The following is a 56,449-nucleotide window of genomic DNA, read 5'->3' as shown; positions in this document are numbered from 1 at the left end:
TCCTGGTCGGGCATCAGCAGGTCCATCAGCACAATATCCGGAGCTTCGCTCAAAATCTGACGGACGCCTTCCAGCCCGCCGCCGGCCGATCCTGTAACCTCTCCCAGACTGCTTTCCTCAATAATATATTGCAGCATTCTTCGGGCACTGGCATCATCATCAACGATACAGAAAGAAAGGGACATCTTTAGACCTCCTCAAAGTGGGGATGGAATAGAAAGAGGTTATTGTAAGAAGCCTATGTTAAACAAGCAGCCTTTCAAACGAGGATTCTTGCATGCTATTTGGATCAGAAGGCGTGCTTGCTCGCAGTTTCTCCGTTGGAATCCGAACCTGAAACCAGGCTCCGCCAAGTCCTGGTGCCGTACCAATCGTAATTTCTCCTTCGAGCCGCTCCGCTATATCACGGACATGGGAAAGGCCAATTCCCGTTGCCGCAATACCTTCGTCATCAAATTTGGTCGTAAACCCCGGTTCAAACAGCAGCTCCCGATCTTCCGGCGGGATTCCGCCTCCGCTGTCACTGACCAACAGAAACGTCAGCTCCCCCTGTTCACGAACCTCAAGATGAATTTGTCCTTTAGTACGGATCGCTTCAACTGCGTTTGCCGTTAAATTGCCAAGCAGCGTAAGCAGGGGGATGTAGCTGGAGGTGACGTAATCACAGGACATTTTTTGCGTAAAAATAATACTTTTTCCCAGCATCTCCGCATACTGCTGATTGCTTCTGACCGTATACTGGAGCAGGCTAGAAAGTGGCATATCGCCCGGAACCTCGCGGTCCGTCAGCTTGATCAACCCGGCCAAAATACGCTGTGAATCCTTCTTCACCTCATGAATTTGCTGCGTAAGGCCAAGCACCTTCTGCTTGTGCTCCTGAAGCCCTTCGTCCGCTAGACGCCGGTACAGCTCATAGCTGCCGAGCGTTACATTTTCCAGTGTGCCTATCGATTTCTTGAGGTAAAAAACCTCGCCGTACAGTCCCGAACTGACACTGAGCATCTGCTCGATCCTGCGGTTCTGCTCCTCCTGCACGATGCGCATCCGGCTGATGGCGATGCTGCTGTAAATTCCGGTGACAAAATACGTGCGGAGCATCGCAATCGCCATAAGGAAAGTCCATTCATTTAGTTCAAACGTTGTTGTGCCGGTAACGAGCAGCCGGGTCAGCAGCTCCGCTTCATTGGACATCAGATCGACGACCGCCGTCACCGCCCCCAGCACTAAGGGATAAAACCGGTCAAGCCGCGGCTTGATAACGCTCATTCCCACCGCAAACACCAGATAATATACGGCAGCCGAGCAGTGGCGGGTGGCACTGGCAATCGGTGTCAGATCATGGCCCAAAGCCTGATCCAGCCCCATGCGAAACATCAGCACAACCGCTCCGGTCACCGCTCCGGTCAAGATATAAGGCAAACGTCTGAGCAGCAGCAGAAACAGCAAAAAAGCGCTGCTGCCAAGGCCGATCCTGAAAATATCTCCATCAAAAGGGTTGATCTTCAGCTCTCCGGCAAGCGCCGTACCTAACGCGACAACGGCAATTTGAACATAAACGGATTTAAAACTCCCCCATAATGCCGGGCTTTGATCGAGAACCCTTTCGTGCCTTTTGCGTGTTCCACGCAACCCTCCAAAATCTTTGATGCTGAAAAAAGCTGTCCCCATAAGCTCACCTGACTCCCGTGAGAGAATGTTGATATTTTTGCTCCTTATCGTACCATATTTCGGAGACAGCGCCTATCCTTACCATTTCATCACATGTCAGTTATATGTTAACCAGCCTGTTCGCTTCTTCTTGAACCGGCCTATACATGCCGGGCCTCCAGCCTTCTGGAAACCAGCGACAGCACAAAATTGACCGTAAAATAAATCAACGCTACGAGCAGCAAAATCGGAATTGTATAGCTGTAACCGTGTCCAATCACAATACCGGCATGGTGCATGAGTTCCGGCAGAGAAATCACGACTGCCAGCGATGTATCCTTAAGCAGCGAAATAAATTGGCTGACCAGGGGAGGCACCATTCGCCGCAGCCCTTGAGGCAGTACGATATGCCATAATGCCTGAAAGGCGCTCAGCCCCGATGAACGCGCCGCTTCGATTTGACCTTTGTCGATGGAGGTTAACCCTCCCCGTACAATTTCGGAAATCATGGCCGCTTCAAATATCGTCAATGCTGCAATGGCGGCCGTAACCAGACCGAGCTTAACGCCTACCTCCGGCAAGGCAAACCGGATAAAAAAAATAATCAGAAGCAGCGGCAAATTCCGGATCAGCTCTACGACGACGAACAGTACCGGCGATAATACCGGAAGCTTCACATAACGGATGACGCCTATCACGCAGCCGATCAGAAAGCTGAGCACAATCGAAGCTCCGGCGACGATCAGCGTCATCCACAATCCATCTGACAGAAACCGTAAATTATCCGCACTGTAAGCTCCTGCAAAATCCAATCTCATCATCCTCCCTTCATCTAAGCTGCTTAACCTTCATAGCTAACGTCTTCCATTCAATATTTACGCTGCAGCCGCCGCTCCCAAACCCGGACCCCATAACTTAGCGGCAGAGTCAGCACCAGGTAGAACAGCGCAACAAAGATATAAGTGTCAAACGTGCGGAACGTATCCGAATTGACAATATCGGCAAAATACATCAGGTCCAGCCCGGCGACGATCGTCAGTACGGACGAATTTTTGATCAGATTGATAAACTGGTTGCCAAGCGGCGGGATAACCAGCCTGATCGCTTGAGGCAAAATAATGTGAACCATCGTCTGCCCGTAGGTCAAACCCGATGAACGCGCAGCCTCGGTCTGGCCTTTGGGGATCGCCATGATGCCTGCACGGATCGCTTCAGCGATAAAAGAGGAAGTGTAAACCGCAAGCCCGATCGTCCCGGCCGTGAAACCGTCCAGCGGGATGCCGAAGGCCGCAGGGCCATAATAAAAAACGTATACCACCAGCAGCAGCGGGATATTGCGGATAAATTCCACATATCCCGTCCCCAGCCAGCGCAAAGCCCGTAAAGGGCCAATCCGGAATACGGCAATCAACGCTCCTAATGCAAAGCTGCCGACAAGCGCCAGCAGGCTGGATAGCAGCGTCCCGCGAAAGCCTTCCATGTAATCGCCGAAATAATCGGTTAATATCGTAAAATCCATTGACTCATCTCCTTCCCGAATGGCGGAACAAGATCCGTTCCGCTCCGATAACACGAAAGGATGGCAAGGCGGACTGCCATTCCATCCTTTCGTTTCTATGCAGGAGCCGGTTTATTCGGCAGGCTTTTTGCCAATCCATTTTTCGTAAATTTCATCATATTCCCCGCTGTCATGCAGCTCTTTGAGTGTATCGTTGACAGCCTGCACGATATCGGAGTTCCCCTTCTGCACCGCGATGCCGTAAGGTTCATCGGTGAACGGCTTGCCCACGACCTCGTAATTCGAATCCTGGGCGGCCATGCCGTAAAGAATGGCATCATCCGTCGTCAAGGCATCGCCTTGGCCGGATTTCAATGCGTTAAACGCATCCTGATAGTTGTCGAACTCCAGCACTTTGACGCCGGATACTTTGTCGCGGATGTTCTTGACAGAAGTTGAACCTTTGGTTCCCAGCACGGTCGTGCTGGAAGTTACGTCCTCGATCCCGTGAATCGGGCTGCCTTTCTTCACCAGCAGCGATTGACCGGCCTGGAAATACACGTCCGAGAAATCCGCTTCCTTCTTGCGTTCCTCCGTAATCGTCATCGTGGCCACAATCATATCGATTTCGCCATTGTTCAGCATTGGAATCCGCGTCTTGGAGGTGACCTCCTTCAGCTCAATCGCATTTTCGTCACCGAGAATGTGTTTGGCAATCGCCTTGGAAATGTCAACGTCAAACCCCTCTACATTGCCGCTAGCCGGGTCCTTCAGGCCAAACAGCTTGGTGTCGTATTTGACGCCGACGATCAGCTTTCCGCGTTCCTTGATTTTATCCAGAGCACCTGATGCCGCTGAACCTGCATTGCCGCCGGACTCCTTATTGCCGCAAGCGGCCAGCAGGAGCATCGCACATACCGCCGCAATTCCAAGCGGCAGCCATCTTTTCTTCAACCTGTTCTTCATTCTTTTTCTCCTCCTCGTTCTAATTAGAGATTTAATGACTGAGCAACCGGCTGAGGAATGTTCGCGTCCGTTCTTCACGCGGATTCCCAAAAAACACCTCAGGCGCCGCCTCTTCGAGGATTTGCCCCTGATCCATAAAGATGACCCGGTCCGCTACCTCGCGGGCGAAACCCATTTCGTGAGTAACGACAACCATCGTCATGCCTTCTTTGGCCAGCGTACGCATCACGTCAAGCACCTCGCCGACCATCTCCGGATCAAGTGCCGAAGTGGGCTCGTCAAACAACATGATCTTGGGCCTCATCGCCAGCCCGCGTGCGATCGCCACCCGCTGCTGCTGGCCTCCTGACAATTGCGAAGGATAAGCGTGCGCTTTGTCCGCAATTCCAACCTTCTCAAGATAAAACATAGCCGTCTGCTCAGCCTCCGCTTTGGATACGCCAAGCACCTTGACCGGAGCTAAAGTGATGTTGTCGATGACTTTTTTGTGCGGATACAGGTTGAAATGCTGAAAGACCATCCCGATGTCCCGCCGCAGCTTGTTAATGTCGGTCTTGCGGTCATTGACCGGAATACCCTCGACCGTCAGTTCCCCGCTTGTGATCGTCTCCAGCCGGTTAATGCAGCGGAGCATCGTGCTTTTGCCCGAACCGGACGGCCCGACGACCACCACAACTTCGCCTTCCTGAACCTCCAGATCAATCCCTTTTAACACCTGAAAATGTCCATAGTGTTTATCTACTTGTTGAAAACGGATCACCGGCAGTCCCCCTTTCTTCTCGGCTGTATGTGAATATTCGTAACATTTGAAATTAACCTTACTGGAACGACTATAGAAAACTACAAGCTCCTACACAAAATCCTTCAGAAGGATCAAAAATCATTTGTTTTACGATGAGAAATTTCGTTTATCGCCTGTACTTGTCCCGGTGCAGGTGGACATGCGTCACCTTTGCTGACAACAATCCTTTTCCTTACGCTAAAAGACATAAAGCTCTTGAAATCCCGGCAGAGGTTTGGTAGGGTGAACATAAGCTACTTTGTTATGCAAGATAGCTTATGTCGAATCAGCTATCTTGTTATGCAAGTCAGCTGCAATTGAAATTTGATACGAATTCTTTTTTTTGCCTCACTATATTGTTATACAAGGTAGGTGATGATGTTGTCCGTGCGAAGCCAGCTTTTAAAAGGAATATTGGAAGGGTGCATCCTCGCGGTTATATCCCAAGAAACGATATACGGCTATGAGCTTACCCTGAAGCTCCATGCGATGCAGATAGAAGTAAGCGAAGGTTCGATTTACCCTATTCTGCTGCGGCTTCAGAAGGAGAAACTGATCGTCGGGGAGATGAAGAAGTCGCCCAGCGGCCCGAACCGCAAATATTACACCCTCACCCGCAAAGGCGAGGAAGCTTTAGATGAATTTAAAAAACACTGGGAGAACTTAAGGGACCCTGTAGATCATTTGCTGCAAAGAGGAGGCAGAGTTTGATGCATGTTAAAGAATTGATCCAGGAAAACAATCGGAAACGCGAACTGCTGAGCAAGGACAACGAAAAGTATTATACCGGATTGCTGATTTATATCCGAACCTCATTTAATACCTCCGAACAGGAAACCGAAGAAATTTTAATGGAGGTGCTGGACCATCTCCTGGAAGCTCAAGAAGAAGGACGGACTGCCGAAGAGGTGTTTGGAGAAGATCCGCAGGCATATGCCCGTGAAATTGTCGGCGAGCTGCCAACGGCGATGCCGAAAGAGGTGGTAAAGCTTGTTTCCATGTTCGGCTTGATTTTTTTAGGCGTCTTTGCTTTTATTACCGGTCTGTTCGCCAGCATCCTCAGTTTTGTTTTTAATCAGGGAGAGTCCGTTTATCATCTTCATTTAGGGAGTTTGACGGTTACCGCAGCCGTTTCTGTTCTTGGGGCTTATATATTGATTGCCGGCATCTTGAGATACATTCGCTGGTCCGCCTTTCGTTCCATCCGTAAGGTAAAGGAAATAGTGGCAGCCTGCCTGATCGGCGGAGGGGTATTCGCGATTTTCGCAATCGGTCTCTACTTCATGCCTCGTTTCGGCCCGCCCATTGACATTCCTGTATACGTGCTAGCGCTCATTGGCGCAATATTGTACGGAGCAGGAAAATGGCTGGAGAACAAGAAGTAAGGATTGGGCCAGAGAAACGCCCGATTGGAGCGTATGATGAAATGTAATGTCTAACTGCATTGTGGGTGGTCTTGAATAACATATTCTGACACGGACTGTTAAAGCACCCCAAAGAAGCTGCCCTCATGGACAAGGGGGCAGCTTCTTTGGATGAGACACAACTTCATTAACCAGCTCAAGTTCCTTTAGCCCAGCTGCATCGTTGTGATACACGTGTTGTCGCCTTCAAACGTCGAGATATCGGATTCCGCTTGTTTCCCGTTATACTCTACCGTTACATGGAAAGTGTCATCCCTAGGCAGCCATAGGTCTATAAATCCGTTTACCTGAGAAGCAAGCGATTCCCGGTCAAGGATCGCTTTGCCGGATGAGTCGCGAACCGTAACCGTAAATGTCTGCTGCTGCAATTCCCCCTGGCAGCCGGCCAGATTGTGGATGGCGCAACGGTGAGTCTGCTGCAAATAAGGGGCAATCGATACAAAAAACTCCTGCTCCGGCAAAACATACTCCGTTTCCTTCCCTTTATCATCCACAAGCTTCAGACTGCTGGATGATATGGAAGCTGATTGGGCCTTCTTATTTCCGGCGCTTAAATTCTGTACCAGCTGTTTCAGTTCATCCGTCTGCAGATTAACTTCCGCTTTCGGCGAATTTCCACAAGCTGCAAGTAAAGCACCAAACAACAAAAAAGCTAGCGCTGCTGCAATTCCCTGTTTAGATCGCTGTCGTTTAGGCTGCTGCCGCATCTTCAGAATCTCCTCCGTTTCAAAGCTTGTCTCCCCTCATTATAAGGCAAGAAATCCGTTAAAAAAGCTTCATTCACAAATGTCATGGAATGGTCATATCAGGCAAGCCATTACCGAGCAGTCGAATGCGGCTACGGACAAACAAGCCAAGCAGCAGAATCCATATACGATCCGCAGATGGCTGGAAGCGCCTATCGCCAATTTCCAGAATTCTATCCTCAGGCAGACGGACCGGAATACCGGGTCGGATCCGCACTGGATTCCCTGACGATCAACCGGGGTTCAAATTCAACCCGTTCATAAGCTGCGGCTTCTGCGGATTGGATGCGCTTCAGAAGCAATTCAGCCGCCAGCCGCCCCACCTCGCTGCCCATGATGGAGACCGAGCTGATCTTGGGCGTAGTAACGGTAGCCCACAAATTGTTATCAATTCCGACCACCGCCACCTGCTCGGGCACCTTGACGCCAAGTTCTTTAAACCGGTTGACGATCCCGATAGCCACCATGTCGTTCACCGCATAAATAGCGTCAGGCATATGTTTGAGGCTATAGAAATAATCCGCGGCCCGCCGTCCCGTCTCAAAGTTGAAATCTTCGCCGAAATAAACCAGCGAAACATCCACCTGGCTGACGGATTCCTCATAGGCGCGGTATCTCTCTTCAATTTTGTCCTTCGGCGCTCCCGCGTAAGCGATCCGAGTCCGGCCGATTTGCTGCAGATGCTCCATCACCAGCTTGCCTTCCTGCCTTGCAAGCCCGACCACATCGGCTTTCAGGTCGAGACTCAGTTTTTTCCCGTAATTGATGACGGATACAGGCAGACTTGCCCTGTTAATCAGGTTTTCCAGCGTTTTGGGATAGGCCAGGGGCATTATAACCAAACCGTCTACATGCAGCTTCTTAATCTCACGCAGCGTCTCCAGCTCCAGCCGCGCATTGCCCAGCGTGTTGATCTGCACCACCCGGTATCCATGCTGCTTGGCGGCCTGCTCCACCGACCAGGCAATATCGGGAATAATCGCATTTCGAATATCGGGAACCGCAAGGGCAATCTGCCGGGTCTGCCGGATTTTCAAGCTTTGGGCGGAAGTGTTGGGGACAAACCCCATTTCATCGACCACCTGCAAAATTTTTGCTTTAGTTGCTGCGCTGATCCCCCCGCTGTCATTCAGCGCACGAGAGACGGTCGCAATGCCTACTCCGGCCTGTTTGGCTACGTCTTCGATCGTCACTTTTCTGTTCTGTTCCATAGCTCTCTTGAATATCCTTTCATCCGTTTCATCGGAATCGTTTCCCATTTTGTTTCGAAAACCAAAAATTTATATTTTCATTATATCACAGCGGCACCCACTCTTCTTACCGGTACTGTCGCACCATGCTTATCTGTTGTTCATAGCTATATTTGCTTATCCCATTTAACGGTCCAAAGGTTTGACAACATGAACATTCTGTGACATTATAATCATCGGAAACGTTTCCTAAAAAATTATATTCAATAATTTTATATACCATTTATCAGGAGATGACAGGAATGAAAGCATTACGTTGGCACGGTGTTAAAGACCTGAGAATCGAAACTATCGAGGAACCGGTGACAGCCAAAGGGCAAGTCAAAATTAAAATCGAATGGTGCGGGATCTGCGGCAGTGATCTGCACGAATATGCGGCAGGCCCTATTTTTATATCCCAAGGTGCTCCACATCCCTTAACCCATGAAGAAGCTCCTGTTGTTATGGGCCATGAATTTTCCGGACAGGTGGTCGAGGTTGGAGAAGGCGTGACCCGCTTCAAAACCGGCGACCGGGTCGTAGTAGAACCTATCTTTAATTGCGGGGAGTGTGCGGCTTGCCGGCAAGGCAAATATAATTTGTGCGAACAGATGGGCTTCCTCGGTCTGGCTGGAGGCGGCGGCGGTTTCTCCGAATACGTTGCGACCGAAGAGCACCGTGTGCACAAAATTCCGGAAAGCGTTTCCTTTGAGCAGGGGGCATTGGTTGAACCCTCTGCGGTAGCCCTGTATGCCGTACGCCAAAGCCAATTTAAGGTCGGCGACCGAGCAGTGGTATTTGGAGCCGGTCCTATCGGCCTGCTGGTCATCGAAGCGCTTAAAGCATCCGGTGCCTCGTCCATTTATGCCGTGGAGTTGTCGCAGGAACGCCGGAACAAAGCCGAAGAGCTTGGAGCCATTGGCATCAACCCGGCCGAGCAGGATGTGATTGCTGAAATTCGCCGCCTGTCGGACGGCGGAGCCGACGTGGCTTTTGAAGTGACCGGCGTTCCGGTCGTGCTTCAGCAGGCGATCCAATCTACGCGGATTGGCGGCCAGATCATGATCGTAAGCATTTTTGAAAAAGAAGCGGCTATCCACCCGAATCAAATCGTCATGCAGGAACGGAATATTGCAGGCATCATCGGATACCGGGATGTTTTCCCTGCCGTTATCAGCCTCATGGAGCAGGGATATTTCTCCGCCGAGAAGCTTGTCACCAAACGTATTGCCTTGGATGACGCCGTCGAGCAAGGCTTTGAAGCGCTGCTTAAAGAGAAGAACCAGGTGAAGATTCTGGTCACTCCCAACCGCTAAACATTAGTTATTATAAGCGTCTAATCGCGCGTCAAGCCCGTCATGAGGCACTCGCCTCCTAGACAGCTGCGCTGTGTTTCGTATCCCTCTGTCTGCGTGGCAGAGGGACTCTTTTTGTAAACTTATAGGTTAAATCAATTACTGTTATGCAGTTTATATATTTCCCTAATAACGAAACCAGACGTAAAATGAATTCAAACCTGTATATCTCCTAAGGAGGGTGAACTATGAAGCAGCAGTGGAATTCGGGTACCTACGATTCATCCATGTCTTTTGTGTCGCAGTTCGGAGAATCCCTGATCGGGCTTCTGCAGCCGCAGCCGGGAGAACGGATTCTGGATTGGGGCAGCGGCACAGGAGATCTGGCCGCCTTAATAGCACAAAGCGGAGCCGACGTGACGGGAATTGATGTTTCTTCAGAGATGGTTCGAGCCGCTCAAGCCAAACATCCTCAGCTTCGTTTTATCCAAGCCGATGCCCAGCATTATGTACACGACAAACCCGCAGACGCCATATTCAGCAATGCTGCCCTGCACTGGCTTCAGGATGCGGACGCCGCCGCCGCTTCTATGGCCTCCAGCCTTCGGTCAGACGGCCGCTTGGTGTGCGAATTCGGAGGACACGGCAATATTGCCTCCGTTGTCAGCGGTTTGCCGCAGGTCTTTGAAGCCCACGGTTTGGGCGGCAAGCTGCGGATGCCTTGGTATTTCCCAAGTATCGGCCAATACACGTCTCTACTGGAGAAACACGGCTTTACCGTTGAATTGGCCCTTTGCTTTGCACGGCCTACTCCGCTCGAAGATGGGGAGCAAGGTTTCCGGAAATGGTTGGACGTGTTTGCTAATGGAATCCTAAGCGTTCTGACCACTGAACAACGAGAACGGATCTTAACCGATCTGGAGGAGCAGCTCCGGCCGCTTCTGTTCCAGGATGGCCGCTGGGTGATGGATTACCGGAGAATCCGGGTATCAGCCTTCAAACGTTAATTCAGCTCCAATGGGCCGGACGGATAATACCGGCGGGCAGTTTCGTCTCCATATTCCCTTTAGCCGCATTCATCTGCGCCTGGGTCACAAACAAGCTGCCCGTCAAATCCGCGCCGCGGAGATCCGCATCACGGAAATCCGCGCCAATCAGATCGGCTGACCTCAAGTCCGCCTTCCGCAGATCAGCGGCGATCAAATAAGCCCCGCGCAAGTTGGCGCAGCTTAGGTCGGCTCCGCTGAGACTCGCGCCTATCAAGTCTGCTCCCCGCCCCGTTTTCTTCGTTCTTCGGCCGGAGCTTCTCAGCTGCCGGGCTTTCTCTTTCCGCTCCAGCTCGCTGGCCTGCAGCAGCAAAGCGCCGACTTCCCCGCGGTGTAAACTTACATTCAAACCGGCTAATTCATCTGCACCGAGCGCTGTCAGCCGTCGGGTTTCTTCCAAAGCGGCCTTTATCCGATCATGGAGTGCGGAGGCACCGCCCAGAGTCAAAGCCTCGGCAAGATACCAAAGAAGCTCATGAAGCTGCCACATGACGGGAAACACTTCAAGCATTAGCTTTCCGGTCTCCGGATGCTCCCGCCAGCTTGCACCGCCGAACGTCTCCTGGGACAGCTTCTGTCCGGCCCCGAAACAATCATAAACCGTACATCCACGATATCCCTGCTCTCGAAGGCTTCCGTGGATGCCGCACCGAAAATCCTCCTGCAGATGGCCGCAGGCCTGCCCGGCAGGCTTGTCAGCCGCAAAATCAACGGAAGCTGCAAACGGCAGCGCCGCGCAGCATAACCCAAAACATTGCTCGCAATCCGCTTTCAGCTCCGCCCGCTGAAGCAGGAACCCCGATGTCTCCCTTGCCAAACCAAGGAGATCTTCTTGTCCTGCATTTCCGGCAGATGCCGCTTGTTCACCGTGTTCAGCCAATTCTTTCATCTCCTTGCCTTATCTTGTTTTGCAGGGTTAAAACTCTGAAAGCTTTACCTTTTCCAGGGAAAGAGCCAATTTATAATTGCCGAACTTTAAAAGCTCCTCCAAAAGCCGGTTAAGCTCTACAATCCCTGCAGCCCTGGCTCTAAGCCAATAACAGCCTTCTCCGCTGATCCGGTGCATCTCGACGATTTCGTGCGAAGCTTCTGCAAACCTGCGAAAGGCCTCATGAGCCGTATTTGTATTCATATAAACGGTAATAAAAGCCAGCACCCGCTGCCCCAGCTTGTCAGGATTCCAGCGCAGCGTATAACCTTCGATCACGCCCATATCCCGGAGCTTGCGCACTCTGGCTCCCACGGCCTGGCCCGTCAAATGCACCCGTTCCCCGATTTCCTTATTGGAGCTCAAAGCGTTCTCCAGCAGGCACTGCAGAATCTGTAAATCGACTTCATCCAAAGATAAATTTGCCATCACGTTTAAATCCTTTCATTGTGAAAATAAACGGGGTTAAACTCGTTCACCCGGTTATTCTGATTCTACAAGCCGGATGTTATCTTTTTATTGTAACAGAATTGCTTAAGCCAAACGGAGGTAAAAAACAAATGAAAATACAGCTTGTCCGCCACGCCACTTTATGGATTGAATACGGCGGGACCACCTTTCTGGTCGATCCGATGTTCAGCGAAACGGGCGCCAATCCCCCAATTCCCAACACGGAAAACGGAAGAAGAAACCCGCTGATTCCCCTGCCCGGTCCTGCCGCTCAATGGACTGCCCCGGACGTCATGATCGTCACCCACCTGCACCGGGATCATTGGGACCAGGCTGCAGCCGAAGCGCTGCCAAAATCCACGCCGGTCCTTTGCCAGCCTGGGGACCGCCAGACTTTCGCAGAAGCGGGTTTCCGTAACGTGACGGAAATCCAGGAACACTTGGACTTCGGCGGCATCCTTATTCATCGTACCGGCGGCCGGCACGGGACCGGGGAAATCGGCAGGGCGATGGGACCCGTATCCGGTTTTGTTTTCCAGGCCGAACACGAACCCTCCCTGTATGTCGCCGGAGACACCATCTGGTGTGACGAGGTCAAAGCCGCGCTGGATGCGTTCAAACCTCAGGCCGTCGTCGTGAATGCAGGCGGGGCGCGGTTCCTGGAAGGAGATCCGATTACGATGACGGACATGGACATTGCAAAGCTTGCCCGGTATGCGCCTTATACCCATATAACGGCTGTTCATATGGACAGCATCAACCACTGCCTGCTTACCCGCGATCTCCTAAAAATCCGTTTATCGAACGAAAATCTGCTTGACCGGGTTGCCATTCCGAACGATGGCGAATGGGTGGAAAACGCCTAAGGCCGGGACAAAGACAAATGACAAACGTTTAGCGCCCGGGAATTTCTCCCTCTTTGATCTCATATCTTTAAGGCAAAACGGATGAAGGGGGTTTTAATCCCAACATGGGATTTTATGTGGAAGTGGAAAATAACGTAAAGCTGTTCGTTGAGGATATCCAACCCGGCGGCAATATAACGATCTTGTTTATTCACGGCTGGCCGCTGAGCCACAAACAATTTGAATACCAATACGATGTGCTCCCGGCAAAAGGGTTCCGCTGCATCGGTTACGACTGGCGGGGATACGGCGATTCCGATAAACCTTTTACGGGTTACGATTACGATCGGATGGCCGACGATCTCCGCGTGCTGATCCATCAATTAAAGCTGGATAACCTCACGCTGGTCGGCCATTCAACCGGCGCCGCCATCGCGGCTAGATACGCAACCCGGTACGGCGGCTTCGGCGTGTCCAAGCTCGTATTGGTCAGCGGGGCGCTCCCGACCGGTTTTACCCCGGACAAAGCCAAAGAGCTGCTGGAAGAAACCTACAACGACCGGCCCAATATGTGGCGGAAAACGATCGACGGCTTTTTCTTCCAGCAAATTTCGGAAGCCTTCCGGGACTTTTTCTCCCAAATCGGTTACCAGGCCGCAGGATACGCCACGGCCGCCATCATTCGTACGCTCAGGGACTCCAACCTGACCGCCGAACTGTCCCTGATCACCTTGCCTACTCTGATTATTCACGGCATCCATGATCAAGTCGTTCCTTTCGCTCAGGCGCAGGAAGTCCACAAGCTTATAACAAATTCGCGGCTCGTTCCCTTCCATTTCAGCGGGCATGCCCCTTTTTATGACGAACGCGGCCGCTTTAACGAGGTGGTTTCCCAGTTCGCCAATTCAGAGAAATAACCCGAAACAGCAAATTTTATTCGGGAACAGCCGCACCAGTCTGGTGCGGTTTTTGTCTTGTTGTCCTCCTAATGCGGACAAGGAATTTACCGACCTGTGTTTCTCCTTCGGACCGGCGGGGGTAATAAACAAGCAAGCCTACCGTTTTTTCTTATCCCATAAGGATCATGAAGCTAACACGAGGAGGAATGCAGAATGAGAAGGTTCGGCAGAATTGGAAGCGTCATCATCGCTGTCTTGCTGACAGGCACTCTGCTGGCAGCATGCGGCGGCAAAACGTCCGCGGACGGCAAGGTGCACATCGAATTTTTCCAGAACAAGCCGGAGGCCAAAGATTCTTTCGACAAGCTGGTTGCCAAGTTTAACGCGGAGAATCCGAATATCGAGGTGACGCAGGTAAATCCGCCGGATGCTGAAACCGTTTTACTCACAAGAGTGGTCAAAAACGATGAACCAGACATCGTCGGCATGGGCGCAACGGACACCTTTTCCGTTTTGTCCCAAAGCGGCATCTTTGAAGATCTGACCGGCCAGCCTCTGCTGGATCAAGTAAACCCTGCTTATGTCAAACAAGTCACTGACGTTACCGGTATGACCGAAATTACCGGGGTTCCTTACGCGACCAATGCCAACGGCATTATGTACAATAAGGAAATTTTTCGCAAGCTGAACCTGCAGGTCCCCAAAACGTGGGACGAGCTGATCCAAACCGCCAAGGCCGTGAAGGCCGCCGGGATCATCCCTTTTTATTTTACGTATAAGGACGATTGGCAGACCAACCTTTCCTTTAACGCCCTCGGGCCGAATATTGTAGGCAACGATTTCTTCAAGGCCCGCCGGGCCGATGAAACCACTTTTAAGGACCATTTCCAGGAGGTTGCGGAAAAAATGCTCGCTTTGCTGGACTACGGCCACAGCGACAATTTCGGCAAAACCTACGCCGACGGCAACCGCGCTTTCGCCCGCGGCGAAGCCGCCATGTACATCCAGGGAACCTGGGCTATTCCCGAGCTCCGCAAAACAAACCCGGATCTGGAGCTGGGATTTTTCCCTTTTCCAACCGGCAACGATCCAAACAAAGCCAACCTGATCTCCGGCGTGGATACGCTGCTCGCTATTACAGAGTCTTCCAAACATAAAGAGGAAGCAGCCAAATTCGTAGAATTCCTGCTGCAGCCAGAGAATATCGGCCAATACATCGAAGAACAAACCGCTTTTTCCGCTGTGGAAGGCGTCAATCAGGACGACCCGGCAGTCGCGGAGCTTAAACCGTATTTTGAACAATCCCGTTTCGTGGACTTTGCGGACCATTTCATTCCGGCGGCCGTTCAGCTGAATTCCATTACCCAGTCGTTCCTGCAAAATCGTAATATCGACGGGTTCCTGAACACCTTGGACACGGAGTGGGATAAAGTCGCCAACCGGCGGCAGACCCCATAACCCGCTACCCGTTATCGCTAAGCAGACCAAAAAGGAGGATGAAGGATGGCTAGACGACGCGCGGCGTTTTACTGGATGACGATTCCGGCTGTAGTTCTCTTTTTCTTGTTTCACACCTTTCCGGCCCTTCAGGGCGTTTATTATTCCTTTACCAACTGGAACGGCTTTGGGGATCATTATGATTTCATCGGCTTTAAAAACTATTACTACCTGTTCCAGGACAGCAACGTCTGGAATGCCTACGGGTTCACCTTTAAATTTGCGGTGGTGGCCACCATCTTTATCAATATCATCAGCTTGCTTATTGCGCTGGGACTAAACGCCAGCATCAAAGCGCGGAATTTCTTCCGGGCGGTGTATTTCCTGCCGAATATCCTAAGCGTGCTGATCGTCGGTTATATTTTTAACTACCTGTTCTCGAACGTGTTCCCGATTTGGGGTGCTCACCTCGGCAGCGACACACTGGCGGGCAATATATTGGGGAATGAAAAATTCGCCTGGCTCGGCGTATCGTTCGTAGCCGTCTGGCAGGGCATCGCGTTTAACACGATCCTGTACCTGTCCGGCCTGCAAACCATTCCGACCGATATTTACGAAGCTTCCAATCTGGACGGGGCGAGCAAATGGCAGGAGTTTTGGAAAATCACCTTCCCGATGATCGCGCCCTTCTTCACCATCAACATGGTGCTGGCCATGAAAAACTCGCTGATGGTGTTCGACCTGATCGTCGCTTTGACCAACGGCGGGCCGGGACGCGCTACGCAGTCGATCTCCCACCTGATCTACACCGGCGGCTTTGAAGGCGGCGAATTCGCCTATCAATCAGCCAACTCGGTGATCTATTTTATCGTGATTGCGCTGATTTCGATTATTCAAATCCGATTCTTGCAGAGAAGGGAGACGGATATGTGATGAAGGTTCGGGGAAAAACCAACTGGATGGTTACGATATTCATTGCGCTGGGGACGCTGTTTATCCTGTTCCCTTTGTATATGGCCATTACGATTTCGCTGAAAAATCAGCAGGATATGCTGACCTCGGTGTTTGGCCTGCCGACACATTGGCGGTTTGAAAATTTCACGGAAGCGATCCGCATGACGAATTTCTTCCGCGCATTCGGCAACAGCGCTTTTGTGACGCTGGCAACCGCCGTGCTGACGCTGCTCACCAACTCCCTCGTCGCTTACGCGATTGCGCGGAACATGAACCACAAATTCTTTAAAGGGTTGTATTTCTATTTCATCAGCGCGATGTTTATTCCGTTCCCGATCATCATGCTGCCGATCGTCAAATTGACCTCTGCCATGGGCATGACCAACCTGGTCGGGCTGACGATTCTGCATACGGTTTACGGGCTGGCCTTTAACGTGTTTGTTTACGTGGGCTACATCCGCTCCATTCCGACGGCGCTGGAGGAAGCAGCCCGGGTAGACGGGGCCTCGACGTGGGGCACGTTCTGGCGGATCATTTTCCCGCTGATGATGCCGATCAACGCCACTGTAGGCATTTTGATCTGCCTGTCCACTTATAACGACTTCCTGCTTCCTCTCGTGATTATCAGCGATCAGAGCATGTATACCCTGCCGCTGGTGCAGTACATTTTCCAGGGTCAGTTCAACACCGAATTCAACCTGGCTTTCGCTTCTTACCTGCTCGCCATGCTGCCGATGATCCTGGTATACGTATTCGCGCAGAAATGGATTATTAACGGGGTTACGCAGGGGGCTGTCAAATAAAAATCGATTTTCGCAGCTTCAGGGGAAGTGTGAAATTCATAATTTCAGAGTCACCTGGACTTCATAGCTTCAGAAGCCCTAGGACTTCATAACTTCAGCGGTACCGGACCCCCTAACTTCAGCAGCACCAGCCCCGTAACTTCAAGGGTGGCCGGAGTTTTGCTTTCCGCCCGATGCTCGTACCCAACACCCCCGGCTGAAGCGGCCGGGGGTGTTCATGGGCGGAAAATAAGTCATAATGAGAAATGAGAATTAAAAGTTAAGAAACACCCTTATCATGCTCAACAAAACTGATGTTAAAGGAGTTCCCTTATATGAACCTTCCAAACGCCCCCGTAGTTACTGGAATCGTAACTACCGAAGGGGATACGTTATATTATGAAATTCGCGGCAGCGGACAACCGCTGCTCCTGATTCCCAGCGAAGGGGATGCCGGCTGTTACGAGAATGTTGCTCCCCTGCTTGCCGAGCATTACCAGGTGATCACTTATGACCGCCGAGGTCATTCCCGAAGCACTCGCAACGAGCCGGACCGCTTTGATATCGGCCGGCAGGCACGGGATGCGGTAGCCGTGCTAAAGGCAGCCGGACACGATTCCGCGCTTGTATTCGGCAGCGGGGACGGCGGCGTTATTGCCCTGGAAATGATCAAAAGCCAGCCGCAGGCCATTCAGGCCGCCGTCATACATGAACCGCCGGTCATCCGGCTGCTGCCGGACAGTAAAAGATGGCGGTATTTCTTCGGCGGCGTCTCGCGGACCGCGGAAATCCATGGCGTAAACGAAGCCATGTTTATGCTGTCCTTGTCGCTGAAGCTGCCTCCGCAGGCCCAAACCCGGATCCCGCAGGCCTATAAGGAGCGCATTGCCGGCAATGCCGGCTTTTACGTGAACCATGAGCTGACGCCGCTGGTTCACTATAAGCCTAACGCCGAGCTGCTGCTCGCCAGCGGGGTTCCGCTGCGGTTGGCGGCCAGTCAGCAGACATTGGACAACGATTTGTACTACGGCCAAACCTCCAAGGTGCTGGCGGAGGCCTTGGGCTCAGAGCCCGCTGTTCTGCCGGGCCATCATCTCTCCTTTTTCGATATGCCGGAGGAATGGGCAGCGGCTTTACTAGAGATTTTACCGGTTGAATAAAAACAAGCTGTATTTCTATGAATGGGATTCATCCGTTTAAGAGACAGGTTCACCACGAAGCGGTGCGCTTTCAGTTGCTCCAAAAGAAACGTTAACTCTGCGATGAATTTCGATAGCCCCGTCTTCGAGAAATTGAACTTCCAAGGTATGGCTGAACGGCGTTTCAATGGTACGGATTGTGAGAAGCAGATCATGGGGAGTCTTCCAGGTAAAAGAGCCTGCGCAAGGCTCCTCTTCTCCAAACAAAGTCAATCGCCCGGGCTTCCAGGTTTGACGGCCCAGCTTAAGGCTTTGCTCGCCTGCCGCATCCTGAATGTACACTTCGGCTTCTTGTTCATTAAATTGAAAGCGGAGATGGTCTATTCCAAAATCATTCTGAGCCAGTTTATACTTTTGTCCATTTGCCATTCCTTCACGTTCTGATCCACGCTGAAAGACCGGAGGCTCCAGGCAAAGAGCTTCAAGCTCACGCTGCAATTGTTTGGCGGCAGAACCCTGGCAGGCTGATGCTCTGTCTTGTTCGAACGCCTGGTCTTGCTCTAATGCCTCACCTTGTTCTAACGCCTCACCTAACTCAAATGCCGCAAGAAGATGATCCCAAACCCCATTAAGCACCCCTTGCAGATCATTGGTTCCAGAGGTCATCGCAATGACGGCATCATACTTCTCCAGAACAATACAAAATTGGCCAAATGCTCCGTCTCCCCGGTAGATGCCGTGCCGGCAGCGCCAAAACTGATAGCCGTACCCCTGCGTCCAATCACTGTCCCCTCCATTCCCGTTAGAGATCTGCTTGGAGGTAGCCGTTTCGATCCATCCTTCTTCCAACAGTCGCTGCCCGTTCCAGACCCCTTTCTGCAAGTAAAACTGGCCAAACTTGGCTATGTCTTCTGTCGTAACTTTTAGACCGTAACCTCCTGTATTGATTCCCCGAGGATCGCTTTGCCAGGCAGGATGATGAATACCCAGCGGCTCAAACAGCCGGGGCTGGAGAAACTGCAGCAACGTTTGGCCGGTCACCTTCTGCAGGATAGCCGACAGCATATAGGTCGCTCCGGTATTGTACAGAAAATAGCTTCCAGGTTCATGCTCAACAGGCAGTCTCAAGAAAGCTTTAGCCCAGTTCCCGTCTTCTGCCTGATGCAGAGCATTCATCGTATCTTTGGTATGACCGGTTCCCATGATCAGCAGGTGTCTGATTGTCATAGCCGCAAGGTTTGGAGAAATCTCGTCAGGCAAATCATCAGGGAAAAAGGAGACCACTCTATCCTCGGTGCTAAGCAAACCTTCCTGAACAGCCATACCAATTGCAGTCGAAGTAAAGCTTTTGCTGAGCGAAAACAACATATGCGGCAGAGCCGGCTCGTACGGCTTCCACCAGCCTTCTGCAGCCACATGTCCGTGCCGGAGCAGCATAAAGCTGTGCAACTCAATTGATTGCGCTTTCAAATATTCCAGGAAATCAAACACCTTTTGCGGTGAAATGCCTAGCTGCTCGATGCTTAACCTTGGCAGTGAGCTGCCTGTTTGAATAGCCATCTTGGACGAAGCACTCCCTTCATTTCAATAAGGTTAGATTCATTATCATTATATATCTAAAGAAAACTAAAGACTCAAGAAATCTTATCTTTTTCTTCGTTACAGGCACAGTCCTGGTAAACTTTATCCTGCTCTACCGTCTCCGATAGCAGCAACACGTAATCGAGAGACTTCTGAAGATTCAGACTATCTTTCGGATATACAAAAGTTTGCCCTGCCAATAACACAACGATTTCTATTTCATCAGGCGGGTAACCGTAAGCGCTGTTCCAGAACACATTGGCCATATGCAGAAAGGCCTGCATCAGCTCAGGTTGATCTTCCACCATAAACTTCTGCAGTTTAACCCCGCCGGCCTTGCTGCTGCCCTGCCAAATCGCTGGAAAAATCATCGATAAATCCGCAGCCAGCTCCGGTACCCGGACCTGCATCTCTTCAAACATCAGAATAGGTGTTTGAGAGAATAAGACCGTGCAAAATCGAGTTAAAGACGCAACAACGCAATTATAAATTTCCCAATAGTGGAGGGAGCTGTTGAAGCCTTCTTTGCTTCTTGGCCAGCGACGGTTCAGCATAGATTGAATAGGAGTACTCAGCCGCTGATGAGGCTGCAGGGAGAAATAGTCATTTAAAGCATGCCCCGCAGCATATTGTACCCGCTGATGCCAGGTAAGCTTATAATTAAAAGATAAAGGATCGGGCTGTGAAGATTCCGAAAGTGGAGTAGAACGGAGCCATGCCTCGAGTTCATAATCTTTAATGATCATCTTCATTGTCAGGTAACTATGCCCAGACTTTGGACAAATGCCCTGCCAAAATCCCGGCATCCCCCTTTCTCTGTCTGGCTTGGACCGTATTCAATCTTCAGGCCCTCCTGCAGAACCGAAACGTCCCACGCCTTAAGTTTCTCCTCCAGCGTATCAACAGCTCCGCAGTATATGCGGTACCCCGTATCCCCGCTTCCAAATACAGCAGCCGCTTTCCCATTAAGATCAATTTCTTCCATTTCTTCGGCAAAATCCAGAAATTCATCCGGAAGCTCGCCATCTCCCCATGTATAAGCCCCCAGTATAAAGGCATCATAGTTCAGCAGCTCAGCTGCATTGCATTCATCCACCATTTTCAGAACCGCTTCCGATCCGGCGTCTTTGATGCCCTCTGCTATCAATTCTGCGATTTCTTCTGTATTGCCTGTGAGACTAGCATAAACGATAAGGATTTTGCTCACTTTGAACATCTCCCCTTTACAGAGAACCAATAATTACCCCGAGTATAATTGATAATGATTCTCAATGTCAACAAGAAGAGGAGAAGCGTTCCTTACAGGCAGACGCTCTTCTTTGCTTTGAATTCTAGTACAACTACTACTACATAACAATGGACTCATATGGCTGGTCTTCGGCTGGATAACGTGACCACTCAAGTTACACCTATCGCGTTGTTGCCTATAGCATTACCAATCGAATGACCTAAACCCCCCTTCGCTTCCTTCAGCAAGGGGGGTTACCATAAGCACTAAATTACCTTGGCTGCACCAGGAGCTTTAGCTGATGGTCTCAGGCCGCGGCACTGTGCTTTGAGGGAATGTGCCGTTTGCAGGCGGTGCTTCCCCAAGCGCGTCCTTTCGCCCCTTCTCCATGTCGGACCAGGCCATAAGCGCCATCCCGATCACAAAGAAAGCCAACAAGGACAGAATTCCCCAGCGGGTAGAACCCGTAATCTGTCCAACTAATCCAAATACAAACGGTCCGAAAATCGACGAAAATTTGCCGGTTACATTGACAAACCCAAAAAATTCTCCAGTCCGCTTGGCCGGCATCAATTCACTGAACAAGGACCGGGCCAGCGACTGGCTTCCGCCCTGAACAAGGCCAACCATACCTGCCAGAAGATAAAAGTGAAGGGCACTGGTCATAAAATAACCCAACCCTACGATTAGCACATAACAGGCCAGCGAGTAATAGAGCATTCTTTTGGCTCCAAACCGCTCAGCCATTTTCCCAAGAAGCAGGGTGCAGGGAAAGCCCACAAACTGTGTAATTAACAAAGCTAAAATCAGATCGTTAGAGCCAATTCCTATACTTGTACCGTATATCGTCGCCATTAAAATAATCGTGTTGATCCCGTCGTTGAAAAACCAGAAGGCAACCATAAATTTCAGCAGCTGAGGATAACGGGCAAGTTCCTTGAAGGTTTTGATCAACCCGCTAAATCCGGATCTGTCAGCCGGGCTGGCTTTATCACTTCTAGTATTCGTTGAATTCCGCCCGCCAGCTGCGGTTTGAATTCTCGGTTTGCTGCTCGCGCGGAACAAAGGGATCGAGAAGACCAGCCACCAGACTGCCACGCTTGCAAAGGCAAGCCGGGTACCTGCCAGGGTATCGGACAAACCAAACCATTCCGGCTTCTGAATCATCAGCAGATTTACGGCCAGCAGCACGCCTCCCCCGATGTAGCCATAAGCATAACCTTGCGAGGAGACATATTCTCTTTTGCCTGATGGAACCAGGTCCGGCAGCAAAGCATCATAAAAGGTGTTCGCGCCCGCAAATCCGATAGTCGACAGCACCAGCAAAGTTGAAGCCGCCAGCCAGTCCCCTTCTCCGATGAAGGAAAACCCAAGTGTAGCCACCATCCCAAGCAGGGAGAAAGTGCGGAGGAAATTGCCTTTCTTCCCTGATCGGTCAGCAGCCGCCCCTAAGATTGGGGCTAACAAAGCTACAAATAACATCCCGATCGAGTGGGTGTAGCCCAAATAGGAGGATGCAGTCTGCGAGTCCAGCGTAGATGCTGCCACCTGACTATAAAAGATAGGCAGAACTGCTGCCAAAACCGTTGTGGCGTAAGCCGAATTGGCAAAGTCGTACATAATCCAGGCGCGTACAGAACGTTTATTCATCCCAATCCCCTTTTCTTTCTTCTGGTTAATCAAGAAACTCTCACATTAACGGAAGATATTCAGCTTCAGTCTATCACCGCTGTATGAAATAGAATCGGGGAATTTGTAAACTTAAGAGTGTAAAACGCTCCTTCTCCGCCTTTCGCCCTGGCTCCCGGCTTCCTGGTTTTCCAGCTTATTTAGGCAGCTTGGCCTGAGCCGTCTTCAACGAGGCTGTAATCTTATCGGCATAAGTTCTCAACTTGACCTGTGAGGTATGCACTTTGCCCAGTTCACTGTACATAACCGCCATTTCAGCAGCCGCAGCAATCGCGTTCCCCTGCTTGACCGCTGTTCGGTACAGCTTTTCAGCAGTGCTTTTCCTGCGGTTTGCCTCAGTAACCAGCTTGTTCTCTGCCGTCATCTGCTGTTTCAGTGTTTTAACGGGCAGCAGTGCATCCTGTACTCCTTTCTTCTTGGCTGCGGCTTGTTTCTTTGCGGCTGCCAAAGCGTCTTTCTTGGTTTTGATCTCCTGTTTGGCCGCGTCTACGGAAGGCTTCAATTTGTTCCGTTTCAAATCGAGTAAATCCGCCGCTTTCTTGTCTTTACTCTTCCTTGCGGCTGCTGCCTGTTTGCCCAGCGCAGAATATTCGGCCAGCAGCGGCGCGTATTTCTTGGAAGCAGCATCGGCCGTGTTCTGCAGCTGGCCAATCTTGGTTTTGTCGATCGCCTGGATGCCGGCGTTAATTCTCGACAGCTGATCGTTATTAGTTTTGTTGATGGCTGTAATCTGTGCTTTCTCTGCTTTCACAACGGATTCCAAAGCCGTATAGCTGTCATGAAGTCCATCCAGGGTAGACAATGCGGAATTCCAACTATCGGCATACGCCGCCGGCGTCAGGGCTCCCAATCCCAGAACCATTGCCAGCAATACACTAATCAATCCTCTGCTCCAACCTAATCCCTTCTTAATACGCATGAACTTCCAACCCTCTTTCCTTTTTTTAAAAAACAGGACGGCTGTCACGGAGGCACACGAAATCTGCCTATAAACACAAAAAAGCACTTCGCAAGAAAGGCTCTGAGCCTTGCCTGCGGAGTGCTTCATCCGCTGTACCTGTTTGATTACTTTAACTATACCTCTGAATATTCCAAATGTCAATAAATAAACGAACATATGTTTCTTTTATTTTTAGGGATTGACAAATACCCAGCGGTTATTTACAGTTTTAATAACTATTTAATTGATAATGATTATCACTATCATTAAAAGAGAGGGAGTTTTTGAAAAATGAAAAAGTTATTGTTACCTTTGCTTATCCTTATGCTGCTTGCCTTAAGCGCCTGCGGCAACAATTCGAACAGCAGCAATGGCAATACGCCCCCCGGTTCGAACACAAGCGCTGACGCCGCCTCCGCTAACGGCAATTCGAGTGCAGACCCTGCCTCAAATCACAGCTCCTCTGGCACGATCACCTATCAGTCTGAAAATGGCCCCATCGAGCTGCCCGCCAACCCACAGCGGGTTATCGCCCTTTCCGGCTACGCTGGTAATCTCATTGGTTTGGGCGTACCGCTTGCAGGCGTTGATTCCTGGACCAAGTCCGATCCCAACTTTCAGGAGCAATTGAAGGATATTCCTGAGGTATCCGAAGACAATCTGGAGAAAATCATTGAGCTTCAGCCTGACTTGATTATCGCTGGCTCAGATACGAAAAACCTCGACAAAATGAAGCAGATCGCCCCGGTCGTCACCTATACATACAACAAAGTCGACTATCTGGAGCAAATTCTGGAGATCGGCAAGGCGGTTAACCAGGAGCAGAAAGCCGCTGACTGGATCGCCGATTTCAAAGAACGGGCCAAACAGGCTGGTGATGAGATCAAAGCCAAAATCGGAGCAGATAAAACAGTAACCGTCATGGAAGGCGATTCGAAACAGCTTTACGTCTTTGGCGATGCCTGGGGACGCGGAACGGAAATCCTGTATCAGGCCATGGGAATCAAAATGCCGGATAAGGTCAAGGAAATGACCTCCAAGCAAGGCTACTACGATTTGTCGCTGGAAGTCCTGCCGCAATATATCGGGGACTACGCTATTTTTTCCAAGGATCCCTCCATGGACAACTCCTTCCAGCAAACCGACACGTACAAGAACATTCCGGCTGTTAAAAATAATCATATCTTTGAAGTAGACGCTACCACCTTCTATTTCAATGACTTGTTATCGCTGGATTACCAGCTTGATTTCTTCAAGAAATCGTTCTTGGGCAACTAACAAGTGACTTCCAAACCTATGAAACTACAAACCCAACTAAATCAAGAGCAGGGCCATCCAGTACAGGTCCCCAAGCGTACCCGTGCGTTCTGGCCGAAGCTTCTGCTGAGTCTTGTTCTATTCGTTGTCATGTTTGCCATAGCCCTGATGATTGGCGCTAAAAATATTGCTCTGTCCGATATATGGAGCGCGCTCTTCCAGCCGAGCGCTGCCGGTGAGGATATCTCGATCATTCGCGATATCCGGCTGCCGCGCGAGATCGGTGCCATTCTCGTCGGCTCCGCTTTAGCTGTCGCCGGGGCAATCATGCAGGGGCTGACCCGAAATCCGCTTGCGGACCCGGGGCTGCTGGGGTTGACCGCCGGGGCAAACGCCGCATTGGCCTTCACCTTCGCCTTTATTCCGGCTGTCGGATATTTCGGAATAATGATTGCTTGTTTTGCCGGCGCAGCCTGCGGCGTTATGCTGGTCTTCGGGCTCAGCGCCCTGCGGCGACGGGGACTGTCTCCGCTCCGTATGGTGCTTGCGGGCTCGGCCATTTCCGCACTGCTCGCCGCCATTGCCGACGGGATCAGCCTGACTTTCAAAATCTCCAAGAACGTGTCCATGTGGACAGCCGGAGGGCTCATCGGCACCACCTGGGGGCAAATTCAAACCCTGGCTCCCGTCATTCTCGTTTGTATTGCCGCCTCGCTCCTGCTTTCCCGCCAGCTGACGATCCTCAGCCTGAATGAGGAAGCGGCTGTAGGACTTGGCCTGCAGAGCGCACAGGTCAAAATTGCCTTATACGTGCTGATTACCTTGCTCGCCGGCGCTTCCGTCGCTCTGGTCGGGAATTTCGCTTTCATCGGACTGATGATTCCGCATATCGTCAGAGCGCTTGTCGGTACGGATTACCGGACCATTCTGCCTGTTTCGGCTGTGCTTGGCGCCGCCTTTATGCTCTTTGCCGATTTTCTGGCCCGGATGGTCAATGCGCCTCTAGAAACCCCGGTGGCGGCCATTATTTCGATTATGGGACTGCCTTTCTTCCTGTTAATCGTGCGTAAAGGAGTCAAGTCACTTTCATGAGCCAACTTCAACTAATTCGCAGACAACAAATCGTTCTGGTCTCGCTGCTGCTGCTAACGCTGCTTACACTCCTCATCGGCATGGGCATCGGATACGCTTCTGTCTCTTATGACCGTCTCATTCCAACTTTGTTTGGCCACGGCACCTTTAAAGACGAATTTGTGTTATTCTCCATCCGGCTGCCTAGGATGTTGATTACTCTGCTGGCCGGTATGGCGCTGGCTTTGTCAGGCTCGATTCTGCAAGGGATCACCCGGAATGAACTCGCCGATCCCGGCATTGTCGGCATCAATGCAGGCGCAGGAGTAGGAATTACGGTCTTTTTCCTGTTTGTCCCGATCGACGCCGGATCGTTTGCTTATGTCATGCCTTTGGTCGCTTTTGCCGGCGCCTTGGTCACGGCAGTGCTCATTTATGCTTTCTCTTACAGCCGCAAAGACGGCATGCAGCCGATCAAACTTGTGCTTACCGGCGTTGGTTTCTCTCTGGCGTTATCGGGGATCATGATCGTGCTGATTTCCCGGACGGAGCAGACCAAAGTCGATTTTATCTCGCGATGGCTTGCAGGGAATGTATGGGGAACAGATTGGCCGTTTATTGCCGCGCTGCTGCCGTGGCTGATTCTGCTTATTCCTTATGCTTTTTATAAATCCAAGACCTTGAACCTGCTGGCCTTAAACGAGGAGGTTTCGGTTGGAGCTGGTGTACCTGTACAGAAAGACCGGATTCTCCTGACTCTGGCCGCTGTGGCGCTGGCCGCATCAGCTGTGTCCGTCACCGGCGGCATTGCGTTCATTGGACTGATGGCTCCGCATATCGCAAGAGCCTTGGTCGGGCCAAGACATCAGCTGTTTGTTCCTGTCTCGATTCTGATCGGAGGATGGCTGCTGCTCCTCGCCGATACAATCGGAAGGAATCTGGTTGATCCTGACGGCCTGCCTGCAGGCATTGTCGTCGCTTTTATCGGAGCGCCGTATTTTCTGTACCTGCTGTTAAAGAAATAAGACCTCTTTTGCAATCATGAAAATTTTGGTTTTCCTAAATGAAGAGATTATAATAGAGTTTAGGTTGCCGCAGGCGACCTCCATCATCTCTCTTAAGGAGGCCAACGGAACAGATGCAGCTTATTTATCATGGACATTCTACGATTCAGTTACAAACCAACGGCAAATCTCTGATTGTCGATCCTTTTCTGAGCGGCAATCAGCTTGCAACCGTTAAACCTGAAGACATTAAAGCCGATGCGGTGCTGCTGACCCACGCCCATGCCGACCATATCCTGGACGCGGCTCCGATCGCCAAAGCGAATAACGCTCCAGTAATCGCCAATCCTGAATTGGCTACTTACCTGACTTGGCAGGGGGTTGAACAAACGATCGGCATGAACATTGGCGGAACCGTAGACCTTGGTTTTGCCACAGCCAAAATGACGCATGCCTTCCACAGCTCCGGTATAATCGACGAAGCGAATAAAACGGTCATTTACGGCGGCATGCCAGCCGGTTTTATTATTAAAGCGGAAGGCAAAACGATTGTTCACGCCGGCGATACCGGTTTGTTTGGCGACATGAAAATGATCGGCGACATGAACGAAATCGACGTGGTATTCCTGCCGATCGGCGACCATTTTACCATGGGTCCTGAAGATGCACTCCAGGCTGCGGTTTGGTATAACGCCAAACTGGTTGTGCCTATTCATTACGATACCTTCCCGCCGATCAAACAAGATGCGGATGCGTTCGTAAGCCAACTGGAGGCCAAAGGCCTGAAAGGCAAAGTGCTGCAGCCGGGCGAAGCGCTTGAAATCTAATCCTTTAATCGGGATCGGAATTTAATTCCAGTGAAGACATAAAAGGCATCCTCTCCGAAATCCGGAAGGATGCCTTTTTCATTCCTAATTCAAGCTTACATGCTGTAAAATTACTCGCCGGCAGGAGCCGGAGCCGCGAAAGGATGGGCATTCACGAATTCAATCATGTTGTACAGCATAACAGCCGCTTCAGCGCGGGTTATGCTGCCTTTAGGATTGAATTTGCCGTTTTCATCCAGCGCCGTGATTTTCCAGGCCAAAGCCCGCTGCACCGCGCCTTGGTAAACCGGATTCAAATCCGCATCATCAGCGATGTCTTTTGGAACGAGATTAACCATAGGCAGGTTGGCCCATTTCTCGACGATCTGCACCAGGTATGCGGTGTACTGCTCACGGGTCATCGCCTCGGAAGGAACGACCGCGTTGTCAATATCCAGCCCTTTGCTCGAAGCGTCCAGGAAAGCCTGCGCATACCAAGCGGTATCTACCACATTGATGAACACGCCTTTCTCGGCGGCTTCAGCAGCTTGCGCGGACGCAATGACCGACAAGCCGTTGGCGATCATCTGCACCGCTTCAGCGTTGGTCAGGCTGGCGGCCGGATGGAATTCGGCATTGCCGGTTCCTTTAAGCAGGCCTTTTTCCTGCAAAGACAGGATTTTGTCCTGGCCGTTCACGCCGCTCAGGTCGCTGAAGCCTGCATCTGCTGCGAATACCTGGCTGCCGAGGGCAGCGGACAAGCAAAGGGCCGCGAATCCAGCCGCCATTTTACGTTTCGCCGATTTCGTTGAATTCGTCGATTCTGTCGATTTTACGGATTTTACCATGGAGAGACACCTCTTCTGTATAGGAGTTGGAATTATTTACTTCTATACTTCAGACAGAGAATACGCTTAAAAGGTTGCAGGGGCAGATTCGAATCTGCCCCCGCTGTTGTTTTACAGCCGACTAAAGCGCTTGTTTGATCACCTTTTTATAATGCTGAACAGACAGAATACCAAAGATGGAATAAAGCGCGGTATACAGCACCATGACGATGATCATCGGGGTCCACACCTCGGTTCCGAACAGAAACCAGCCGGACTGCACGGCAAAATAACTGTGGCAGAGGCCGACGATGAGCGGAATACCGAAGTTAAAGACCTGCTTCACCCGGATGCCCTTCTGCAAATCCCCGCGCGTAAAGCCAAGCTTGCGCAAAATGGTGTAGCTGTCCTTCTCCTCTTCGCTTTCACCTGTCTGTTTGAAGTACAGGATACAGCCCGAAGTAATCAGGAAAGTAAGCCCCAGAAATCCGACGATAAACATAATGAGTCCCATATTTAGACGCTGGTTGTGCATGAGATCCTGTCTGGAAAGCGGATCCCCCTTCATCTGGTAAAGCTCTCTGTGGAAAATGTCATTGGCTTGCTGCAGCTGCGCCGGATCGGTAATCTGCACGCCGTTATAGTTAAAAACTTCTTCCGCTTCCGTCTTCATACGGTCGAATAAAGACTGATCCACGACCAGCGTAGGCATGGTTCCTATGGAATACTGCGAAGAAATCACATGCTCCCCGCGAAGGCCGAGATACTTCAATGGAATAGACTGACCGGCCGAAATAAGATTGATGCTGCCCGAATCCTTAAGCGGCAGAAACTTTTGCAGCAGATCATTACCGCCGGCAAATACCGCTTCGTCCGGAGCCAAATCCAGCTTATCGTCCGACTTGTCTCCGACTACGGCCAGATCAATATGATTACCGCCGCTGGAGATCAGCGCGCTGGCCCCGCCGTCCTGGATGGCTTTAATATCCGCCGGCACATGAATGACCTCCACCCGTTTCACCGTATAGCCGATGCCGTTGTCGGCCAACGCTTTGCCTAACACATCGGCGTCCCCTACCTTCGTAAGCGCAAAATCAAGCGGCACTGAATCGGCAGCCGACTTCTCCGCGGAGTAATAAGAGATGTAAGACAAGGACAGCAGACCGATCGCCAGCGCCGAAACGGTGGTAATGATCGTCAGCATCAGCGCGCTGGATTTCATGCGGAACATAATCGAAGACAGGGACAACACATCTGTAATGCCCAGATAGCCGCCTTTGCTTCTCCGGATCATTTTGGAGATAAAGCTGACAGAGCCTTTATAAAACAAATAAGTCCCGATAATAACCGCTGCCAGAATAAACAGCATAGCCCCAAACAGTTGAACCATGGAGACGAAATCCCCTCCGAACAGCTTGGAGGAAACATAATACCCGGCCCCAATAAAGGTGATGCCGAGCAGGCCCATTACGATTTCCCAGAAGGACAGCTTGCTGACTTTAGCTTCTGTGGAGGAGCGGACCCTGAACAGGGACAAAATGCTCTGACGCGCAATAAACAAATAGTTCATCAGCATAATCAGCAGATAAATGCCGCAGAAGATGATGAGCGTCTGGCCCAAAGCCTGACTGGAAAAGTTCATCGCCGTTTCCGTTTCGATCCCGATAATTTTGAACAAAATCATCAGCATGAGCCTGGAGAAAGTGAACCCTACCAGAATGCCCACGATAAGCGAACCGAAGTACAGCATCAGATTCTCAGCGCTCAGAATACGGAAAATCCGCTGCTTCGTCATGCCGATCAATTGAAACAAACCAATCTCCTTGCTGCGGCGCTTGATAAAAATACTGTTGGCGTACAGCAGAAAGATCGCCACGATCGCCACCAGCAGTACGGAGGCCGCTCCCAGCGCCGCCCCGCCTTTAACGGAGCCTTTTGTTTCGTCCATGGACGGGTCATACTGCAGGGTGACAAACGAGAAATACAAGGCCGAGCTGAAGATCAGAGCAAATACGTACAGATAATAGTTTTTGAGATTTTTGCGCAGATTGCGCCAGATCAGGTGATTAATGTTCATGCTGCACCCCGCCGAGTACGCCCTGCGTTTTCATGATGTCCTGGAAGAACACCTGCCGGTCCTGAGCTCCGCGGTTCAGCTGGGTGTATACTTGTCCGTCCTTGATAAAAATAACCCGGCTGCAGTAGCTCGCGGCTACCGGATCATGCGTGACCATCACGATCGTCGACCGGCGGCTGCGGTTCAGCTCGCTCAGCTTGTTCAGCAGGTCGGACGCGGATTTCGAATCCAGGGCGCCTGTCGGCTCATCGGCAAAAATTATGCTTGGCTCATGAATAAACGCCCGTGCTGCCGAGGTCCGCTGCTTCTGCCCGCCCGAAATTTCGTTCGGGTATTTGTCCGCAAGCTTCAGAATGCCAAGCTCGGAGGCCACCGACTTAAAGCGGTCATTGGCTTCCCCTTTAGGCGTCTTCGTAATCGAGAGCGGCAGCAGGATGTTTTCTTTGACTGTCAGCGTATCCAGCAGGTTGTAATCCTGAAAAATAAAACCGAGATGCCGTTTGCGGAACTCCGCCAGCTGCTTCTCTTTCATGTTCGTCATCTCCACGCCGTTAATGCGGATGGAGCCGTGGCTCAGCTTGTCGATGGAGGACAGGACGTTCAGCAGGGTCGTTTTGCCCGAGCCCGACGGGCCCATGATGCTCACAAATTCCCCTTCTTCGATGACGATGTCGATCCCTTTCAGAACCTCCTGGCTGTTCAGCTTGCTGCCGTAAATTTTATGAATTTTCCGGGCTTCCAATATACTCATTTCGATTCCCCTCTACTTTGCTTAGCGGCCTGACGGCCTTATTTGTTCCCAGTATATAAAATGGGAAGGGGGTTCGGCGTTTGAATCGCCTAACAAAACAACATAAGCATGTGACAAAAACGTCACATGCTTATCATATCCACAAATTCATTCCTTTTCGAAAAAATAAGGATCATCCGGGTGCCACGGCCGGGCTCGGAATCGGCCTGAATCCGGATGGACAACGCTTCTGCCGCGCGGCGTGTCAGATATAGTCCCATACCGGTCGATGCCTGATCCCCGTGCCGGATCGTCGAAGTAAACCCTTTGTCAAAGATGCGGGGGAGATCCTGGGCCTCAATCCCCCTTCCCTCATCCTGCACCTCCACAACGACTTGCCCCTCCTGCATGGCACTGACGATCGTAATATCGCTGCTCTCGCTGTATTTGATTGCATTGGTCAGCAGCTGGCGGAAGATGAACGATAACCATTTGGCGTCACTGTATACTTCCGGGGCCTTAAGCTGGAGCTCAACCCCGATCCCTTTCTGCATGCACCAGGACTGCAGCGATCTGATCTCCTGGACAAGCAGCGTCTTGAGGTTCAGCTTTTCAATGTACAGATCATTTTCGAGAAAGGAAATCCGCTTACTATGCAGCTGCTGGTCAAGCAGCAGGTGGATGCGCAGCCATTCATAAGTCAGATTGGCTTTCATGGGCGCGTCCTCCATCCGCTCGATCATAAGATGCATGGCGGTCAGCGGTGTTTTGACTTCATGAATCCAGGCCAGCAGATCATCCTTCTCGCTTTCAAGCAGCATCTGATTCCGCGAGACCTCCTCGCGCAGACGTTCCGTTTGCTCGGCAATACTGGCGTCGATGATCTGTTCGAACGGGCTGTCTGGCTCCTGGATGCCTTGTTTGTCCAAGCTGGTGTTCCATTCCTGCAGACTCCGGTAAAAGCGGATCTCTTTGAAATACCGGTAAACAAGGAACGCCAGAAAAGCCAGGATTGACAAAAACACAATATAAGCTGCCGGCCAAAAAGGAATTGCCGCATCCACAAAGGCGACGAACAAAATTAAAGCCTGCTGCAGGATTACAAATGCAATCCAGGTGATCCGCTCGCGCAGAAATTTGCCGATCATAGAGCGTCCTCTTCCACAGCCATGTATCCAAGGCCCACCTTGGTTTCGATCTGCTGGCCGAGCCCGATCTCCTCCAGCTTCTTGCGCAGCCGGTTCAAATTGACGGTCAGCGTATTATCGCTTACGAAGCGCTCGTCTTCCCATAAGCTGCGGATCAGCTCTTCCCGGCTGACCACCTTGTTCTTGTGCTCGATCAGCTGCTTCAGGATCAGGCTCTCATTCCGGGTGAGCTCTACGGCGCCTGTTTCGTTGGTTACGGTATTTTTCTCGTAATCGACGGCCGCTCCGCACCAGGTTTTAAATGCTGCTGCCGGATCGCTGCTGTAATTATAGACTCTCCGCAGAATAGCCTGAATCTTGGCAACCAGCACCTCGAAATGAAACGGCTTCTGGACGTAGTCGTCCGCACCAAGCTGCATGGACATGACCATATCCGTCGGATGGTCGCGGGACGACAGGAAGATGATCGGCACATTGGAATGCGCCCGGATCATCCGGCACCAATGGAAGCCGTCAAACTTGGGCAGCTGAATATCAATCAGCACGAGATCGGGCTGGATCGCCGTATATTCCTGAAGCACCTGACTGAAATCGCCTATCCCGTATACTTCATAGGACCACTGCGTCAGCCGCTCTTTGACCTCCTGGAATAAGGTTTGATCGTCTTCAATCAATAAGATTCTAAACAAAAACAACCACCTGCCATCTATATTAAGCATCCCTGCCCGATCGGTTTATATTCCCTGGTGAACCGGATTTCTGCCTGCTCTAGGCCCAGTTACCGGCGCGGAACACGGCTTCCACGCTGCCGTCCTCCAGCTCGCCATCAATTTCCAGCTCCGCGGAGCCGATCATGAAATCGACATGCGTCAGGCTGACGTTGCCGCCTTTCGCCTTCAATTCGTCTTTGCTCAGCTTGGTGCCGCCTTCGATGTTCACCGGATAACAGCTACCCAAAGCGAAATGGCAGGAGGCATTTTCATCAATGCCGGTGTTGTAGAAGATGCGGTTCATCTGTGAAATCGGCGACAGATGCGGTACCAGCGCCACCTCGCCCAGATAAGACGCGCCTTCATCAGTCTCCAGCAGCGAACTCAAATGCTCGCGTCCGGACTCAGCGTCATATTCCACTACTTTGCCGTCCTTGAACGTCAGCTTGATGCCTTCCACCAGCCGGCCGTTCAGGTTCAGCGGCATCGTGCTGGCAACCGTGCCGTTTACGCCGGTGCGCTTAGGCATCGTGTAAATTTCTTCGGTTGGCATATTCGCTACAAAATAAGTACCGGATTCGGCGTTATCGCCGCCTCCAAGCCACAGATGGCCTTCCGGCAGCTCCACACGCAGATCCGTGCCCGGCGCGCGGTAGTGCAGCGCTTTGTAACGTTTCGTGTTCATGCGGTTTTGCGTTTCTTTTAGCGTGGCAATATGCTCCTTCCAGGCCTGGATCGGATCGTTGTCCGCCTTAACCCGGTTCATCTTGAACACCGCTTCCCACATCGCAGATACCCGTTCCTCTTCCGGAAGATCAGCAAATACTTTGTTAGCCCAGTCGCGCGTCGGAGCTTTGATCAGAGACCAGACGACCTTGTTGCTGCGTACGTAAGACTGATATTTCTCCCGCGCAACCGCGGCGGCTTTTACTTGTTTCGCCACCTTAGAGGAATCGATGCCCTTGAACAGCTCCGGATTCGGAACCTTGATATGTAGGACGGCCCCGCCGCTTTCAGCCAGCTGCTCCATCGTATCCGCCTGCCATTTCGGGTAATACCCGAACGACTCGTCGGACGCTTTCTCATAGCGAATGCGCGTTACCTGCTCATCGTCCCAATCCACCTGGACGAATTTCGCTCCGGCTTCATAAGCTTTAGCAACGATCAAACGCGTAAAATCCACCGTTTCCAGCGGCGCGTTCACCAGCAGAATTTGTCCGGGCTGAATGTTGACGCCAACCTTGACAACCAGCTCTGCATATTTGTTCAGCATAACTTCAAAATCTTTCATGTTGCAGTCCTCCACTTTTCATTAGCCAGCTATTTGAGCAGCTTGTTTTTGTTCTATATTAACATGAGATGGGCACAAGCGGACCGGCATTGCCTAACAGCCGGCTCGCCGCCCCCTGTCTGACTCCGGTTCAGAGCTTGATCGCCTTGAGCTTTAAGTCAGATCATCCATCTCCAGAATAACCGGGCAGTGATCGCTGCCCAGAATGGCCGTGTCGATCTTGGCATCGCGCAGCAGCGGCAGCAGCCGCTCGGAGGCCAGGAAATAGTCGATGCGCCAGCCGATGTTCCGTTCCCTGACCTTCATCATATAAGACCACCAGCTGTAAACGTCTGTCGTGTCCGGATAGAAATGACGGAACGTATCCACAAATCCCGATCCGAGCAGATCGGTCATTTTAGCCCGCTCCTCATCGGTGAAACCGGAGTTGCCGCGGTTAGATACGGCATTTTTCAGATCGATCTCCTGATGAGCCACATTCAGATCGCCGCAGACGATAACCGGCTTCCTGCTGTCCAGGTTCTGCAGATACTGCCGGAACCGGTCCTCCCATTCCAGCCTGTAGGGCAGGCGGGACAGATCTCTTTTTGCATTAGGCGTGTATACATTCACGAGATAAAAAGCTTCGAATTCCAGCGTAATGGTGCGTCCCTCGGCCTCCGAATCCTCCTCCAGTCCGTACCAGACGGACAAAGGTTTGATCCGGGTAAATACCGCGGTGCCGGAGTAACCTTTCTTCACCGCATAATTCCAATACTGCTCATATTCTTCCCCATGCTCCATCGTAATTTGCCCGGCCTGGAGTTTGGTCTCCTGCACGCAGAAAATATCGGCGTCCACGCGGTTGAAATAATCCTGAAACCCTTTGCTCACTGCGGCCCTCAAGCCATTAACGTTCCATGATACCAGTCTCATTTCTGCTGACTCTCCTTACATCTCCCAAGTATCGTTTCTTTATATAATCCTTAAGGGAATAATTGGTTTATGAATTCCGTTTAAGTGTAACATAACCGGTAAACTATGATAAATTGAAGATATTAGGTTATCGGGAGGAAGATCGACGATCCATGAGCCATTCATCTTTGCTTAAAGGCTTTAATTTTTTTTATTTCGCGCTGCTGGCGATTTTTATTCCGTTCCTGCCGGTATATCTGGATGACCAGGGGCTGAACCCGTCCCAGATCGGTGTTATCATCGGCACGGGAGGCGTCATTACGATTATCGCCCAGCCGCTGTGGGGCATGATCAGCGACCGGACCAAAACGATCCGCAAGGTGCTCATCGTTCTGCTGATTTTATCCGCCCTGACCGGATTCGGCCTGTATGCTTCAAGCTCCTACAGCCTGCTGGTCGGGCTGGCCATGCTGACTTATTTCGTGCTGATGCCGATCGACCCGCTGACGGAAAGCCTGAACTTCCGGGTTTCGGAGGCGGCTGGCACCAGCTACGGCTCTATCCGCACGTTCGGCGCGCTTGGATACGGCGTCATGGCACTGCTGTCCGGCTATTTTATGACTTATCTCGGCGCCCACAGCCTCGCTTATCTGTTCGCCGGCCTGGCCCTCGTCAGCCTGGTGCTCACCATCAGCATGCCCGACGCTCCGGTGGCAGGCAAGCCGGTAACGCTGAAGAGCCTTAAAGCCTTCCTCGGCAGCAAGGAGACGCTGCTGTTTCTGCTGCTGGTGTTTATCAGCTCGGTTCCAGCCCGTATGAATGACACGTTCCTCGGCGTTTATATCAAAGAGCTCGGCGGCAGCTCCAGCCTTGTCGGACAAGCCTGGTTCCTTGCCGCAGGCTCGGAAATCGCCGTGTTTGCCCTCAGCTTCTGGTGGCTGCGCCCCGGCCGCGAGCTGATTACCATTTCGATTGCCGGCGCGTTTTATTTCGTCCGGTTCTTCGTCAGCGCCTGGGTGACCGATCCGCATTGGCTGGCGTACATCCAGCTCCTGCAGCTGCTGACCTTCCCGGTCTTCTATTCGTCGGCGATTCAGTATTTGTACCGGATCGTGCCGGCCGAATGGCGGGCGACCGGACAGACGGTTTTGGCCCTGCTGTTCTTTGGCGTATCGGGCATCATAGCTTCTTATGCGGGCGGAGCTTTATATGAAGCCGCCGGCGGTCAGCTGCTGTTCCTGCTGATCTCCGCCTTGTCTTTGGCCGGCATGGTGTTCGGCTGGATTCTCTATGCCGTTTACGGCAGGAGAGCAAGATTTTTGAAAGAATCTTGAAAGGCACTGGTTATGAAAGGTTAATTGTTGCTAAAATAGGAAGCGTACGCCCTACATACGCCTTAACGCTGAAATCTCGTATAAAGGAAATTACGGATAAAGAAAGGAACTTAAACTGATGATTATTAAACCAAGAACACGCGGCTTTATCTGCACCACTTCACATCCGGTCGGTTGTGCGGCGCAGGTCCAGCAGCAAATCGATTATGTAAAATCCCAGCCCGCTGTTAAAGGGCCCCGCAATGTGCTCGTCATCGGCGCTTCTACCGGCTACGGCCTGTCAGCGCGGATCGTGGCCGCATTCGGCTCCGGCGCCAACACGGTTGGCGTTTACCGTCCAAGCAAAAGCACCCAAACCCGCACAGCGTCTGCTGGCTGGTACAACTCTGCAGCCTTTGAGAAAGCAGCCGAAGAAGCAGGACTGAAATCGTTCAGCGTAACCGGCGATGCTTTTGACGCTGACACGAAGAAGCGCACGGCTGAGCTGATCAAACGTGAGCTTGGACAAGTGGACATGGTCATCTACAGCGTGGCTACTGCGCGCAAAACAGACCCGGCAACAGGCGAAGTATTTAATTCCGTGCTGAAGCCGATCGGACAAACCTACACCAACAAAACGGTTGATTTCCATAACGGCACGGTGACCGATATTTCGATTGAGCCGGCAACCGAAGAAGAAATCAAAGCCACCGTTGAAGTCATGGGCGGCAATGACTGGCAGGACTGGATGCAGATGCTCGAAGAAGCGGGCGTGCTGGCTGACGGCGTTATTACGCTGGCCTATTCTTACCTTGGTCCTGCGCTTACCCAGCCGATTTACCGTGACGGCTCCATCGGTCAAGCCAAAGATCATTTGGAGGCTACCGCCCGCCGGATGAACGATCAGCTTGCCGCTAAACAGGGACATGCTTATGTCGTGGTCGGCAAAGCGCTTGTGACGCAATCCTCCTCCGCCATCCCGATTGTGCCGCTGTACATTTCGGCGCTTTACAAGGTGATGAAGGAGAAAGGTATTCACGAAGGTACGATTGAGCAAATGTACCGTCTATTTGCGGAGCGTTTGTATACCGAAGGCGATGTGCCTGTCGATGAACTAAACCGCATCCGTATTGACGATTGGGAAATGCGCGAAGATGTGCAGCAGGAAGTGGCTGACATCTGGAACAGCGTGGACAGCGAGAACATCTGGAAGCTGACCGATCTGGAAGGCTACCGCAGAGAGTTCTTCCAGTTGTTCGGCTTTGAGACCGAAGGCGTGGATTACGAAGCGGACGTGAACCCGGAGATTGAAGTTCCGCACCAAAACTAATAATAGGCTGCTGGCCTTGTCAGCGGCAGCACAAAAAGCGGTTTTTCCTCAGAGAAGGAAAAACCGCTTTTTTTGTTATATCCGTATGGTGGCCGGCTGCAGCGATTTGCGAAATATTGGCTAGAATCGCATGCTCTATCAAACGAAAGCTCTTAATCTGTTAAATAGTGCCCGGCTTCTGTACCGAAGGCCCCGCCGAACCCGGAACGGCAAATCCAGCCGTCTCTCCTTCTGCTTTGCACAAAGAAGCACATTCCCGGAACGCGAATTGACGGCAGCCTTTGCAGGTCGGCCGGTCCACTCTGGACAAGGCGAAGTCGAGCGCTTCGCCGGTATGTTCAAAGCAGTGGCGGTCGCCAAGCCGCGCATAACCACCCGTTTTCGTCAGCATTTCCTTCGGCTGGCGGTTTAGTCCCGCCACCAGCACGGTTGTGCCTTTATCCTGCAGCTTTCGCACCAGCTCTGTGAACTGAGCTTCCCCCGTCGTATCCATAAACGGCACCCGGCTCATCCGCAGAATGACGCAGCCCAGCGGGTGTTTGGCCAGCTCGCTGCCTTCCTCCTCAAAAGCTGTGGCTGCGCCGAAGAACAGCGCCCCATTGACGCTGAAGATCGCGATCTGCGGACAATCATGGTGGCGGTCTGGCTGCAGCGCTTGCATTTTGCGTTCGCCGTGCGCCGCGTCTGGCAGCGCTTTATGCATGACAAGCGAACGGCTCATCCCCCAAATAAACAAAACGGCCGCCAGCAGCAGCCCGGCTTCCACCGCTGTCGTCAAGGTGGTGAATACGGTAAGAAAGAAGGTTACCAGCAAAATAACCGAATCGCCGGTGCGGGTCTTCAGCATTTTGACAAATGCTTTGCGTTCGCTCATATTCCAGGCCACCATCATCAATACAGGCGCCATGCTCGCCAAAGGGATGTTGGAGGCATAGGGTGCAAACAACGCAACAATCAGCAGCACCACAATCCCGTGCACAATCCCAGAAAGCGGGGATGCCGCTGCGCTGCGGATATTGGTTGCCGTCCGGGCAATGGCGCCCGTGGCGGGAATCCCGCCAAAGAAAGGCGTAACTATATTAGCGATACCCTGCCCAAGCAGCTCGCGGTTGCTGTTATGGCGTGTACCGCTCATACCGTCTGCGACAACGGCTGACAGCAGCGATTCGATGCTGCCCAGCATCGCGATGATCAGCGCCGGCTCCAGCAGCCGCAGCAGATGAGACGCTGATAAATCCAGCCCGTGAATCACCGGCAGTCCGCCGGGAATTGTACCGTATGCCGAACCGATGGTTGCCACTTGACCGGGATAAAGCCAAAGCGCAGCCGCGGTCGACAGCAGCAGCCCCACCATGGACGCCGGCAGCTTAGGCAGCAGCTTCGGAGTGATCAACAGAGCCGCCAGACAAATCGCGGCGGTGAGCACGCTGTACAAATTCCAGGTGGGAAGCCGGTCCCAGAGCTCCCGCATGCTCCCGAGGAAATATTCATGCCGCTTGACGCCGGTAAGCCCCAGGAAATTCCCGATTTGTCCCGAGAAAATCGTCACGGCGATCCCCGCCGTAAATCCAATCGTCACGGGTTTGGGGATATAGCGGATCAGGAATCCCAGCCGCAGCACCCCCATCAGCAGCAGAATAACGCCGCCCATAAAACCGGCGATCAACAGATCCTGATACCCGTATTGCATCACGATGCCAAGCAGCACCGGAATAAAGGCACCTGTAGGACCGCCGATCTGAAACTTCGAACCTCCAAACAAAGAAATAAGAATACCCGCTACAATTGTCGTATACAGCCCATATTCCGGTTTGACGCCCGAGGCGATGGCAAAGGCCATGCCCAGCGGAATCGCGACAATGCCGACAATGCCCCCTGCGATCAGATCCCTTCTAAACGCTTCCCCGGTGTAATGCTGATAACGTCCACTCCACTTCATCTTTCTACCTTCTTTTCTCTATGGGTTCTGCTGCATTTCTTCCAATACCGAAATGGTTTCAACCAGGTGGTTGTTAAAAATTTGCTTCGCCACGGCCAGCAGATCACGGATCAGCGGGTCGCGGAGCGAATAAGTGACGGTGGTGCCGGATTTGACGGTGTTTACCAGATTTTTGGCGCGCAGTACCGCTAATTGCTGGGATACTGCAGAACCTTCAAGACCTACGATCGATTGAATTTCATTGACGTTGCGTTCTCCTTCGCACAACACCTCCAGAATCCGTATCCGAAGCGGATGAGCCAAAGCTTTAAAAAATTCCGCCTTGAAGCGGGGAATCTGCATATCCATTCAAGCCCACCCTTTCTGTTCTGTTATCTTCAAATATTTGAAGATTTACAAAAACAGATTATGCAGACAACTGTGAAATTTTGCTATGACATTTGTCACACATGTGCCACTTTTTTAGCCATTCTAAATAAGGGGCCCCTCCCTAATGATAAGTTGACTTCCGCTTTGCAAAACGTTATATTAGCACTAAGTATTAGTATCTGGTACTAATCAAAGGAGGTTTTTGGGAAATGAATAGACAAGACGGGAACTTCACATATACAACAACCGCAAGGATTACAGCGATCGGCTCCTATTTGCCGGAGAGGAAGCTGACGAACGCCGATCTGGAGAACATGGTGGAGACGTCGGACGAATGGATTGTCCAGCGTACAGGGATTCGCGAACGGCGGATCGCCGCTCAAGGGGAATTTACAAGCGATATGTGTTTTGCTGCGGTTCGCAGCATGGTGGAGGAGTACCGAGTAGAGCTTAAAGACGTGGATTATATTATTGTAGCAACCACAACGCCGGATACCTTTTTCCCGCAGATGGCGGCGCGTGTGCAGGCCGAATTCGGCATTGGCGGCAGCGGAGCCGTTGACGTGCAGGCGGCCTGCGCGGGTTTCGTAGCGGCGCTTCAGCTCGCCGGCGGACTGATCGCTACGGGGATGCACCGTAAGATACTCGTCATCGGCGCTGAAGCTTTGTCCAAGATCACCGACTATTCAGACCGGACGACCTGCATCCTGTTCGGGGACGGGGCTGGCGCCGTGCTGGTCGAAGCCGGATCGGCGGATGAACCGGCATCCTGGCTAAGCACTATTGCTCTGACAGATGGCGAAGAAGGCCATCATTTGTACCGCTCCAGCCTCGCGCCGAATATCGGCGAGATGGCAGTTGAGCAGAACGGCTTTATCGTGCAAAACGGCCGGGCTGTCTATCGCTGGGCGATCAGCCGGGTGCCGGAGGGCATCGAACAGTTTTTAGCTCAAACCGGCATCGCCGCTCAGGATCTGGATTGGTTTGTGCCACACAATCCGAACATGCGGATTCTGGAAGCGGTCAGCGAACGGACCGGCATCCCGCTGGAGAAGACGCTAAGTACACTTGCTTATACCGGCAATACATCCGCCGCTTCTATCCCGATTGCCCTGCATCAGGCTGTCCGCGACGGACGGATTCGCTCTGGTCAATTGCTGATGCTGTACGGCTTTGGCGGCGGCTTGTCCCAGGCCGGACTGCTGCTGCGCTGGGCCTTGTAGACAGCCAGCTCAGCCAGCAAAGACCTGAAGAACGGCTCCGATCAGGAGACCTTTCTTCAGGTCTTTTTTTCACCAGAAAGCGGTACAGCCATCCAAGCCCCCGCCCTTTCAACTTCATACACTGATTACATAGCCCGAAACTCTTTAGAAAGGTGTTGGACACATGCCACCGATTGTAACGGTCGTCATTCCTTTTTATAATGATCCGTATATTGACCATGCGATCTCCAGCGTTCTGGCGCAAACTTATGAAGCCATTGAAGTCATTGTCGTGGACGACGGTTCTACGGAATACCAATACAAAATCGACCCTTACCGCTCGAGAATTGTCTATCTGGGCAAAGCCAACGGCGGTACGGCCAGCGCCCTTAACCACGGTATGACCCGCGCAAGCGGCAAATATGTGGTCTGGCTCAGCTCGGATGACGCCTTCTATCCGGATAAAATTGCGAACCAGGTCGCTTTTATGGAAAGTCACCATCTTCAGTTCAGCTTCACCGATTATCACACGATTAATGAATACGGCAGCATTGTGCAGCCTAACAGCCAATTCGCATTCCCGAGTGAAAAAGCGCTCGTTTCGGCCATGCTGAGCTATTGTCCAATCAACGGCTGCACGGTTATGATGCTGCGCAACCTGATTGAAGCGGTCGGCTGGTTTAATCCCGATCTGCCTTATACGCATGACTACGATCTCTGGGCCAGAATTGCGATCAACGGGGTGCACATGGGGTATTTGAATCAGCCGTTAACCCTATACCGCCGTCATTCCGGCATGGGAACCGTACGTCATATAGACCGGATTACACCGGAATTTGAGATGATGAGAGCTTATTATGAGCCGATGCTGCGGCAGCGGCTGGCAGGTATGCCGGGCTGAACGCCGATCGGGATGGCGCTGCCTTCTATATTGGAGATGGAGAGGACGGTCTTCCGTCTTCTTTTTTTTCTATTTAATGATTATGAAAAAGGGTCATGTAAATGGTTATCGGCAGGCCCCATTCTTGAGCAGGGTTGCATTTCTCTGCCGGTTCTATTATAACTGACAATGTGATAATACTTGCTGCCGGACACGCACAAAGGGCGCAAGTAACTTTAAGGAGGCCATAACATGATTCGTTTCGGCATCATTGGAACCAACTGGATTACCGACCGGTTCATTGAGGCGGCGACTGAAGCCGAAGGTTTTGTCCTTTCGGCCGTTTATTCCCGGACTCTAGAGAAAGCGCAGGCTTTTGCCGAGAAACACAATATTCCTAATCTTTACACGGATCTGAATATGCTCCTGGAAAGCGATACCATAGACGCTGTATATATTGCCAGTCCCAATTCTCTTCATGCGAGCCAGGCGATCGCGGCCATGAATCACGGCAAACATGTGCTCTGTGAGAAACCTGCGGCTTCAAACGTACGGGAAGTCAAAGCCATGATTGAAGCGGCTAAAGCGAACAACGTTGTTTTTATGGAAGCCCTGAAAACAACCCTGCTGCCGAATTTCCGGACCATCCGCGACAATCTGAACAAGATCGGCCCGATCCGCCGCTATATCGCGAATTTCTGTCAATACTCCTCCCGGTACGATGCTTACAAGGAGGGCGAAATTCTGAACGCCTTTAAACCGGAATTCTCTAACGGAGCGTTAATGGATCTGGGGATCTACGGCATCTATCCGATGGTGACGCTGTTTGGCAAGCCATCTACCGTCAAAGCGACCGGATATATGCTGGAATCAGGTGTAGACGGCGAAGGCACCCTGATTGCCTCTTATCCGGAGATGGATGCGGTTGTCATGTATTCCAAAATTACCGACTCCGCCCTCCCCTCCGAAATCCAAGGTGAGCTTGGCTCAATCGTGATCGACAAACTGAGCGAACCTCACCATGTCGTGATCCGTTACCGGGACGGCCATGAGGAGGATATTTCGATCCCTACCGCTTTGCCTACGATGACCTATGAGACGGTTGAGTTTATGAAAATGATCCGCCAGGGCTCCATCGAATCCACCGTCAACAGCCACGATCGGACTTTAATCTCGGCTGAAATTATGGATGAAGCCCGCAGGCAGCTTGGGCTCGTCTATCCGGCGGACCAAACGGGCATGTATTAAGTCAAAGCAGGTTCTTAGTCCTGCAGTGGAACTTTTGAAGTTTTTTAAAAAAGTCGTGGTCTTCTTTTTACGAAGATCGCGATTTTTTTTAATTGATTTCTATTCAAATTTGAATATAATGATGAAGTATTCAAATTTGAATAAAGAAAAAGGAGTTTAATCATGATTCAAAGCAATCCAAGAAGTCTCCGGTTTATCGTGGCCGGTTTGCTGCTGGGCATTTTGATGGCGGCAATGGACAACACGATCGTAACTACCGCAATGGGAACCATTGTATCCGACCTGGGCGGTATGGAACAATTTGTATGGGTAACCTCCGCTTATATGGTAGCCGTAATGGCCGGTACCCCTATCTTCGGTAAATTATCCGACATGTATGGACGCAAACGTTTCTACGTCTTTGGCATCGTCGTTTTTCTGCTCGGTTCGATTCTGTGCGGCCTTGCCACCAGCATTACGCAGCTCAGCTTGTTCCGGGTCATTCAAGGTATTGGAGGCGGCGCTTTGATGCCGATCGCCTTCACGATTATTTTTGACATCTTCCCGCCTAAATCCCGTGGTAAAGCTACAGGCCTGTTCGGCGCGGTATTCGGATTGTCCAGCATTGTAGGCCCGCTTCTGGGGGCATTTATTACAGATCACCTGGGCTGGAACTGGGTGTTTTACATCAACGTTCCCGTCGGAATCGTATCCTTTATCCTGATTATGGGCTTCTACAAAGAGTCTCCATCCCATATGAAGCAGAAGATTGATTGGTTCGGCGCGATTACGCTGGTGGGAGCCATCGTCTGCCTGATGTTCGGGCTTGAGCTGGGCGGCGACACCTATGCCTGGAATTCTGCGCAAATTATCGGTTTGTTCGCCGGATTTGCCGCCTTGCTGATCGCGTTCCTGCTGATCGAACGGAAGGCTTCCGAGCCGATCATTTCTTTCGAAATGTTCAAGGTCCGGCTGTTTGCGGCCAGCAACGCCGTTGCTCTTTTTTATGGAGCTGTGTTTATTGTCGCAACGGTTTATATTCCAATCTTCGTGCAGGGAGTTTACGGCGGTTCGGCCACCAACTCCGGACTGATCCTGATGCCGATGATGATCGGCTCGGTCATCGGTGCGCAATCCGGCGGCCTGTTGTCCACCCGCCTCTCGTTCCGGAATATCATGCTGATTTCGATCGTCTTTTTTATTGCCGGCATGATTCTGCTCGGCACCCTGAATTCGGATTCCTCGCGGGCTTTATTGACCGTTTATAGCATTATCACCGGTATCGGAGTTGGTTTCTCCTTCTCCACCCTGAACCTTGCCAGCATTCATCATTTCGAAATGCGCCAGCGCGGTTCGGCTACGTCCACGATTACGTTCATGCGTTCTCTGGGCATGACAGTGGGCATTACGATCTTCGGTATTATCCAGCGCAACCTGCTCACCGGTCAAATGTCGAAAGCTTTTGCCGGCAGCGGGCAGGATGCCGCTTCGTTCGGCAATCCGCAGAACGCCTTGACACCGGAGAACCGCAAGCTGATTCCTGAAGCCGTGCTGAACAAAATTTCTGACGCTATGGCAACTTCCATCGCCCATACGTTCTTATGGTCGCTTATTGCTGTGGCATTGGCCGCTCTGTTTATCGTGCTTATGCCGAAAGACCGGGTTCAGGTGGATAAAAAAGCCTCGGCTGGCAAGCCGGCAGCCCAAATCTCCGGAGAATAGACTATGCCGATCAAACTGGCTATTCTAGGACTGCTGATGGAGAAAAACATGCACCCCTACGAAATCCGCACGATCATGAAAGACCGGGCGCTGGATCAGAACACCAAAATTCAGATCGGCTCCCTCTATTACGCTGTAGAGCAGTTAGCCAAACAGGCGTATATCGAAGCGGTAGAAGTCATTAAAAGCGATAACCGCCCGGACAAAACCGTCTATCAGATTACGGATAAAGGCAAAGCTTATTTTGAAAAGCTGCTGCTCAGCATGCTGGAGGAAATCGAGCCGATTCATACGCCGATCAAGATGGCGCTTGCTTTCGCCTGGAAAGGCGATCAGGCTAAAATGGCGGACGTGCTGAAGAAAAGGGTTGTTGAAGCGGAGCACCAGGTCAATTATCTGTATGAGCTTTACCAGGAGCATATCGGCGTCGTTCCCCGCAGTGTCCTTCATTTGATGGCAGGTAATTATGAGCATGCCAAAACGGAGCTTAAATGGCTGAAACGGCTGTATCAGGACGCGCATGAGGGACGTCTGGCCGAAATTGCCCCGGCCTCGATTCTGGAAGACGAGGAATAACGATAGAAAAAACGAACAGCCATTGCCGCAGATGCGGAAATGGCTGTTTATATTTTTATAGGAATCTTTTATACCGTAACAGGCTCCGGCATCGCCTTGATTGGCTTATATTCGCACGGCCATACGGCGCTGTGTATAGCTGCTTCCACATCCTGCGGGACATCCCCGGCCATACCTTCTGCGATGGCCTGATTGGCCACGGCTGCTGCTACCGCCAGGGAGACGGCCCGAAGGTCGTCGACACGCGGAAGCAGCGCGAGCTCCTCTTGCTGTGCAACAAACGCAGCTATAGCGTCAGACGCTGCACTGAACATGCCCGGCGTCAGACGTTTGGCCTTCACCACGATGGCCCCGAGTCCAAGGCCAGGGAAAACTAAAGCATTATTGGATTGGGCGATTTCGTAATGGACGCCGTTCAGCTCAGCTGGCTCGAACGGGCTGCCCGTAGCGATTAAGGCCCGCCCTTCGGTCCAGGCGAGCAGATCTGCCGGCACCGCCTCGGCAAGAGCCGTCGGATTGGACATCGGCAGGATCACCGGCCGCTCCACATGCCGGGCCATTTCCCGCACGATCAATTCCGAGAAAGCGCCGGCCACGCCGGAGGTGCCGATCAGGATCGTCGGCTTCACCTGCCGGACGACCTCAAGCAGCGGAATGACGCCGGCTTCATTCCGGTTCCATTCCCGGCATTCCGCATCCGGGCGCACGTAAGGCAGCTGATAATCCAGCACATTCTCGGTGCTCTCCGTCAGCAGCCCCCGCCGATCGTAAGCCCAGAAGCGTCTCAGCGCCTCCGCTCGGGTTAAGCCCTGCTGCTGCATGGCGGCGCAAATCTGATCGGCAATGCCGATGCCCGCCGAGCCGGCTCCAAAGATCAGCACGCGCTGCCCGGTCAGCGGCGTATTCGTCAGCCTGCAGGCCGACTGGACGGCAGCCAGGGCAACAGCGCCCGTCCCCTGGATATCGTCGTTGAAGGTGAGCAGGCTGCCGGCATATTTGTTCAAAATCTGCCGGGCATTTACGCTGCCCAGATCCTCCCAGTGCAGCAGCACATCCGGGAAGGTCCGCACAGCTGCCTGGATAAACCGGTCGATAAACCGTTCATATCTTTCACCGCGTACACGGGCGTGGCGGTTGCCCATGTATAAAGGATCTTCGAGCAGCTTGGCATTATCCGTGCCGACGTCAAGCACAACGGCAAGCACCCGGCTTGGATCTATACCTGCAGCCGCTGTGTATACGGCCAGCTTGCCTATGGAAATGTTGATTCCCCCAATGCCCCAGTCGCCTATGCCCAAGATGCTTTCCGAATCCGTTGCGACGATCAAATCTATTTCTCCTGCAGAATCGCGCACGTTCTGAATGGCTCTTTCGATCTCTTCCGGTTCATTAATGGACAAATAGACGCCGCCCGGCCGGTGGTATTCATGACTGTAGGCCTGGATCGCCTGCCCCACGGTTGGCGTATACGCGATCGGCAGCATCTCGTTTAGATGCTCGTTCAGCAGACGGTAAAACAAAACGACATTCCGGTGAAACAAATCGTTTAAGGCGATATTTTTATGTAAAGGATCCGGCTGGTTTTGAAGCTGTTCGTACACCCGCTTGACCTGCTCCTCAATCGTCATCACCACAGGCGGCAGCAGGCCGGTAAGCCCCAGCTCCCTGCGCTCTTCCAGCGTGAAGGCAACCCCTTTGTTCAGCATGGGGCAGGAGAGCAGGTCTTTGCCTCTTAAAGTTGTTTCAATCGTTTTTCCATGTTCGGTGGGTCTAAACGGCCGCATGTTAATTCCCTCTTTCTCCATCCCTGTTCTTTTATCTGTTTGATCTGCTTCGGTTTCCTTGCGGCTCGCCTTGTTCAAACCACGCAAAAAGCCGTCCAGCGGTTTCATTGTAACCGGAGACGGCTTTCTCAGAACATAATAAAGTTAACATTGCCTATTAACCTTGCTGGGCTAACAGCTTTAACGGCAGCGTTCTGCCTGCTTCAGCTTTTCATTTAAAATCTCTGCAAAATTGGCGTTTTTCTCGCGGGGTTCCTCTTTTTTGGAGACGATCGTACTCGGGGACTTAAAGAATTGGTGATTATAAGGCACAGAGGCATGAACACTTAAATTCACTTTGCTTTTCCTCCCTATGTAATTGGTTTAAATTGAATTGTTCGTTATTACCCCCGTAAATCGCTGCCCAAACCCTTTTCTCCAAAAACAGGAATTTAGGGCCAGCAGCGGCTGGAGCCTGCTTCAAATTTCCTGCATTCCTGCAAGACCTTTGGCCTTAACATTGAAATCATGCAATCTAAATATTCGCCTATACTGGGCATCCGCCGTGATCAATCTGGGTTTTGGTCCATAGACTGTTGTCGAGACTGATCAATTCGAGGAGGATACCTATGGAAACAACCAATTACCAACAAGTATGCTGGAGCTGCATGAATAAGTACGTCGGAATTACTACCACGGACGGTCAAACGCATGACGGGTTTATTGCCCATGTCGATGACAATTACGTCACGCTGGCTATTCCTACAAATGATATGGTTAACAGCATGAACGGGATGCCGGCAAATGAAGCTACTTATAGACAATTCGGTTACTACCCTGGATTTTTCCCAAGACGCCGCTTTGTCCGCAGACCGATTCCTCTGGCCGGAATTGCTTCTTTGTTCCTGCTTCCTTTTTTCATCTGACAGGAGGAGATCATTCTCCTTCCTTTTTCAATCAAGGGATTTCAAGACTTGGGAGCGAATATAACGTAAAATATTAGAAGAATAGGATCATGGAGGCGTACATATGGATAAAAAGCTTTTGAATCAGGCCCTGATCGACGGGCTGTTCACAGATAAACAGGTGGAAAATATGCTGGAGACCTTAGCAAACGGTCTTCTGTTATATGACGAGGGCTCTTCGATTACAGCGGAGGATTTCTTGTCCCGTTTAGAATTCAAACCAAGCGGCGGCCCTCAGTTTGCTGCTGCTGACGAGTTTTACACGCTGGCCGTAAGGCTGTGCCGGAGATTTCAGGACGAGCCCAGCTATGAGACCCTTCAGGACTGCCTGAGTTTACAGCTGGATTTGTGGAGAGCGGAGCTGCTCAAGCTGCAGGATTGGCTGAATTGGATGGGACAAGCGGCGGACGGCCTTATTGTCCTTCCGGATTATGATTTCCCGGTGCTGTTGCAGCAGCCTCGCCTGCCCGAAGGATTTATGATCCAGGACTTTCACGACTTGCTGCTTGGCATGCTGGAATCCCAGCCCGATCAGCCTTGGGCGGTTCAGCAGCGCAATCAGCTGTATGAGCGGCTTGGAGTGGTTATGCAGTAATAAGTTTAAATTGACCTAGTTGAACCCCATAAGAGACGTGTACTTTGAACAAAGATCCCTAAGAAAAGAGGTGTTCAGTATGGACGAAAAACCAAGGTACAGTTACCCTGCTAATTTCCACACAAAAGGTACGGGTCAGCGGGTAGACCCTTATCCCAAGCATCTCAGATGGTTTGAAGAAACGGAGTCTTTCGAAACCCTGCGCGAAGCAGAGGAATGGGTGAGCAGCGATGCCTACAATAAAATCGGTCATGAGTATGACGGATATACGACTACTGATCCTATGCTGGCTTATGCGCTGGTTTTTCAACTGGTCCGCCAGCAGAAAGTCAGAATTCCCCATCATAAAGTTTGTGCCAGCGAGGATTATGGCAAAACCATAACCTATTATGTATGGCTGGAACCTCGAACTTAAGTGTCCAAGGAACCGAACCCTTGTTTATTCCCTAGTTTCGCCATACAAAAAGCCGGCTCAGAAGAGCCGGCTTTATTTTCTTTTGCACTCAGATCCGAATCTGGTCAAACACCAGAATGGCCGCCCCTGTCGAGACCGCATTTTCCTGAAGGTTCCCTTTGGAGAATTGGGGCTGATACTGCGCAACATAATAGATCTTGTCCCGGGCGACAGCAATAGCCTTGTCATAATAACTGGAATGGGCGCTAATGAGTGCCCCGCCGAGGATCACGATTTCCGGATGAAGAATATTGATTAGGTTAGCAAGCCCTACTCCCAAATAAGCCGCCGATTGCTCAAAGAGATCCCGAATAACCGGATAGCCCTGATGAAGCGCCTGGACCAGCAGATCAAAATGGATTTTATCTGGCTGCTGCAGCCCTTCCTCCGGGAAACCAAGCTCTGCCAAACGGCCTGCCCCCAATTTCTGCTGAACCCGAACCTGCTTCTCCAAAGCCTGCACGGAGGCAAAGGCCTCCAGCGCCCCGTAATTTCCCGTGTCGTGAAGCCGCGGACCGTCCGTTTGAATGATCATCTGGCCGATTGAACCTTCCATGTCTACCGCTCCGTGAACCAGCCGCCCGTTCGACATCATCGCTGAACGAAGGCCTGTCCCGGCATGGACGTACAGCATATGCTGGACCTTATCATCCCGCAAAGCCCAATGCTCGCCGATTAAGGCTGCATTCGCTCCATTTTCCAGGATCGCTTTGATCCCGGTCCTTGTCTCCATCCATTGACAGATCGGCACGTTCTCCCACCCTTTAGCCGGAAAATATTCCGGATTCAGGATGATCCCGGCCTTCCTGTCGAGCGGGCCGACTGCCCCGATCCCCATACCTTCGACCTGGCTTTGATCCAGGCCGTGTTCTTTCAGCATCTCTGCAGCGCTTTCCCCGATCACCTCGACCAGCCGCTCCGGCGTCATCGTTTCGTCCATCGGCCACTTGTGATACGCCAGCGGAGTCAGGTTCAAATCATAAAGCCCCAGCGACGAGGACAGCCGTGAAATTTCCAGTCCAAAAATTACCCGGCGCAAGGGATTGATCCGGTAAAGAATCGGTTTCCTTCCGCCAGTCGATTGCCCGAATCCGGCCTCGAAAATCCAGCTGTCTTCCACAAGCTCTTCGAGCATTCGGGTCAGACTGCTGCTGGTCAGCTTAAATTCCTCCAGCAGCTCCGCTTTCGAGATATCGTTCTGCCGGGCGATCCGGTCATAAACCATCTTTTTGGTTGTCGGCGCAAACAGGCTTGTTTTACTCATAAAACCGCTCTCCATTATTCACATTAATCTTGTCGGAATATACCCATTATAAAGGGTAATCAGGCCGTTGGCTAGTTCCCAACTTTTTACCAAAACAACAAAAACCTAGGCTTAATTATACGAAATATTATAATTCTGATCTGTATTCTAGGATAAACCACCCTCAAAATCTCTATTTATCTTCAGTATAACCCTAATTTATGCCCATTTGCTAAAAAGTTAATTCCAGAATGGTAAAAAGATGATATAATAAACTCAAGAAATCCACAGCCTGGAGAGAATGCCCCATGACAACAAAAATGAAAGATAAGCTGGTCCTGCTTTGGCAACTATTCTGGATCTTTTTTAAGATCGGCCCTTCGACCTTTGGAGGGGGTTACGCCATGATGGCCGTTATTGAACGTGAAATCGTCGTAAAAAAGAATTGGATGGACGAACAGGAGATGAGCGATCTGCTGTCGATTGCAGGCTCCGCTCCGGGAGGTGTCGGCGTCAACGCTTCAGCTTTTATAGGTTACCGGCTGGGTAAAGTCCCCGGTGCGGTTGCCGCCGTATTGGGCATCACCCTTCCTACCTTCCTGATTATTTATGCACTCAGCTTTTTTTATTCCCAGCTTAAAGACGTGCCGAAAATCCAGGCTGCCTTTAAAGGCATTAACGGCGCCGTTATCGGCCTGATCGCGGTTGCCGCTTACAAAATGGGCAAAAACGCGCTGTTTGACCGCACTACGCTTGTTGTAGCCGCCGGGTCGCTTACGCTGCTGCTGCTGACCGGCTGGAATCCTATTTTTATGATCATGATCGGGCTGGTGCTTGGCATCGTCATTATCCGCGTCAAGAAGTGGCTCGGGCTGAAGGTCATAACAGAAAAAGACACCCCGGCCGGGAAATCCGACCAAGGTGTCATTGAATATTACATCTAGGAGTGGAGCCTGTGTTATTCTGGCAGCTGTTTATTTCCTTTCTCAAAATCGGCTTTATGTCCTTTGGAGGCGGCTACGCCGTTATTTCCATGATTCAATACGAAACTCACCGTTACGGCTGGCTGTCTGATGAAGAATTTCAGCGGACCGTAGCGCTTTCCGGGATGTCGCCCGGTTCAATTGCTACCAACAGCGCCACCCTGATCGGTTATCATATTGCCGGACTGCCTGGTGCGATTGTCGCAACGGCCGGCATCATTTTACCTTCCCTGCTTATCGTGATTTTGATCGCGGCCTTTTTCTTTAAGCTCAATTCCAACCCCTGGGTCAAATCCTCTTTCTACGGCTTGCGTCCGGTCATTACGGGGCTGATTCTGTACGCGGCGATCCATTTTGGTTTCCCGGACCCGTCGAGAAATATCATCAACTGGACCACTCTGGCGACTTTGCTGATTGGCGCAGCCTCATTCCTCGCGGTGATCAAATACAAGGTTCATCCGTTAAAAATCATTCTGGTTTCCGCCTGCGCCGGCATCGTTTTGTTTTAGCCGCGCCTGCCAATTATTCCGTTACGATGCCGTGCACCAGCACCGGCGCATCGGCGTGATCCGCCACGCGGATACATTCGTAAATTTTGGCTTTAACCGCCTCCACATCTTCCGTGTTCGCGTGGATCGTAACCAGCGATTCGCCGGCTTTAACCGCATCGCCGATCTTCTTGTTCAGCATCAGACCGACAGCCAGGTCGATTTCCGATTCCTTTGTCGCGCGGCCCGCGCCCAGCCACATCGCGGCTGTGCCGATCCCGTCCGCGATGATTTCCGCTACAACGCCGTTTTCCTTAGCCGGCACTTCAATCTTGAAAGCGGCCTGCGGCAGCTTCTCCGGATGGTCGACGACGGAAGGGTCTCCGCCCTGGTTGGCGATAAACTGCTTGAACTTCTCCAGCGCGGCGCCGCTGCGGATCGCTTCGCGCAGCTTCTCCTCCGCTTCCTCCAGCGAAGCGGCTTTGCCCGCCAAATAAACCATTTGGCGCCCCAAAGCCAGGCACAGCTCCTCGAGATCCTCGGGACCTTGCCCTTTCAAGGCGTCGATCGCCTCCTGCACTTCCAGCGCATTGCCGATTGCCCGGCCCAGCGGCTGGCTCATGTCGGAGATCACCGCCATCGTTTTGCGGCCGACGTTGTTGCCGATCCGCACCATAGCCTGCGCCAGCTCGGCGGCATCCTCCGCCGTTTTCATGAAAGCGCCGGAGCCGGTTTTGACGTCGAGTACGATGGCATCGGAGCCTGCGGCGATCTTTTTACTCATGATCGAGCTGGCGATCAGCGGAATTGAGTTAACGGTTGCAGTAACATCCCGCAAGGCGTACAGCTTTTTATCCGCAGGTGTCAGATTGCCCGACTGACCGACAACGGCGATTTTAAACCGGTTGACGAGATCAGCGAACTCTTCCGTGCTGATTTCCGTATGAAAGCCCGGAATCGATTCCAGCTTGTCGATCGTTCCGCCGGTATGGCCAAGGCCGCGGCCGGACATTTTTGCCACAGGAATATCCAGGGCGGCCACAAGCGGAGCCAGCACCAAAGTGGTCGTATCGCCCACGCCGCCCGTGGAATGCTTGTCCACCTTCACGCCTTCAATGGCAGACAGGTCGATCACATCGCCGGAATGCACCATCGCCATCGTCAAATCCGCACGTTCGCGTTCGTTCATATCTTGGAAAAAGATCGCCATCGCCAAAGCGCTGACCTGATAATCCGGAATTTCCCCGCGGGTATAACCTTCAATAATATAGTTAATTTCTTCAGTCAGCAGCTCGCCGCCGTCCCGTTTCTTCTCAATCAAATCTACCATTCTCATGGGCAAATCCCCGCTTTCCTTAAATCCTACAAATGAATAGCCGTATCCAGCGCCACTTCCATCATTTCTTTAAACGTGGTCTGGCGTTCTTCGGAGGTCGTTTCTTCCCCTGTCAGCAGGTGGTCACTGACCGTCAAAATCGTCAAGGCGTTTACGCCGTATTTGGCAGCCAGCGTATAAAGCGCCGTTGTTTCCATTTCCACGCCAAGCACGCCGTATTTCATCAGCAGCTGAGTTACGGAAGTGTCATCGCGGTAGAACATATCCGAGCTGAAAATATTGCCGACATGCATGTTGAGCCCTTTCTCCACGCCGCGTTCGTAAGCGGATTTAAGCAGCTCAAAGCTTGCAATCGGCGCAAAATCATAGCCGCCGAACACATGACGGTTCATGCTGGAATCCGTGCAGGCTGCCTGAGCCAGAATGACGTCGCGCACATGAACATGCTCCTGCATTCCGCCGCACGTGCCAACGCGGATAAGATTTTTTACGCCGTATTCACGAATCAGCTCATTTACATAAATCGCGATGGACGGAGTCCCCATGCCTGTCCCTTGAACGGACACTCTTTTCCCTTGATAAGTGCCTGTGAACCCGAGCATGCCACGGACTTCATTGTAGCAGGTAACGTCGCTCAGATAGGTTTCTGCGATAAACTTCGCACGGAGCGGATCTCCCGGCAGCAGAATTGTCTCCGCAATATCTCCCGCTTTGGCTGCGATATGTACACTCATGATTAATATCTCCTTTGGCCTGTAAAATAAGAATGGCCGGAATCGCGACTTCGGATACCCGGCTGCAGCCTATGACAGCATAAATAACCGGTCAAGCTCGTCCGTCAGACGGGCAACACCTGGCCTTGTTATTCTGCGCATTCATCGGCCCTTCTATTATATAGGAAGAAAATGAAAAAAAACAGGACCGCCGTCCCGGTATAAACCGGAATTCAGCGATCCTGCCAAGTTATTTTTGGCAAGCTTTATGAACCGTCAAGACGTTCAAACCCGTCATGGGAACCGTTCTTATTTATCCTTCAAATCCTCGATGGAGCTAATGTCCATATAAGACGGTACAACCAAACCTGTCTTCACGCCGGTCATGTTGGCTCCCAGGTCTTCCAGCTGGTCTTTAAACTGGTTCCAGTAGTCCGCATGTGTCAAAGGCAGCCATGCAGCTACCGAAGCATCGGCATCGCCGTTCGCTATGCCAGTCCACATCGGGCCTGCTTCAACCTGCAGCGCGGTTACTTTATAGCCCAGTTTGCTTTCAAGCACATATTTCAGCAAATTCGTGCTGGCAATCTCCGAATCCCAAGCCACATAAGCCAGCTTAAGCGGTTTGCCGTCTACAGGTTTCAATCCTTCGATCCAAGGAGCAATGGCATCTTCATTAGCGTCCGCCCAAGCTTTGGCAGCAGCTTCCGGCTCCTGGCCTTCCTGGATCGCCGTCATGATTTCACCCATCTGCTTGTCGGTCCAGGCAAAACGGTCCAGGAATTCATAAGCCGTCGGCTCGTCTTCTTTGAGACCTTTACGGGCGATCGTATGAATTTCTTCGGCTTCGCCGTAGACTTTCTTCGGATCCTCGAGATACTTCAAATCGTATTTGGAGAACATCCAATGCGGCGTCCAGCCGGTGATGATGATAGGGTCCTCATTCTTAATCGCTTTGTCTAACGCAGCCGTCATAGCGGCACCGGAACCTTCAACCAGTGTCCAGTTATCCAAGCCGTAGTCTTGAATAGCCTGAGCCGTAGCTTTCATGATGCCTGCGCCCGGATCGATCCCGATAATCTGATGCTTCACCTGATCTCCAATGTTAGCTGTAGCGCCGGCATTTCCTCCTTCGGCAGCGTTGTTGTTCGTTCCCGATGCGCCGTTGCGATCCGGATTACAGGCAGCAAGTCCCGCTGCAAGTACAACCGAAACAGCCAGCAAACCTACACTTCTGAACTTCAGCTTCTTGAATTTCATCTTTCTTATCACTCTCTTTCCGTAAATTTGTCGATTCCAATTTCCCCCGTAAAACTTCTAACCTCTAGCTTCTAGTGACAGCTTAGCTTTAAGCGGCCTGTTTCTTGCGTTTGGTCCGAGGCTTGATCAGATTTTGACTCAAACGGTCAAGCACGATGGCAAGCACAACGACAACAATACCCGCCTCAAAGCCTTTACCAATCTGCAATTGGGTCACCGCACGATAAACCTCGGCGCCGATGCCTTGCGCTCCGATCATCGAAGCGATAACAACCATGGATAAGGACAGCATAATGGTCTGGTTGACGCCGGCCATCAAGGTTGGCAGCGACAAGGGCAGCTGAACCTTAAACAGCTTCTGCATCGGCGTAGAGCCGAAAGCGTCTGCGGCTTCCACCAGTTCGCCCGAAACCTGCATGATCCCAAGCCGGGTCAAACGGATCGTTGGCGGAATAGCGAAAATAACAGATGCGATGACGCCTGGCACAACGCCAAGGCTGAAGAAAGTCACCGCGGGAAGCAGATATACAAAAGCCGGCATGGTCTGCATGAAATCCAGCAGCGGAATAATCACGCTGGAGACAGATTTCTTATAAGCACACCAGATGCCGATCGGAATCCCGATAATAATGGAAATCAATCCGGAAGTAATAACCAGGGCCAGGGAATTCATCGTTTGCGTCCAGTAGCCAAGATCGTACACCAGCAGAAATCCAATCATGGAGAACAGTGCCAGCGGCAGCTTGCCCGCATAATAAGCTATGAGTCCCAA

Annotated in this window: 58 protein-coding genes (2 of these 58 cut by a window edge); 27 read left to right on the top strand and 31 right to left on the bottom strand. The window is 51.7% G+C overall.

What is annotated here, in order from left to right; genetic code table 11:
* The 6 genes from CBE73_RS19210 to CBE73_RS19185 all read right to left on the bottom strand — a co-directional run.
* Positions 1 to 185, bottom strand: the start of a protein-coding gene (locus CBE73_RS19210) for a response regulator (RefSeq protein ID WP_094095608.1). Its footprint begins 727 nt before the window's first position; 185 of the gene's 912 nt are visible here — the first part of the coding sequence; it begins with the start codon at positions 183 to 185; the stop codon falls past the left edge of the window.
* 58 nt (positions 186 to 243) lie between these two features.
* A complete protein-coding gene (locus tag CBE73_RS19205; RefSeq protein ID WP_094095607.1) occupies positions 244 to 1,668 on the bottom strand; it encodes a sensor histidine kinase in 1,425 nt (474 codons plus the stop codon).
* A gap of 140 nt (positions 1,669 to 1,808) precedes the next feature.
* Positions 1,809 to 2,459: an amino acid ABC transporter permease gene (locus tag CBE73_RS19200; protein WP_068693872.1), complete on the bottom strand. Its 651-nt coding sequence runs from the start codon at positions 2,457 to 2,459 to the stop codon at positions 1,809 to 1,811.
* Positions 2,460 to 2,515: 56 nt separating this feature from the next.
* Positions 2,516 to 3,166 (bottom strand): amino acid ABC transporter permease, encoded by a 651-nt coding sequence (locus CBE73_RS19195; RefSeq protein ID WP_094095606.1) that lies wholly within the window; start codon positions 3,164 to 3,166, stop codon positions 2,516 to 2,518.
* 111 nt (positions 3,167 to 3,277) lie between these two features.
* The gene (locus tag CBE73_RS19190; RefSeq protein ID WP_094095605.1) at positions 3,278 to 4,111 is read right to left on the bottom strand and encodes a glutamate ABC transporter substrate-binding protein; all 834 of its coding nucleotides are present in this window, start codon (positions 4,109 to 4,111) and stop codon (positions 3,278 to 3,280) included.
* Positions 4,112 to 4,142: 31 nt separating this feature from the next.
* Complete coding sequence (locus tag CBE73_RS19185; protein WP_094095604.1) at positions 4,143 to 4,871, bottom strand: amino acid ABC transporter ATP-binding protein; 729 nt, start codon at positions 4,869 to 4,871, stop codon at positions 4,143 to 4,145.
* Between the two features lie 402 nt (positions 4,872 to 5,273).
* On the opposite strand from CBE73_RS19185, the gene CBE73_RS19180 reads away from it, so the two are divergent.
* Together CBE73_RS19180 and CBE73_RS19175 are read left to right on the top strand one after the other, a co-directional pair.
* Complete coding sequence (locus CBE73_RS19180) at positions 5,274 to 5,603, top strand: PadR family transcriptional regulator (RefSeq protein WP_068700277.1); 330 nt, start codon at positions 5,274 to 5,276, stop codon at positions 5,601 to 5,603.
* Entirely contained in the window at positions 5,603 to 6,277 is a 675-nt protein-coding gene (locus CBE73_RS19175) for a DUF1129 family protein (protein WP_094095603.1), read from the top strand. The genes CBE73_RS19180 and CBE73_RS19175 overlap by 1 nt, the downstream gene beginning before the upstream one ends.
* A 185-nt stretch (positions 6,278 to 6,462) precedes the next feature.
* On the opposite strand, the gene CBE73_RS19170 is transcribed toward CBE73_RS19175, so the two are convergent.
* Complete coding sequence (locus CBE73_RS19170) at positions 6,463 to 7,023, bottom strand: CueP family metal-binding protein (protein WP_174704774.1); 561 nt, start codon at positions 7,021 to 7,023, stop codon at positions 6,463 to 6,465.
* A gap of 79 nt (positions 7,024 to 7,102) precedes the next feature.
* On the opposite strand from CBE73_RS19170, the gene CBE73_RS22010 reads away from it, so the two are divergent.
* Complete coding sequence (locus tag CBE73_RS22010; RefSeq protein WP_157739628.1) at positions 7,103 to 7,291, top strand: hypothetical protein; 189 nt, start codon at positions 7,103 to 7,105, stop codon at positions 7,289 to 7,291.
* Here the strand turns inward: CBE73_RS22010 and CBE73_RS19165 are convergent.
* Positions 7,242 to 8,273, bottom strand: a complete 1,032-nt coding sequence (locus CBE73_RS19165; RefSeq protein ID WP_094095602.1) for a LacI family DNA-binding transcriptional regulator — start codon at positions 8,271 to 8,273, stop codon at positions 7,242 to 7,244. The two genes, CBE73_RS22010 and CBE73_RS19165, sit on opposite strands and share 50 nt — an antisense overlap.
* Positions 8,274 to 8,554: 281 nt before the next feature.
* On the opposite strand from CBE73_RS19165, the gene CBE73_RS19160 reads away from it, so the two are divergent.
* Both CBE73_RS19160 and CBE73_RS19155 read left to right on the top strand, forming a co-directional pair.
* Positions 8,555 to 9,607, top strand: a complete 1,053-nt coding sequence (locus tag CBE73_RS19160; RefSeq protein WP_094095601.1) for a 2,3-butanediol dehydrogenase — start codon at positions 8,555 to 8,557, stop codon at positions 9,605 to 9,607.
* Between the two features lie 227 nt (positions 9,608 to 9,834).
* Positions 9,835 to 10,593 carry a class I SAM-dependent methyltransferase gene (locus tag CBE73_RS19155; protein WP_094095600.1) on the top strand — a complete coding sequence of 253 codons (759 nt, stop codon included), beginning with the start codon at positions 9,835 to 9,837 and terminating at the stop codon, positions 10,591 to 10,593.
* A 1-nt stretch (position 10,594) separates the two neighbouring features.
* Here CBE73_RS19155 and CBE73_RS19150 read toward each other — a convergent pair whose 3' ends face one another.
* Complete coding sequence (locus tag CBE73_RS19150) at positions 10,595 to 11,449, bottom strand: pentapeptide repeat-containing protein (protein ID WP_373286346.1); 855 nt, start codon at positions 11,447 to 11,449, stop codon at positions 10,595 to 10,597.
* A 99-nt stretch (positions 11,450 to 11,548) separates the two neighbouring features.
* Positions 11,549 to 11,989, bottom strand: a complete 441-nt coding sequence (locus CBE73_RS19145; RefSeq protein WP_094095598.1) for an Lrp/AsnC family transcriptional regulator — start codon at positions 11,987 to 11,989, stop codon at positions 11,549 to 11,551.
* A gap of 131 nt (positions 11,990 to 12,120) precedes the next feature.
* Between CBE73_RS19145 and CBE73_RS19140 the strand changes: the two genes are divergently transcribed.
* The 6 genes from CBE73_RS19140 to CBE73_RS19115 all read left to right on the top strand — a co-directional run bounded on the left by CBE73_RS19140 (position 12,121) and on the right by CBE73_RS19115 (position 18,087).
* Positions 12,121 to 12,876: an MBL fold metallo-hydrolase gene (locus CBE73_RS19140; RefSeq protein WP_094095597.1), complete on the top strand. Its 756-nt coding sequence runs from the start codon at positions 12,121 to 12,123 to the stop codon at positions 12,874 to 12,876.
* 104 nt (positions 12,877 to 12,980) lie between these two features.
* Entirely contained in the window at positions 12,981 to 13,772 is a 792-nt protein-coding gene (locus tag CBE73_RS19135; RefSeq protein ID WP_094095596.1) for an alpha/beta fold hydrolase, read from the top strand.
* Positions 13,773 to 13,967: 195 nt separating this feature from the next.
* Positions 13,968 to 15,212, top strand: a complete 1,245-nt coding sequence (locus tag CBE73_RS19130; RefSeq protein ID WP_094095595.1) for an ABC transporter substrate-binding protein — start codon at positions 13,968 to 13,970, stop codon at positions 15,210 to 15,212.
* A 45-nt stretch (positions 15,213 to 15,257) separates the two neighbouring features.
* Positions 15,258 to 16,124 carry a carbohydrate ABC transporter permease gene (locus CBE73_RS19125; RefSeq protein ID WP_094095594.1) on the top strand — a complete coding sequence of 289 codons (867 nt, stop codon included), beginning with the start codon at positions 15,258 to 15,260 and terminating at the stop codon, positions 16,122 to 16,124.
* The gene (locus tag CBE73_RS19120; RefSeq protein ID WP_094095593.1) at positions 16,124 to 16,948 is read left to right on the top strand and encodes a carbohydrate ABC transporter permease; all 825 of its coding nucleotides are present in this window, start codon (positions 16,124 to 16,126) and stop codon (positions 16,946 to 16,948) included. The genes CBE73_RS19125 and CBE73_RS19120 overlap by 1 nt, the downstream gene beginning before the upstream one ends.
* A gap of 314 nt (positions 16,949 to 17,262) precedes the next feature.
* Positions 17,263 to 18,087, top strand: a complete 825-nt coding sequence (locus CBE73_RS19115; protein WP_157739627.1) for an alpha/beta fold hydrolase — start codon at positions 17,263 to 17,265, stop codon at positions 18,085 to 18,087.
* Between the two features lie 36 nt (positions 18,088 to 18,123).
* Here the strand turns inward: CBE73_RS19115 and CBE73_RS19110 are convergent, their stop codons facing one another.
* The 5 genes from CBE73_RS19110 to CBE73_RS19090 form a co-directional block, all read right to left on the bottom strand.
* A complete protein-coding gene (locus CBE73_RS19110) occupies positions 18,124 to 19,626 on the bottom strand; it encodes a serine hydrolase domain-containing protein (protein ID WP_094095591.1) in 1,503 nt (500 codons plus the stop codon).
* A gap of 74 nt (positions 19,627 to 19,700) precedes the next feature.
* Complete coding sequence (locus tag CBE73_RS19105) at positions 19,701 to 20,399, bottom strand: hypothetical protein (RefSeq protein WP_094095590.1); 699 nt, start codon at positions 20,397 to 20,399, stop codon at positions 19,701 to 19,703.
* A gap of 2 nt (positions 20,400 to 20,401) precedes the next feature.
* On the bottom strand, positions 20,402 to 20,854 hold the full coding sequence (locus CBE73_RS19100; protein WP_174704773.1) for a flavodoxin: 453 nt from the start codon (positions 20,852 to 20,854) through the stop codon (positions 20,402 to 20,404).
* Between the two features lie 315 nt (positions 20,855 to 21,169).
* Positions 21,170 to 22,525, bottom strand: coding sequence for an MFS transporter (locus CBE73_RS19095; RefSeq protein ID WP_094095588.1), 1,356 nt, complete (start codon positions 22,523 to 22,525; stop codon positions 21,170 to 21,172).
* A 175-nt stretch (positions 22,526 to 22,700) separates the two neighbouring features.
* Positions 22,701 to 23,483 (bottom strand): hypothetical protein, encoded by a 783-nt coding sequence (locus CBE73_RS19090; protein ID WP_094095587.1) that lies wholly within the window; start codon positions 23,481 to 23,483, stop codon positions 22,701 to 22,703.
* A gap of 312 nt (positions 23,484 to 23,795) precedes the next feature.
* On the opposite strand from CBE73_RS19090, the gene CBE73_RS19085 reads away from it, so the two are divergent.
* From CBE73_RS19085 to CBE73_RS19070, 4 genes are all read left to right on the top strand, one after another.
* Positions 23,796 to 24,782, top strand: coding sequence for an iron-hydroxamate ABC transporter substrate-binding protein (locus tag CBE73_RS19085; RefSeq protein WP_094095586.1), 987 nt, complete (start codon positions 23,796 to 23,798; stop codon positions 24,780 to 24,782).
* A 129-nt stretch (positions 24,783 to 24,911) separates the two neighbouring features.
* Positions 24,912 to 25,853 (top strand): FecCD family ABC transporter permease, encoded by a 942-nt coding sequence (locus tag CBE73_RS19080; RefSeq protein ID WP_229752545.1) that lies wholly within the window; start codon positions 24,912 to 24,914, stop codon positions 25,851 to 25,853.
* Positions 25,850 to 26,857 carry a FecCD family ABC transporter permease gene (locus tag CBE73_RS19075; RefSeq protein ID WP_094095584.1) on the top strand — a complete coding sequence of 336 codons (1,008 nt, stop codon included), beginning with the start codon at positions 25,850 to 25,852 and terminating at the stop codon, positions 26,855 to 26,857. Before CBE73_RS19080 ends, CBE73_RS19075 begins: the two co-directional genes overlap by 4 nt.
* A gap of 113 nt (positions 26,858 to 26,970) precedes the next feature.
* The gene (locus tag CBE73_RS19070) at positions 26,971 to 27,663 is read left to right on the top strand and encodes a metal-dependent hydrolase (protein ID WP_094095583.1); all 693 of its coding nucleotides are present in this window, start codon (positions 26,971 to 26,973) and stop codon (positions 27,661 to 27,663) included.
* A gap of 110 nt (positions 27,664 to 27,773) precedes the next feature.
* Here CBE73_RS19070 and CBE73_RS19065 read toward each other — a convergent pair whose 3' ends face one another.
* From CBE73_RS19065 to CBE73_RS19035, 7 genes are all read right to left on the bottom strand, one after another.
* Positions 27,774 to 28,490 (bottom strand): S-layer homology domain-containing protein, encoded by a 717-nt coding sequence (locus CBE73_RS19065; RefSeq protein WP_229752543.1) that lies wholly within the window; start codon positions 28,488 to 28,490, stop codon positions 27,774 to 27,776.
* Positions 28,491 to 28,611: 121 nt separating this feature from the next.
* On the bottom strand, positions 28,612 to 30,546 hold the full coding sequence (locus CBE73_RS19060) for an ABC transporter permease (protein ID WP_094095582.1): 1,935 nt from the start codon (positions 30,544 to 30,546) through the stop codon (positions 28,612 to 28,614).
* Positions 30,536 to 31,297, bottom strand: coding sequence for an ABC transporter ATP-binding protein (locus CBE73_RS19055; protein WP_094095581.1), 762 nt, complete (start codon positions 31,295 to 31,297; stop codon positions 30,536 to 30,538). The genes CBE73_RS19060 and CBE73_RS19055 overlap by 11 nt, the downstream gene beginning before the upstream one ends.
* 122 nt (positions 31,298 to 31,419) lie before the next feature.
* A complete protein-coding gene (locus CBE73_RS19050; RefSeq protein ID WP_094095580.1) occupies positions 31,420 to 32,424 on the bottom strand; it encodes a sensor histidine kinase in 1,005 nt (334 codons plus the stop codon).
* Complete coding sequence (locus CBE73_RS19045) at positions 32,421 to 33,113, bottom strand: response regulator transcription factor (RefSeq protein ID WP_094095579.1); 693 nt, start codon at positions 33,111 to 33,113, stop codon at positions 32,421 to 32,423. The genes CBE73_RS19050 and CBE73_RS19045 overlap by 4 nt, the downstream gene beginning before the upstream one ends.
* Before the next feature lie 79 nt (positions 33,114 to 33,192).
* Positions 33,193 to 34,425 carry an aminopeptidase gene (locus tag CBE73_RS19040; RefSeq protein WP_094095578.1) on the bottom strand — a complete coding sequence of 411 codons (1,233 nt, stop codon included), beginning with the start codon at positions 34,423 to 34,425 and terminating at the stop codon, positions 33,193 to 33,195.
* Between the two features lie 153 nt (positions 34,426 to 34,578).
* Positions 34,579 to 35,340, bottom strand: coding sequence for an exodeoxyribonuclease III (locus CBE73_RS19035; protein WP_094095577.1), 762 nt, complete (start codon positions 35,338 to 35,340; stop codon positions 34,579 to 34,581).
* Positions 35,341 to 35,492: 152 nt separating this feature from the next.
* Here CBE73_RS19035 and CBE73_RS19030 point away from each other — a divergent pair, with 152 nt between their 5' ends.
* Positions 35,493 to 36,653, top strand: a complete 1,161-nt coding sequence (locus CBE73_RS19030; protein ID WP_068693825.1) for an MFS transporter — start codon at positions 35,493 to 35,495, stop codon at positions 36,651 to 36,653.
* Between the two features lie 118 nt (positions 36,654 to 36,771).
* Positions 36,772 to 37,962: an enoyl-ACP reductase FabV gene (fabV, locus tag CBE73_RS19025; RefSeq protein ID WP_068693824.1), complete on the top strand. Its 1,191-nt coding sequence runs from the start codon at positions 36,772 to 36,774 to the stop codon at positions 37,960 to 37,962.
* Positions 37,963 to 38,122: 160 nt separating this feature from the next.
* Here the strand turns inward: fabV and CBE73_RS19020 are convergent, their stop codons facing one another.
* Together CBE73_RS19020 and CBE73_RS19015 are read right to left on the bottom strand one after the other, a co-directional pair.
* Positions 38,123 to 39,901 carry a SulP family inorganic anion transporter gene (locus tag CBE73_RS19020; RefSeq protein ID WP_068693823.1) on the bottom strand — a complete coding sequence of 593 codons (1,779 nt, stop codon included), beginning with the start codon at positions 39,899 to 39,901 and terminating at the stop codon, positions 38,123 to 38,125.
* An 18-nt stretch (positions 39,902 to 39,919) separates the two neighbouring features.
* Positions 39,920 to 40,249 carry an ArsR/SmtB family transcription factor gene (locus CBE73_RS19015; RefSeq protein WP_068693821.1) on the bottom strand — a complete coding sequence of 110 codons (330 nt, stop codon included), beginning with the start codon at positions 40,247 to 40,249 and terminating at the stop codon, positions 39,920 to 39,922.
* Positions 40,250 to 40,479: 230 nt separating this feature from the next.
* On the opposite strand from CBE73_RS19015, the gene CBE73_RS19010 reads away from it, so the two are divergent.
* From CBE73_RS19010 to CBE73_RS18990, 5 genes are all read left to right on the top strand, one after another.
* The gene (locus CBE73_RS19010; RefSeq protein WP_094095576.1) at positions 40,480 to 41,493 is read left to right on the top strand and encodes a ketoacyl-ACP synthase III; all 1,014 of its coding nucleotides are present in this window, start codon (positions 40,480 to 40,482) and stop codon (positions 41,491 to 41,493) included.
* A gap of 163 nt (positions 41,494 to 41,656) precedes the next feature.
* Complete coding sequence (locus tag CBE73_RS19005; RefSeq protein ID WP_068693818.1) at positions 41,657 to 42,373, top strand: glycosyltransferase family 2 protein; 717 nt, start codon at positions 41,657 to 41,659, stop codon at positions 42,371 to 42,373.
* Between the two features lie 231 nt (positions 42,374 to 42,604).
* The gene (locus CBE73_RS19000; protein WP_094095575.1) at positions 42,605 to 43,600 is read left to right on the top strand and encodes a Gfo/Idh/MocA family protein; all 996 of its coding nucleotides are present in this window, start codon (positions 42,605 to 42,607) and stop codon (positions 43,598 to 43,600) included.
* Positions 43,601 to 43,762: 162 nt separating this feature from the next.
* Complete coding sequence (locus CBE73_RS18995; RefSeq protein ID WP_094095574.1) at positions 43,763 to 45,301, top strand: MDR family MFS transporter; 1,539 nt, start codon at positions 43,763 to 43,765, stop codon at positions 45,299 to 45,301.
* Between the two features lie 3 nt (positions 45,302 to 45,304).
* Positions 45,305 to 45,877, top strand: coding sequence for a PadR family transcriptional regulator (locus tag CBE73_RS18990; RefSeq protein ID WP_094095573.1), 573 nt, complete (start codon positions 45,305 to 45,307; stop codon positions 45,875 to 45,877).
* 68 nt (positions 45,878 to 45,945) lie between these two features.
* Here CBE73_RS18990 and CBE73_RS18985 read toward each other — a convergent pair whose 3' ends face one another.
* Both CBE73_RS18985 and CBE73_RS22005 read right to left on the bottom strand, forming a co-directional pair.
* Positions 45,946 to 47,661, bottom strand: coding sequence for an NAD-dependent malic enzyme (locus CBE73_RS18985; protein ID WP_094096419.1), 1,716 nt, complete (start codon positions 47,659 to 47,661; stop codon positions 45,946 to 45,948).
* Between the two features lie 180 nt (positions 47,662 to 47,841).
* On the bottom strand, positions 47,842 to 47,997 hold the full coding sequence (locus CBE73_RS22005) for a hypothetical protein (protein WP_157739626.1): 156 nt from the start codon (positions 47,995 to 47,997) through the stop codon (positions 47,842 to 47,844).
* A 272-nt stretch (positions 47,998 to 48,269) separates the two neighbouring features.
* Here CBE73_RS22005 and CBE73_RS18980 point away from each other — a divergent pair, with 272 nt between their 5' ends.
* The 3 genes from CBE73_RS18980 to CBE73_RS18970 all read left to right on the top strand — a co-directional run bounded on the left by CBE73_RS18980 (position 48,270) and on the right by CBE73_RS18970 (position 49,615).
* Positions 48,270 to 48,566 carry a phosphatidylinositol kinase gene (locus CBE73_RS18980; RefSeq protein ID WP_094095572.1) on the top strand — a complete coding sequence of 99 codons (297 nt, stop codon included), beginning with the start codon at positions 48,270 to 48,272 and terminating at the stop codon, positions 48,564 to 48,566.
* 103 nt (positions 48,567 to 48,669) lie between these two features.
* A complete protein-coding gene (locus CBE73_RS18975; RefSeq protein WP_094095571.1) occupies positions 48,670 to 49,200 on the top strand; it encodes a hypothetical protein in 531 nt (176 codons plus the stop codon).
* 79 nt (positions 49,201 to 49,279) lie between these two features.
* Positions 49,280 to 49,615, top strand: coding sequence for a hypothetical protein (locus CBE73_RS18970; RefSeq protein ID WP_094095570.1), 336 nt, complete (start codon positions 49,280 to 49,282; stop codon positions 49,613 to 49,615).
* Positions 49,616 to 49,703: 88 nt separating this feature from the next.
* Here the strand turns inward: CBE73_RS18970 and CBE73_RS18965 are convergent, their stop codons facing one another.
* On the bottom strand, positions 49,704 to 50,918 hold the full coding sequence (locus CBE73_RS18965; protein ID WP_094095569.1) for an ROK family protein: 1,215 nt from the start codon (positions 50,916 to 50,918) through the stop codon (positions 49,704 to 49,706).
* Positions 50,919 to 51,205: 287 nt separating this feature from the next.
* Here CBE73_RS18965 and CBE73_RS18960 point away from each other — a divergent pair, with 287 nt between their 5' ends.
* Both CBE73_RS18960 and CBE73_RS18955 read left to right on the top strand, forming a co-directional pair.
* A complete protein-coding gene (locus tag CBE73_RS18960; protein ID WP_094095568.1) occupies positions 51,206 to 51,841 on the top strand; it encodes a chromate transporter in 636 nt (211 codons plus the stop codon).
* Between the two features lie 11 nt (positions 51,842 to 51,852).
* Positions 51,853 to 52,389 (top strand): chromate transporter, encoded by a 537-nt coding sequence (locus tag CBE73_RS18955; RefSeq protein ID WP_094095567.1) that lies wholly within the window; start codon positions 51,853 to 51,855, stop codon positions 52,387 to 52,389.
* Between the two features lie 13 nt (positions 52,390 to 52,402).
* Here the strand turns inward: CBE73_RS18955 and CBE73_RS18950 are convergent, their stop codons facing one another.
* From CBE73_RS18950 to CBE73_RS18935, 4 genes are all read right to left on the bottom strand, one after another.
* Positions 52,403 to 53,704, bottom strand: coding sequence for a pyrimidine-nucleoside phosphorylase (locus CBE73_RS18950; RefSeq protein ID WP_094095566.1), 1,302 nt, complete (start codon positions 53,702 to 53,704; stop codon positions 52,403 to 52,405).
* A 26-nt stretch (positions 53,705 to 53,730) separates the two neighbouring features.
* Positions 53,731 to 54,438 (bottom strand): purine-nucleoside phosphorylase, encoded by a 708-nt coding sequence (gene deoD, locus CBE73_RS18945; RefSeq protein ID WP_094095565.1) that lies wholly within the window; start codon positions 54,436 to 54,438, stop codon positions 53,731 to 53,733.
* Between the two features lie 288 nt (positions 54,439 to 54,726).
* Positions 54,727 to 55,677 carry a glycine betaine ABC transporter substrate-binding protein gene (locus tag CBE73_RS18940; protein ID WP_094095564.1) on the bottom strand — a complete coding sequence of 317 codons (951 nt, stop codon included), beginning with the start codon at positions 55,675 to 55,677 and terminating at the stop codon, positions 54,727 to 54,729.
* 88 nt (positions 55,678 to 55,765) lie between these two features.
* Positions 55,766 to 56,449, bottom strand: the 3' portion of a protein-coding gene (locus CBE73_RS18935; RefSeq protein WP_094095563.1) for an ABC transporter permease. The gene runs 165 nt beyond the window's last position; 684 of the gene's 849 nt are visible here — the last part of the coding sequence; its start codon lies off the right edge, out of view — the gene reads right to left on this strand; its stop codon occupies positions 55,766 to 55,768.

This window comes from Paenibacillus physcomitrellae, from assembly GCF_002240225.1.
In the GTDB taxonomy this organism is placed as follows: Bacteria; Bacillota; Bacilli; order Paenibacillales; family Paenibacillaceae; genus Fontibacillus; species Fontibacillus physcomitrellae.
The sequence above is the reverse complement of the archived record's forward strand: the minus strand, read 5'-3'. Positions and strand labels throughout refer to the sequence as shown.

Bases quoted from the DNA above. Each gene is read 5' to 3' on its own strand.
- CBE73_RS19205 (WP_094095607.1), bottom strand. From the start codon at position 1,668: ATGGGGACAGCTTTTTTCAGCATCAAAGATTTTGGAGGGTTGCGTGGA.
- CBE73_RS19195 (WP_094095606.1), bottom strand. From the start codon at position 3,166: ATGGATTTTACGATATTAACCGATTATTTCGGCGATTACATGGAAGGC.
- CBE73_RS19190 (WP_094095605.1), bottom strand. From the start codon at position 4,111: ATGAAGAACAGGTTGAAGAAAAGATGGCTGCCGCTTGGAATTGCGGCG.
- CBE73_RS19175 (WP_094095603.1), top strand. From the start codon at position 5,603: ATGCATGTTAAAGAATTGATCCAGGAAAACAATCGGAAACGCGAACTG.
- CBE73_RS19170 (WP_174704774.1), bottom strand. From the start codon at position 7,023: ATGCGGCAGCAGCCTAAACGACAGCGATCTAAACAGGGAATTGCAGCA.
- CBE73_RS22010 (WP_157739628.1), top strand. From the start codon at position 7,103: ATGTCATGGAATGGTCATATCAGGCAAGCCATTACCGAGCAGTCGAAT.
- CBE73_RS19165 (WP_094095602.1), bottom strand. From the start codon at position 8,273: ATGGAACAGAACAGAAAAGTGACGATCGAAGACGTAGCCAAACAGGCC.
- CBE73_RS19160 (WP_094095601.1), top strand. From the start codon at position 8,555: ATGAAAGCATTACGTTGGCACGGTGTTAAAGACCTGAGAATCGAAACT.
- CBE73_RS19155 (WP_094095600.1), top strand. From the start codon at position 9,835: ATGAAGCAGCAGTGGAATTCGGGTACCTACGATTCATCCATGTCTTTT.
- CBE73_RS19145 (WP_094095598.1), bottom strand. From the start codon at position 11,989: ATGGCAAATTTATCTTTGGATGAAGTCGATTTACAGATTCTGCAGTGC.
- CBE73_RS19140 (WP_094095597.1), top strand. From the start codon at position 12,121: ATGAAAATACAGCTTGTCCGCCACGCCACTTTATGGATTGAATACGGC.
- CBE73_RS19135 (WP_094095596.1), top strand. From the start codon at position 12,981: ATGGGATTTTATGTGGAAGTGGAAAATAACGTAAAGCTGTTCGTTGAG.
- CBE73_RS19130 (WP_094095595.1), top strand. From the start codon at position 13,968: ATGAGAAGGTTCGGCAGAATTGGAAGCGTCATCATCGCTGTCTTGCTG.
- CBE73_RS19125 (WP_094095594.1), top strand. From the start codon at position 15,258: ATGGCTAGACGACGCGCGGCGTTTTACTGGATGACGATTCCGGCTGTA.
- CBE73_RS19120 (WP_094095593.1), top strand. From the start codon at position 16,124: ATGAAGGTTCGGGGAAAAACCAACTGGATGGTTACGATATTCATTGCG.
- CBE73_RS19115 (WP_157739627.1), top strand. From the start codon at position 17,263: ATGAACCTTCCAAACGCCCCCGTAGTTACTGGAATCGTAACTACCGAA.
- CBE73_RS19110 (WP_094095591.1), bottom strand. From the start codon at position 19,626: ATGGCTATTCAAACAGGCAGCTCACTGCCAAGGTTAAGCATCGAGCAG.
- CBE73_RS19105 (WP_094095590.1), bottom strand. From the start codon at position 20,399: ATGAAGATGATCATTAAAGATTATGAACTCGAGGCATGGCTCCGTTCT.
- CBE73_RS19095 (WP_094095588.1), bottom strand. From the start codon at position 22,525: ATGAATAAACGTTCTGTACGCGCCTGGATTATGTACGACTTTGCCAAT.
- CBE73_RS19090 (WP_094095587.1), bottom strand. From the start codon at position 23,483: ATGCGTATTAAGAAGGGATTAGGTTGGAGCAGAGGATTGATTAGTGTA.
- CBE73_RS19085 (WP_094095586.1), top strand. From the start codon at position 23,796: ATGAAAAAGTTATTGTTACCTTTGCTTATCCTTATGCTGCTTGCCTTA.
- CBE73_RS19080 (WP_229752545.1), top strand. From the start codon at position 24,912: ATGTTTGCCATAGCCCTGATGATTGGCGCTAAAAATATTGCTCTGTCC.
- CBE73_RS19075 (WP_094095584.1), top strand. From the start codon at position 25,850: ATGAGCCAACTTCAACTAATTCGCAGACAACAAATCGTTCTGGTCTCG.
- CBE73_RS19070 (WP_094095583.1), top strand. From the start codon at position 26,971: ATGCAGCTTATTTATCATGGACATTCTACGATTCAGTTACAAACCAAC.
- CBE73_RS19065 (WP_229752543.1), bottom strand. From the start codon at position 28,490: ATGGTAAAATCCGTAAAATCGACAGAATCGACGAATTCAACGAAATCG.
- CBE73_RS19060 (WP_094095582.1), bottom strand. From the start codon at position 30,546: ATGAACATTAATCACCTGATCTGGCGCAATCTGCGCAAAAATCTCAAA.
- CBE73_RS19055 (WP_094095581.1), bottom strand. From the start codon at position 31,297: ATGAGTATATTGGAAGCCCGGAAAATTCATAAAATTTACGGCAGCAAG.
- CBE73_RS19050 (WP_094095580.1), bottom strand. From the start codon at position 32,424: ATGATCGGCAAATTTCTGCGCGAGCGGATCACCTGGATTGCATTTGTA.
- CBE73_RS19040 (WP_094095578.1), bottom strand. From the start codon at position 34,425: ATGAAAGATTTTGAAGTTATGCTGAACAAATATGCAGAGCTGGTTGTC.
- CBE73_RS19035 (WP_094095577.1), bottom strand. From the start codon at position 35,340: ATGAGACTGGTATCATGGAACGTTAATGGCTTGAGGGCCGCAGTGAGC.
- CBE73_RS19030 (WP_068693825.1), top strand. From the start codon at position 35,493: ATGAGCCATTCATCTTTGCTTAAAGGCTTTAATTTTTTTTATTTCGCG.
- fabV (WP_068693824.1), top strand. From the start codon at position 36,772: ATGATTATTAAACCAAGAACACGCGGCTTTATCTGCACCACTTCACAT.
- CBE73_RS19020 (WP_068693823.1), bottom strand. From the start codon at position 39,901: ATGAAGTGGAGTGGACGTTATCAGCATTACACCGGGGAAGCGTTTAGA.
- CBE73_RS19015 (WP_068693821.1), bottom strand. From the start codon at position 40,249: ATGGATATGCAGATTCCCCGCTTCAAGGCGGAATTTTTTAAAGCTTTG.
- CBE73_RS19010 (WP_094095576.1), top strand. From the start codon at position 40,480: ATGAATAGACAAGACGGGAACTTCACATATACAACAACCGCAAGGATT.
- CBE73_RS19005 (WP_068693818.1), top strand. From the start codon at position 41,657: ATGCCACCGATTGTAACGGTCGTCATTCCTTTTTATAATGATCCGTAT.
- CBE73_RS19000 (WP_094095575.1), top strand. From the start codon at position 42,605: ATGATTCGTTTCGGCATCATTGGAACCAACTGGATTACCGACCGGTTC.
- CBE73_RS18995 (WP_094095574.1), top strand. From the start codon at position 43,763: ATGATTCAAAGCAATCCAAGAAGTCTCCGGTTTATCGTGGCCGGTTTG.
- CBE73_RS18990 (WP_094095573.1), top strand. From the start codon at position 45,305: ATGCCGATCAAACTGGCTATTCTAGGACTGCTGATGGAGAAAAACATG.
- CBE73_RS18985 (WP_094096419.1), bottom strand. From the start codon at position 47,661: ATGCGGCCGTTTAGACCCACCGAACATGGAAAAACGATTGAAACAACT.
- CBE73_RS18980 (WP_094095572.1), top strand. From the start codon at position 48,270: ATGGAAACAACCAATTACCAACAAGTATGCTGGAGCTGCATGAATAAG.
- CBE73_RS18975 (WP_094095571.1), top strand. From the start codon at position 48,670: ATGGATAAAAAGCTTTTGAATCAGGCCCTGATCGACGGGCTGTTCACA.
- CBE73_RS18970 (WP_094095570.1), top strand. From the start codon at position 49,280: ATGGACGAAAAACCAAGGTACAGTTACCCTGCTAATTTCCACACAAAA.
- CBE73_RS18965 (WP_094095569.1), bottom strand. From the start codon at position 50,918: ATGAGTAAAACAAGCCTGTTTGCGCCGACAACCAAAAAGATGGTTTAT.
- CBE73_RS18960 (WP_094095568.1), top strand. From the start codon at position 51,206: ATGACAACAAAAATGAAAGATAAGCTGGTCCTGCTTTGGCAACTATTC.
- CBE73_RS18950 (WP_094095566.1), bottom strand. From the start codon at position 53,704: ATGAGAATGGTAGATTTGATTGAGAAGAAACGGGACGGCGGCGAGCTG.
- deoD (WP_094095565.1), bottom strand. From the start codon at position 54,438: ATGAGTGTACATATCGCAGCCAAAGCGGGAGATATTGCGGAGACAATT.
- CBE73_RS18940 (WP_094095564.1), bottom strand. From the start codon at position 55,677: ATGAAATTCAAGAAGCTGAAGTTCAGAAGTGTAGGTTTGCTGGCTGTT.